59 protein-coding genes (1 of these 59 only partly in view) are annotated in these 52,218 nt (G+C 43.6%); 9 read left to right on the plus strand and 50 right to left on the minus strand.

Going from position 1 to position 52,218, the window contains the following annotated elements; all coding sequences use genetic code 11:
• A protein-coding gene (gene mtnD, locus FHS16_RS08320) for an acireductone dioxygenase (protein ID WP_183560832.1) crosses the window boundary here: on the plus strand, window positions 1-56 show its 3' portion. It extends 493 nt beyond the left edge of the window; the window shows 56 of its 549 coding nt (coding positions 494-549); its start codon lies off the left edge, out of view; it ends in the stop codon at window positions 54-56.
• A gap of 74 nt (window positions 57-130) precedes the next feature.
• Here the strand turns inward: mtnD and FHS16_RS08325 are convergent, their stop codons facing one another.
• The 8 genes from FHS16_RS08325 to yneA form a co-directional block, all read right to left on the minus strand.
• On the minus strand, window positions 131-919 hold the full coding sequence (locus FHS16_RS08325) for an HAD family hydrolase (protein WP_183560834.1): 789 nt from the start codon (window positions 917-919) through the stop codon (window positions 131-133).
• A gap of 24 nt (window positions 920-943) precedes the next feature.
• Window positions 944-1,450 carry a hypothetical protein gene (locus tag FHS16_RS08330; protein ID WP_183560836.1) on the minus strand — a complete coding sequence of 169 codons (507 nt, stop codon included), beginning with the start codon at window positions 1,448-1,450 and terminating at the stop codon, window positions 944-946.
• A 26-nt stretch (window positions 1,451-1,476) separates the two neighbouring features.
• On the minus strand, window positions 1,477-2,466 hold the full coding sequence (locus FHS16_RS08335; protein WP_183560838.1) for an aldo/keto reductase: 990 nt from the start codon (window positions 2,464-2,466) through the stop codon (window positions 1,477-1,479).
• Between the two features lie 45 nt (window positions 2,467-2,511).
• Window positions 2,512-2,703 (minus strand): DUF896 domain-containing protein, encoded by a 192-nt coding sequence (locus FHS16_RS08340; protein ID WP_183560840.1) that lies wholly within the window; start codon window positions 2,701-2,703, stop codon window positions 2,512-2,514.
• 82 nt (window positions 2,704-2,785) lie between these two features.
• Window positions 2,786-3,868, minus strand: coding sequence for an efflux RND transporter periplasmic adaptor subunit (locus FHS16_RS08345; protein ID WP_183560842.1), 1,083 nt, complete (start codon window positions 3,866-3,868; stop codon window positions 2,786-2,788).
• Between the two features lie 24 nt (window positions 3,869-3,892).
• On the minus strand, window positions 3,893-5,251 hold the full coding sequence (locus FHS16_RS08350) for an ABC transporter permease (RefSeq protein ID WP_183560844.1): 1,359 nt from the start codon (window positions 5,249-5,251) through the stop codon (window positions 3,893-3,895).
• Window positions 5,241-5,960, minus strand: a complete 720-nt coding sequence (locus FHS16_RS08355; RefSeq protein ID WP_183560846.1) for an ABC transporter ATP-binding protein — start codon at window positions 5,958-5,960, stop codon at window positions 5,241-5,243. The genes FHS16_RS08350 and FHS16_RS08355 overlap by 11 nt, the downstream gene beginning before the upstream one ends.
• Window positions 5,961-6,120: 160 nt before the next feature.
• Complete coding sequence (gene yneA, locus FHS16_RS08360) at window positions 6,121-6,489, minus strand: cell division suppressor protein YneA (RefSeq protein WP_183560848.1); 369 nt, start codon at window positions 6,487-6,489, stop codon at window positions 6,121-6,123.
• A gap of 157 nt (window positions 6,490-6,646) precedes the next feature.
• On the opposite strand from yneA, the gene lexA reads away from it, so the two are divergent.
• The 3 genes from lexA to FHS16_RS08375 all read left to right on the plus strand — a co-directional run bounded on the left by lexA (window position 6,647) and on the right by FHS16_RS08375 (window position 8,070).
• Complete coding sequence (gene lexA, locus FHS16_RS08365) at window positions 6,647-7,267, plus strand: transcriptional repressor LexA (RefSeq protein WP_183560850.1); 621 nt, start codon at window positions 6,647-6,649, stop codon at window positions 7,265-7,267.
• Between the two features lie 208 nt (window positions 7,268-7,475).
• Window positions 7,476-7,583: a sporulation protein YjcZ gene (gene yjcZ, locus FHS16_RS08370; RefSeq protein WP_183560852.1), complete on the plus strand. Its 108-nt coding sequence runs from the start codon at window positions 7,476-7,478 to the stop codon at window positions 7,581-7,583.
• Window positions 7,584-7,797: 214 nt separating this feature from the next.
• A complete protein-coding gene (locus tag FHS16_RS08375) occupies window positions 7,798-8,070 on the plus strand; it encodes a hypothetical protein (protein WP_183560854.1) in 273 nt (90 codons plus the stop codon).
• Window positions 8,071-8,181: 111 nt separating this feature from the next.
• Here the strand turns inward: FHS16_RS08375 and FHS16_RS08380 are convergent, their stop codons facing one another.
• On the minus strand, window positions 8,182-8,799 hold the full coding sequence (locus FHS16_RS08380) for a hypothetical protein (protein WP_183560856.1): 618 nt from the start codon (window positions 8,797-8,799) through the stop codon (window positions 8,182-8,184).
• Between the two features lie 721 nt (window positions 8,800-9,520).
• Here FHS16_RS08380 and FHS16_RS08390 point away from each other — a divergent pair.
• Window positions 9,521-9,721 (plus strand): hypothetical protein, encoded by a 201-nt coding sequence (locus FHS16_RS08390; RefSeq protein WP_246431665.1) that lies wholly within the window; start codon window positions 9,521-9,523, stop codon window positions 9,719-9,721.
• A gap of 152 nt (window positions 9,722-9,873) precedes the next feature.
• On the opposite strand, the gene glnA is transcribed toward FHS16_RS08390, so the two are convergent.
• The 27 genes from glnA to FHS16_RS08525 form a co-directional block, all read right to left on the minus strand.
• The gene (gene glnA, locus FHS16_RS08395) at window positions 9,874-11,202 is read right to left on the minus strand and encodes a type I glutamate--ammonia ligase (RefSeq protein ID WP_183560858.1); all 1,329 of its coding nucleotides are present in this window, start codon (window positions 11,200-11,202) and stop codon (window positions 9,874-9,876) included.
• Between the two features lie 45 nt (window positions 11,203-11,247).
• A complete protein-coding gene (locus FHS16_RS08400; RefSeq protein ID WP_053376247.1) occupies window positions 11,248-11,658 on the minus strand; it encodes a MerR family transcriptional regulator in 411 nt (136 codons plus the stop codon).
• Window positions 11,659-11,720: 62 nt separating this feature from the next.
• Entirely contained in the window at window positions 11,721-13,013 is a 1,293-nt protein-coding gene (locus tag FHS16_RS08405) for a methionine gamma-lyase family protein (protein ID WP_183560860.1), read from the minus strand.
• A gap of 57 nt (window positions 13,014-13,070) precedes the next feature.
• Window positions 13,071-14,360: a GTPase HflX gene (hflX, locus tag FHS16_RS08410; RefSeq protein ID WP_183560862.1), complete on the minus strand. Its 1,290-nt coding sequence runs from the start codon at window positions 14,358-14,360 to the stop codon at window positions 13,071-13,073.
• A 20-nt stretch (window positions 14,361-14,380) separates the two neighbouring features.
• Window positions 14,381-15,376 carry an AAA family ATPase gene (locus tag FHS16_RS08415; RefSeq protein ID WP_183560864.1) on the minus strand — a complete coding sequence of 332 codons (996 nt, stop codon included), beginning with the start codon at window positions 15,374-15,376 and terminating at the stop codon, window positions 14,381-14,383.
• A gap of 90 nt (window positions 15,377-15,466) precedes the next feature.
• Window positions 15,467-16,144 carry a YdcF family protein gene (locus FHS16_RS08420; RefSeq protein ID WP_183560866.1) on the minus strand — a complete coding sequence of 226 codons (678 nt, stop codon included), beginning with the start codon at window positions 16,142-16,144 and terminating at the stop codon, window positions 15,467-15,469.
• Window positions 16,141-16,698, minus strand: coding sequence for a ribonuclease FAU-1 family protein (locus tag FHS16_RS08425; protein ID WP_183560868.1), 558 nt, complete (start codon window positions 16,696-16,698; stop codon window positions 16,141-16,143). Before FHS16_RS08425 ends, FHS16_RS08420 begins: the two co-directional genes overlap by 4 nt.
• Before the next feature lie 224 nt (window positions 16,699-16,922).
• Entirely contained in the window at window positions 16,923-17,570 is a 648-nt protein-coding gene (locus FHS16_RS08430; protein WP_183560870.1) for a peptidylprolyl isomerase, read from the minus strand.
• A gap of 2 nt (window positions 17,571-17,572) precedes the next feature.
• Window positions 17,573-20,068: a PBP1A family penicillin-binding protein gene (locus FHS16_RS08435; RefSeq protein ID WP_183560872.1), complete on the minus strand. Its 2,496-nt coding sequence runs from the start codon at window positions 20,066-20,068 to the stop codon at window positions 17,573-17,575.
• Between the two features lie 149 nt (window positions 20,069-20,217).
• The gene (hfq, locus tag FHS16_RS08440) at window positions 20,218-20,463 is read right to left on the minus strand and encodes an RNA chaperone Hfq (protein WP_183560874.1); all 246 of its coding nucleotides are present in this window, start codon (window positions 20,461-20,463) and stop codon (window positions 20,218-20,220) included.
• Between the two features lie 17 nt (window positions 20,464-20,480).
• Window positions 20,481-21,491, minus strand: a complete 1,011-nt coding sequence (gene miaA / locus FHS16_RS08445) for a tRNA (adenosine(37)-N6)-dimethylallyltransferase MiaA (protein WP_312890817.1) — start codon at window positions 21,489-21,491, stop codon at window positions 20,481-20,483.
• Window positions 21,491-22,267 carry a class I SAM-dependent methyltransferase gene (locus FHS16_RS08450; RefSeq protein WP_183560877.1) on the minus strand — a complete coding sequence of 259 codons (777 nt, stop codon included), beginning with the start codon at window positions 22,265-22,267 and terminating at the stop codon, window positions 21,491-21,493. Before FHS16_RS08450 ends, miaA begins: the two co-directional genes overlap by 1 nt.
• On the minus strand, window positions 22,264-24,336 hold the full coding sequence (mutL, locus tag FHS16_RS08455) for a DNA mismatch repair endonuclease MutL (RefSeq protein WP_183560879.1): 2,073 nt from the start codon (window positions 24,334-24,336) through the stop codon (window positions 22,264-22,266). Before mutL ends, FHS16_RS08450 begins: the two co-directional genes overlap by 4 nt.
• A 27-nt stretch (window positions 24,337-24,363) precedes the next feature.
• Window positions 24,364-27,027 carry a DNA mismatch repair protein MutS gene (gene mutS / locus FHS16_RS08460; RefSeq protein ID WP_183560881.1) on the minus strand — a complete coding sequence of 888 codons (2,664 nt, stop codon included), beginning with the start codon at window positions 27,025-27,027 and terminating at the stop codon, window positions 24,364-24,366.
• A gap of 604 nt (window positions 27,028-27,631) precedes the next feature.
• A complete protein-coding gene (locus FHS16_RS08465; protein ID WP_183560883.1) occupies window positions 27,632-29,047 on the minus strand; it encodes a putative amidoligase domain-containing protein in 1,416 nt (471 codons plus the stop codon).
• Window positions 29,048-29,184: 137 nt separating this feature from the next.
• Window positions 29,185-29,748, minus strand: a complete 564-nt coding sequence (locus FHS16_RS08470) for an outer spore coat protein CotE (protein ID WP_183560885.1) — start codon at window positions 29,746-29,748, stop codon at window positions 29,185-29,187.
• A 288-nt stretch (window positions 29,749-30,036) separates the two neighbouring features.
• Complete coding sequence (locus FHS16_RS08475; protein WP_183560887.1) at window positions 30,037-30,240, minus strand: hypothetical protein; 204 nt, start codon at window positions 30,238-30,240, stop codon at window positions 30,037-30,039.
• 12 nt (window positions 30,241-30,252) lie between these two features.
• Window positions 30,253-30,831 (minus strand): hypothetical protein, encoded by a 579-nt coding sequence (locus tag FHS16_RS08480; protein ID WP_183560889.1) that lies wholly within the window; start codon window positions 30,829-30,831, stop codon window positions 30,253-30,255.
• Window positions 30,832-31,214: 383 nt separating this feature from the next.
• A complete protein-coding gene (locus FHS16_RS08485; protein WP_183560891.1) occupies window positions 31,215-31,850 on the minus strand; it encodes a hypothetical protein in 636 nt (211 codons plus the stop codon).
• 277 nt (window positions 31,851-32,127) lie between these two features.
• Window positions 32,128-32,742, minus strand: a complete 615-nt coding sequence (locus FHS16_RS08490) for a DUF2971 domain-containing protein (RefSeq protein WP_183560893.1) — start codon at window positions 32,740-32,742, stop codon at window positions 32,128-32,130.
• A 678-nt stretch (window positions 32,743-33,420) separates the two neighbouring features.
• Entirely contained in the window at window positions 33,421-34,371 is a 951-nt protein-coding gene (locus FHS16_RS08495; RefSeq protein ID WP_183560895.1) for a DUF3800 domain-containing protein, read from the minus strand.
• Between the two features lie 101 nt (window positions 34,372-34,472).
• The gene (locus tag FHS16_RS08500; RefSeq protein ID WP_183560898.1) at window positions 34,473-34,886 is read right to left on the minus strand and encodes a hypothetical protein; all 414 of its coding nucleotides are present in this window, start codon (window positions 34,884-34,886) and stop codon (window positions 34,473-34,475) included.
• Window positions 34,887-35,361: 475 nt separating this feature from the next.
• A complete protein-coding gene (locus FHS16_RS08505; RefSeq protein WP_183560900.1) occupies window positions 35,362-35,589 on the minus strand; it encodes a hypothetical protein in 228 nt (75 codons plus the stop codon).
• 49 nt (window positions 35,590-35,638) lie between these two features.
• The gene (locus FHS16_RS08510; protein ID WP_183560902.1) at window positions 35,639-36,022 is read right to left on the minus strand and encodes a hypothetical protein; all 384 of its coding nucleotides are present in this window, start codon (window positions 36,020-36,022) and stop codon (window positions 35,639-35,641) included.
• Between the two features lie 53 nt (window positions 36,023-36,075).
• The gene (locus FHS16_RS08515) at window positions 36,076-36,432 is read right to left on the minus strand and encodes a hypothetical protein (RefSeq protein ID WP_221226296.1); all 357 of its coding nucleotides are present in this window, start codon (window positions 36,430-36,432) and stop codon (window positions 36,076-36,078) included.
• Window positions 36,433-36,529: 97 nt separating this feature from the next.
• A complete protein-coding gene (locus FHS16_RS08520; protein WP_183560904.1) occupies window positions 36,530-37,000 on the minus strand; it encodes a hypothetical protein in 471 nt (156 codons plus the stop codon).
• A gap of 861 nt (window positions 37,001-37,861) precedes the next feature.
• Window positions 37,862-38,287, minus strand: coding sequence for a DUF3888 domain-containing protein (locus tag FHS16_RS08525; RefSeq protein ID WP_183560906.1), 426 nt, complete (start codon window positions 38,285-38,287; stop codon window positions 37,862-37,864).
• Between the two features lie 226 nt (window positions 38,288-38,513).
• Here FHS16_RS08525 and FHS16_RS08530 point away from each other — a divergent pair, with 226 nt between their 5' ends.
• Complete coding sequence (locus FHS16_RS08530; RefSeq protein WP_183560909.1) at window positions 38,514-39,221, plus strand: hypothetical protein; 708 nt, start codon at window positions 38,514-38,516, stop codon at window positions 39,219-39,221.
• Window positions 39,222-39,587: 366 nt separating this feature from the next.
• Window positions 39,588-39,887 (plus strand): GNAT family N-acetyltransferase, encoded by a 300-nt coding sequence (locus FHS16_RS31660; protein WP_312890818.1) that lies wholly within the window; start codon window positions 39,588-39,590, stop codon window positions 39,885-39,887.
• A 967-nt stretch (window positions 39,888-40,854) separates the two neighbouring features.
• Here the strand turns inward: FHS16_RS31660 and FHS16_RS08540 are convergent.
• The 14 genes from FHS16_RS08540 to FHS16_RS08605 all read right to left on the minus strand — a co-directional run bounded on the left by FHS16_RS08540 (window position 40,855) and on the right by FHS16_RS08605 (window position 48,655).
• Complete coding sequence (locus FHS16_RS08540) at window positions 40,855-41,613, minus strand: hypothetical protein (RefSeq protein ID WP_183560911.1); 759 nt, start codon at window positions 41,611-41,613, stop codon at window positions 40,855-40,857.
• Window positions 41,614-41,850: 237 nt separating this feature from the next.
• Entirely contained in the window at window positions 41,851-42,207 is a 357-nt protein-coding gene (locus FHS16_RS08545; protein ID WP_183560913.1) for a hypothetical protein, read from the minus strand.
• A gap of 322 nt (window positions 42,208-42,529) precedes the next feature.
• Window positions 42,530-43,180, minus strand: coding sequence for a hypothetical protein (locus FHS16_RS08550; protein WP_183560915.1), 651 nt, complete (start codon window positions 43,178-43,180; stop codon window positions 42,530-42,532).
• A gap of 47 nt (window positions 43,181-43,227) precedes the next feature.
• Entirely contained in the window at window positions 43,228-43,521 is a 294-nt protein-coding gene (locus tag FHS16_RS08555) for an ArpU family phage packaging/lysis transcriptional regulator (RefSeq protein WP_183560917.1), read from the minus strand.
• A gap of 26 nt (window positions 43,522-43,547) precedes the next feature.
• On the minus strand, window positions 43,548-43,832 hold the full coding sequence (locus FHS16_RS08560; protein ID WP_183560919.1) for a hypothetical protein: 285 nt from the start codon (window positions 43,830-43,832) through the stop codon (window positions 43,548-43,550).
• 333 nt (window positions 43,833-44,165) lie between these two features.
• Window positions 44,166-44,567 (minus strand): hypothetical protein, encoded by a 402-nt coding sequence (locus FHS16_RS08565; RefSeq protein ID WP_183560922.1) that lies wholly within the window; start codon window positions 44,565-44,567, stop codon window positions 44,166-44,168.
• Window positions 44,568-44,659: 92 nt separating this feature from the next.
• Window positions 44,660-44,989, minus strand: coding sequence for a hypothetical protein (locus FHS16_RS08570; RefSeq protein ID WP_183560924.1), 330 nt, complete (start codon window positions 44,987-44,989; stop codon window positions 44,660-44,662).
• Between the two features lie 203 nt (window positions 44,990-45,192).
• The gene (locus tag FHS16_RS08575) at window positions 45,193-45,501 is read right to left on the minus strand and encodes a hypothetical protein (protein ID WP_183560926.1); all 309 of its coding nucleotides are present in this window, start codon (window positions 45,499-45,501) and stop codon (window positions 45,193-45,195) included.
• Window positions 45,482-45,805 (minus strand): hypothetical protein, encoded by a 324-nt coding sequence (locus FHS16_RS08580; protein WP_183560928.1) that lies wholly within the window; start codon window positions 45,803-45,805, stop codon window positions 45,482-45,484. Before FHS16_RS08580 ends, FHS16_RS08575 begins: the two co-directional genes overlap by 20 nt.
• A gap of 35 nt (window positions 45,806-45,840) precedes the next feature.
• The gene (locus FHS16_RS08585) at window positions 45,841-46,134 is read right to left on the minus strand and encodes a hypothetical protein (protein ID WP_183560930.1); all 294 of its coding nucleotides are present in this window, start codon (window positions 46,132-46,134) and stop codon (window positions 45,841-45,843) included.
• Between the two features lie 164 nt (window positions 46,135-46,298).
• Window positions 46,299-46,520 carry a hypothetical protein gene (locus tag FHS16_RS08590; protein WP_183561421.1) on the minus strand — a complete coding sequence of 74 codons (222 nt, stop codon included), beginning with the start codon at window positions 46,518-46,520 and terminating at the stop codon, window positions 46,299-46,301.
• Between the two features lie 595 nt (window positions 46,521-47,115).
• On the minus strand, window positions 47,116-47,412 hold the full coding sequence (locus tag FHS16_RS08595; RefSeq protein ID WP_183560932.1) for a helix-turn-helix domain-containing protein: 297 nt from the start codon (window positions 47,410-47,412) through the stop codon (window positions 47,116-47,118).
• An 80-nt stretch (window positions 47,413-47,492) separates the two neighbouring features.
• Entirely contained in the window at window positions 47,493-48,335 is an 843-nt protein-coding gene (locus FHS16_RS08600; RefSeq protein WP_183560934.1) for a hypothetical protein, read from the minus strand.
• Between the two features lie 89 nt (window positions 48,336-48,424).
• On the minus strand, window positions 48,425-48,655 hold the full coding sequence (locus FHS16_RS08605) for a helix-turn-helix domain-containing protein (protein WP_246431666.1): 231 nt from the start codon (window positions 48,653-48,655) through the stop codon (window positions 48,425-48,427).
• Window positions 48,656-48,790: 135 nt separating this feature from the next.
• On the opposite strand from FHS16_RS08605, the gene FHS16_RS08610 reads away from it, so the two are divergent.
• Window positions 48,791-49,606, plus strand: a complete 816-nt coding sequence (locus tag FHS16_RS08610) for a helix-turn-helix domain-containing protein (protein ID WP_183560936.1) — start codon at window positions 48,791-48,793, stop codon at window positions 49,604-49,606.
• Between the two features lie 963 nt (window positions 49,607-50,569).
• The gene (locus FHS16_RS32420; RefSeq protein WP_183560938.1) at window positions 50,570-51,787 is read left to right on the plus strand and encodes a site-specific integrase; all 1,218 of its coding nucleotides are present in this window, start codon (window positions 50,570-50,572) and stop codon (window positions 51,785-51,787) included.
• Window positions 51,788-52,218 lie beyond the last annotated feature (431 nt).

Genomic DNA, 52,218 nt, shown 5'->3' on the forward strand with positions numbered 1-52,218 from the left:
AAGGCTGGATTGCACACCCTTTCGCTGATGAGAAATTTGCATCTAGCGAAGCGTAAATTCAATTCATAAATAATGCAAGCCCCTCTGCAGCAGCGAATGCTGGCCATGAGGGGCTTTTTAGTTCCATTTTTTAAGCTTCGAGAAGGTGAAGGAGCTCTTCAAGATGCTTGATTTCATGCGATGGAATAATGTCATCATTGCGTACGGCAGCATGACGATTAATCCAGACAGACGTCATTCCCACCGTATTTGCTCCTAGAATGTCAGTCGTCAGCTTATCGCCAACCATAATTCCATGCTCGACCTCAATGTCTAGTCGCTCAAGTGCATGCTTAAATATGGCGGCAGCCGGCTTGCCCTGACCAAATTCACCTGAAATTATAATATGATCGAAGTAAGGAAGTAGTTCAGGTACGCCTGCAAGCTTCTCCCGCTGTAGATCTGGAGAACCATTGGTAAGCAATAGCAGCTTGTAATTCCCTTTAAGCTGCTCGAGCACACGGAATGTTTCTTCATAAACGATCGGACGTGCGCGACGTTCAGCAGGGAATTGCTCAGCAAGCTTCGCTCCAAGCTCCTCATTATCAATGCCGAGCGATTTAAGGCCTTGTGTCCAAGCAGCCTTTCGATATCCGGGAGCAAGGCGCTCTAATTTGCGGAACTCTTCTTGTTCGCCTTCAAGGAAAGGTGCCCAGAGTCCTTCAAACGGATTGATTCCAATCATTTTCGTAAATGGAAAGGTTTCATAAGACTCATATAGACCTCTTGCTTCACGACGCACTGCATCCTCCAATGCAGCGGGATCTATTCCTGTTTCATCTGCTGCTGACTGGCAAGTTGCCTCGAATGCTTCCTTTACACTTCGGTCATCCCAAAGCAACGTGTCATCCAAATCAAATAATACCGCTTGTTTAGCCATTATTGTCCAAACTCTCCTGCCTGATTATTTTTCCTGAAAAGGAATATGGTTTGCTTCTGCAAAAACCTTTAACTTTGCAGCAATTTCCTCCGTCGGGAAACGGTTCGTTAGTTTTGCAAAAACCCAGTTGCCGCCCTTTTGCTGTTCAACGATGACATAGCCTTTCTGCGCGCTAATTCCTTTGATTGCAGCTGCAGTAATTCGTTTGTCGCCCGTCATTCGGCGCGTTTGTACATAATCTTTGCCAATCGTTATGTAAGGACGTCTGAAATAGAACAATGCTGCCAAAAGAATATAACAGCCAACCGTTACCCAAAACATCGTATCCGTTTTGAATTGAGTCGAGCTTTGCATGAGAATTACGTACATGCCAATAAACAATATGAGCAATATCGGTGCAATGAAGTTGCGACCAACGATTTTCTCCGATTTCTCGGCATTAAATACAATTTGACCATTACCTTGTTTTTTCCGTTGTTTGTTAACAACAGTCATGTTTTTGCGCACTTTGCGCTCCCAGGAACGTGACAAGCTCATTCTCCTCCTATTATACTGCCCTATTCGAACGGTCGACGGAATTTCTCGATAAATCGGTTCGGATAATCATCCTGCAGCGCGCTAGCGCTATTCAATCGATTCCAAATCTCCGTCGGCATTTCCCAGCCTAATGCACCCATATTGTCTTCGAACTGTTCTAGTTTGCTTGCTCCGAATATTGGTGATGTGATTCCTTCACGTTGGATCAGCCATCTTAAAGCAATCTGCGCCGGTGTTTTATCTAGTTCTTTTGCAGCCTCTACTACCGCATCAAGAATTGAGAAGTTCTGGTCGGATGCGCGGTTGATCCACGCGCTTTCCCCTACCTTAGTAGTCATGCGACCTTCCTTAGGCTCATCACGTGTATAACGGCCAGTCAGAAAACCTCCGCCTAATGGTGCCCAAGGAATAATGCCTACTTTTTCCTCTAAGCATAGCGACAGCATTTCACGGTCCATTTGCCGGCTAACCAAGCTGTACTGCGGTTGAATGGATACGAAACGCACATAACGGCTAGCATCGCTATAGGCCAATGATTTCATGAGCTGCCATGCAAAAAAATTGGAGCACCCTATGTAGCGGACTTTACCCGAAGTAACAAGGTCATCAAGTGTGCGCAGCGTCTCTTCTATCGGCGTAGCATGATCCCATACATGCACTTGATAAAGGTCAATGTAATCTGTTTGAAGCCGTTTCAAACTAGCCTCAACACCATCCAAAATATGTTTTCGGGAAAGCCCTACTCCATTAATATTGCTTGAGGTCGTCATCCGTACCTTTGTTGCTAGAACAATATCAGAACGTCTTTTTTTAATAGCTTTGCCTACGATCTCCTCCGAACGGCCGCTAACATATACATCAGCCGTGTCAAGAAAGTTCCCGCCACGGTCAACGAATCGGTCAATCATTTCGATTGCATCCGCTTCGTTTGTTGTGTTACCGAACGTCATCGTACCCAAGCATAGCTCAGAGACAGCAAGTCCGCTTTTTCCCAATAGCTTATAATTCATCTAATTGACCTCCAATGGGGTTTAAATGATAACTCGCTAATACGTTTAATGCTTGATATCGTCTTTATCATCGACAATCTCAATCGTTTCAAGCTGTTGACGGAAATTGTTCTTAAAGTTCGTTAAATACTGCTTGCGAAGCTCGTCTCTTTCAGTGATTTCGGCATCGGATAAGCCCTCCGATTTATTTTTACGAGCGAGCTCGTTAATCCGTTCAATTATTTTTGAAAACTCCATTGCTTGCTCTACTCCTCTCATGATGGAAAAACCTCTACTCTATACTTTGACATTTTGAGAGCTAAGTTGTCAAGGCGATGCTTTATGGTAGGGCCACTTGATCGCCTGGCTTTAAGCCTTCTAGGACTTCAGTCTGCTCCGGGGTTTCCAATCCAATCTTAACTTCTTTTCGCTCATATTTGCCATTCCCAGAATCATGCATAACGAAGTACTTATCCTTCTCGCGAGCAATTGCGATGGATGGCACGATTGTTGCGTTCTCTTGCTTTTCTGTCTCAATTGAACCACTCAAGCTCAGCCCCGCGATCAAAAATTCATTAGATTCAAGTCCGATCACAACTTCGAATTGCGCTGCTTGGTTCAAATTATTCTGATCCGTGCCGAATTTAGCGAATTTGGAAACACTCTGAACCTTCCCTTTAATTATTAACTCCTTTTTTGCACTCATCATGACGTTTACCGACATGCCTTCCTTTATGCGGAAAATATCCTGTTCCCCTACAAGTGCAATAAATTGCAGCTTGCTCAAATCAACGATCTTGCCGACATATTCATTTTGGCCAACCATTTGCGGTCTTTTGCTTGGATTATCAAATAAGAAAATCCCTTTTGCCGGCGAACGGTATATCGAGCTGTTAAGCATTTCTTTTTTGCTTTGAAGTTCTTTTTCTTGAATACCAATCGTAACTTCACGAAGCTCTTTGTTCAGCTTGGATACTTCTCTTTCTACTAAAGATTTTTTCCGTTCCCCTTCAGATGCCTCCAGTAAGTTGAAATCCTCATCTGATTGAATGAGATAATCATTAAGCTTAGCTTCCAGCCTAGCTTTGTGCATTTTAGCTTCCATTTGCACAATTTCGTTTTGTACTGTCGATTGATTTAATTTAAACAAAACGTCACCAGCTTTGACCTGCTGTCCATCTTGCACATTCCATACGGACACTTCTGAGCTGTAAGGTGCGTAAACGAGGGTCTCTTGCTCATATAATGACTTTCCTTTCACTTCAACGGTTTTCGATATGGTTCCCTTGGTTACTTGAAACACAATTGCTTCTGATTCTGTTTCAAGCATGTCTGGCTGGGAAGGGTTTCCAAGACGAAACAACCCAAAACTTATGGCTATAATGACTATTCCGAAAATGATCCATTTTATTTTACTCTTCATCACAATACTCCTTCGAACTCGTAGTTAATCTCTTTTAATCGCAGTCAGCGCATCTGTTCTTGACGCGCTAATAGCTGGATAAATGCCAGATAAAATGCCTGTAGCCAGCGCGAACGCCATTCCAATTGGGATCGTCATTAGCGGAATAAAGATAATGACAGCATCCTGTTCATCAGATAACTGATGAATTAGCCCATTAATCCCCCATACGATCCAATAAGAAAATAATACGCCGAGCAGCCCTCCCAGCAATCCTAACAATGCCGCTTCGACTATAAACATATTTCTAATTTGACCCAAGTTAGCCCCCAACACCTTCATGATGCCAATTTGCCTTCTTCTCTGGTAGGTAGACATCGTCATGGCTACTACTATCGAAATCGAAGCAATGATCAGAATGAAAACCCCGATACCTAATGCAGCTGCCTTTATGATTATGATCTTGAATTCATTCGCCAATCTTTCCTTCTGGTACAAATTCGTTTGTGTCGTTACTGACAATTTCTGAATCTGCTTTTCAACCTTCTCAAGCTTCGATTGATTATCAACTTTGACGATGATGGATTGATAGGTTTCTTGGTCATCTTCAGCTAGCTTTAGATCTTTCTTAAGCCGCGCTGCCGTTTGAAGCGAGACATATCCCTTTTTGTTATACATCAGTTGAACGTCGCTGGAACCGCTAGGCTTTTTTAATACACCAATTACCCTAAGCGGCCTGCTGAACACTGGTCCGCCTTCCGTTTCGTAGCGAAACTGAATTTGCTTCTGGTACATAACACTCGGCATCTTGCCTGTGTTCTCATATTGTTGTATGACAGCTTCATTATAAGGATCTGCATTTAATTGCTCTTGGAGCTTCGCTTTCGTTTCTTCCTCGATTAAGCCTAACGTTGCACCATAGTTCAGAACGATTGCATCCTCCATATTGGAAGGTCCACCTTGGATGAATATATTTCCGAAAGCTGTTAGCATCTCCAAATCCGTTCCGATCACTTCGGTTTGATATTGTGAGCTCATTCCGTCCAAAGTGAACATTTCCATATAATTAAGCTGCTGATAAGGTGAAGCAGCAGCTACATGCTGCATCTGTTTCATGATGTTCAGCTTCTGTTCCGTCAATTTTCCTTGCATGGTGGAATCAGTAGCGGCTTCGGAAGCAGTACCTCCTGTTTGTGGTCCGCTATTTGCAGTAACCGTAATTTCATCCATATTCAAATAACTATTCATTTGTTTCTCTATGTATAGTTGAGCTGATTCGCCGATACTCATCGCGACGATAATGGCTGCGCATCCGATTGAAATGCCGGCTGCGCACAACCCAGTGACTACCTTTCTGCGTTTCACCTGGTCCCATGATAGCCTCGTAACATCGCTAATTCTCATGGAATAGTCCTCCTGCATGCGTTTGTTTCCGTTTTTGATCCTGCTCAGTTACCAAATAACCATCTCTAAGCGTTACGATTTTCTCCGTCCGTGCCGCTACCTCTTGCTCATGTGTAACCACAATAAAGGTTGTATCCATCGTTTTGTTTAACTGTTGCAGAATCATAATAATTTCTTCCTCTGTCTTTGTATCCAAATTGCCTGTTGGTTCATCTGCAAATATGACGGAGGGCTCCGTAATTAACGATCTGGCTATACTGACACGCTGTTGCTGCCCGCCTGAAAGCTGCGACGTGAACATCTCTGCTTTTTCTGGTATGCCTACCTGTTCCAATAAGGCTAGTGCCTTTTTCTTCCTCGCTGCCGGATGTACGGATTGAAATACGAGCGGAAGCTCGACATTCTCCCGTACCGTAAGATTCGCAATGAGCTCATAGGCTTGAAATATAAATCCGATATGACTACGTCTGAATTCCGCTAGTTGATTCTCATTCATCTTAACGATGTTTTGACCAGCAATAAAAATGTCACCTTCAGTCGGCTTCATAAGCCCAGCCATTAAATTGAGCAGTGTAGATTTGCCTGATCCAGAGCTGCCTAGTAAAGCGATCATTTCTCCCTTTTGTACTTGAAAGCTAATTTGATGCAAAACTGCTGTTGTTTCTATCCCGTTCGTAAATGAATGTGATAATTGCTCTACACGTAACAATGTCGTCTCTCCCTTCAGTCCCCTTTAATAGACGACGAAATGTAAAAGAAACCCTGCACCACACACAAAAAAACTTCCTAAACCAAACAGGTCATTAAGATCTGCTTGATCTAGAAAGCTGTGGTATTAGAAAGTATGTATACAAAATAAGAGAAAATAATTAAATAGAAGGAATGATAAGCATTTGCCCAGGATTAATTTCTGAAGTATTTAACTCATTGCGATCTTTTATTTTATAAATAATATATCTGATATCATGTTTCGAATCAGAGAAGCGTTTTGCGATCGCCCATAGCGTATCGCCTGAATGAACAATTACGACCTGCTCCTCGTTCGAGGCTGTTGCCGGATCTTTACCAGATGCATCCGTACCCATCATTAGAAAACTAGTAAATAAAAGAATGAAAAAAACAAAGCATACGATAGCCTTTACTGAATTACGTTTTACAAAGCGGCCAATTCTATTCGGCACGGCCTTATTCTCATGTTGCTCATGGATTGATTTATAAAAACTCGGATTCATTATCATTTATCAGCACCCCAAACGTTTGTTCTATTTTCAGATTACACGAACAAACGTTTGGTGTCAACAAAAAATGCGAACCTTTGTACTTGAGAACTTATGTTTGTACGAACTCCGGTTCTATGTTATAATTTTTTGCAAACCTACTAATGGAGTGATAACTGTGTCGAAGATTTCTAACCGACAACATTCAATTTTAGAATTTATTAAAAATGAAGTTCGGGAGAAAGGCTATCCACCCTCCGTTCGAGAAATCGGCGAAGCTGTTGGATTGCTGTCGAGTTCAACTGTGCATGGCCATCTAGACCGCCTTGAGAAAAAAGGGTTAATTCGTCGTGACCCTACCAAACCTCGCGCAATCGAGATTCTAGATCAAGATGGCGTCGATGGCATTATTCCGCTATCCGTAGCTAAAGTGCCAATTGTCGGTAAAGTAACCGCTGGCGTCCCCATTACCGCAACTGAAAATATTGAAGAGTATTTCCCTCTTCCTGCCCATTTCGTTGGGGACAGCAGTGTCTTTATTCTCAATGTAATGGGCGAGAGCATGATTGAAGCAGGCATTCACGACGGCGACTATGTTATCGTTCGTCAACAGCAAACCGCTAACAATGGTGAGATTGTAGTTGCCATGACTGAAGACGATGAAGCAACAGTCAAAACGTTTTACAAAGAGAAAAATCATATCCGCTTACAGCCAGAGAACTCTACGATGCAGCCGATTTTACTCCAGAATGTAACGATACTGGGCAAAGTGATTGGACTTTTCCGCGACATCCATTAATACATGATCGTTTACATAAAGAAAAGGCTGGATCGAATGCTATCGCATTTTTGATCCAGCCTTTTTTTTGAAAAAAGTGATATTTAATGAAATACGAATGATTCAAGAGAAGCCGTTGCGTATCTGCTTTAGGGCAAATATCCAATCATTGCACTTCTGTCCTGCATAAGATATGTTGTACTCAAGACGTAAGGAGGTGCATTGAGAAATGTCCGGTTACGTTGGTGGAGCATTTACGAACACAGGTACTATATTGGTTCTTTTTATTTTATTGGTGATTATTGCTTGCAGCTGCATGAGCTTCGGCGGTTATTAATCAAATGTTCAATTGCATTTACAAATTATAAATAGATTAAAGACCCTACCCTAGGGTCTTTTTTTGTATGTTTAAACCGCTTTAGTGATCGAAGCATTCCATTTTTCTCAATCAACCGTTTCCTTGCAAGAGGGCTAAATTAAGATGGGCAAGTTTCGTGGATTGACTTTGAAGCATAGGCTGAACGTAAAGCAACATAATGGAGGAATCAGTCATGGCATTAGGACCTCTTCAAACTCCTTTTTACCCATATCCGCCTGCTTATCCGTACCCTTATCCCTATCCTTATCCGTATCCTTACCCTGAAGTGCTCCCTCTCCCATTGCCATTCCCGCAAGGCGGCTTCGGAGGGCCTTGGTGGCACGGCGGATTCCCTGGAGGCGGCTTTCATGGCATAGGGCCAGGCGGCTTTCACGGAGGCCCACATGGAGGCTTCCATGGCGGAGGATTTCATGGCGGGCACCGTCAACCGATTTGCATAAAGTAATTATCTTTGTGTGAAAGAAAGACAAAACAAAAGGAGAACATACCGGTTTCATGGATGTTCTCCTTTTGTTTTGTCAATGTGGTTAGGCATCGTCGGCTTTTTAACAGCGCTTTAACCAAAAAGCACTTCAGGATTAAAACGTTTAGCAATTTCACCTAATCTATGCCGTTCAATAAGCGGATAGTCATACAAATACCCCTCGAAAACAGTCTCTGCTTGTTCATGTACAAGAAAGTCATTCGGAGTTACCAAGGTCGAAGGTCGGTTCCATAGTTGAATACCGCTGCTGCGCAAGGAATCCGCTACAAATTGTGAACAAAAATAAGAATGTGCAGGCTGTAAATCCGTATCAATTAAAACGCCAATCAAGCCGATCAGATTATAGCGGTATATATCCTTGTTTTTCTCGAATTCGCAAATAATCTGCTCCAAACTTGTTTTTTGTTGATTCGTCACTGCTATACGAAGAAGCTTACACTTTGTCTCGGGAAAGTGCCTAAATGTTCCATTATAAACATCCTCTTTTACGAAACCTCCGTTTAATGGATTGGTTGCTTGCTTCCTGCCGAAGCTATATACCCCTTCTAGCTTTTCATCCATAACGAGCGAAGCATGATTATATGGGGCTCTTGTAAAGCTTTTTATTACCCTCGTAAACAAAGTACCTGTGTTGGTCAACAAAACATATATGCTATTTGTTCGATCATCTTGTACATTTGCTGCACCCATGCTGCTCATCTCCTGCTTTAAATGCTGTTATATTCTCCATTACTCTTCAGTAGTTAATTTGAATATAACAAGCTTGGAGACAAACGAATAGTACTAACTCTATATGGTACTAACACCGCTCTTCAGCGCACACGTAGAACTCATCTCTAGGTTCGTTTCATTGACTTCATGATTTATTCGCTAAGGAAATGCGCTAGGGCAAACGGAATATCGCCGAACGCAAGCCACGTATACGAGGCGGCCAAGCCAAATATCAAGACATCAGCAATGACCAAGTATGTTTTCAACCAAATATTTGCAACATTATTAGGCTTGGTATCGTTACATAGACAGCAAGAAATATGAGAATACCGCATCGAGCAAGAAAAACATATTGGTCAAATCATGCCTATTTTCGGTGACCGGCATGAACTTGAATTTTCGGCTTGCTGCTTATTCTTGTTAAGCGGTCTGGCAGAATAGTTGAAGATTTCCAACATTCATATGTCGGTCTTTACCTCTGAAAATGAAGGGAGTTGAATGCGATTAAGAGAATTATTGTTTTATTTTCTTTTTTTTGTATTGCGTTTCTGATTGGTTGCAGTAAAGAGCCAACCGAGCAGATTGACGATAACCATATTGAGTACCTTGAGTCATTTGGCTGGCATATTGAAGACAAAATCAGCGAAAGAACTCAGGATACAAAAAAACTCATTTAGATGCACAAATAGCAGGTATTGATTTGAAACCGTATAATGAAGCTGAAATTACAACCTATATGCTAAAGGAAACACAAAAAACAGGTAAGAAAATTTCCGCCTCCATTTATGAATATAATGGACATATCATCGGAGGGAACGGTCAATTAGAAGAATGGCTGCCTGGTGTTTTTTCATTGAAGGATAAAGAAAGGCTGATCAGCGAAGGAACAATAAGTAAATAGTATGTTCACCTCTACTGCGTTATCGGGACACGATAGAATAAATCGCCTTTTCAGCGAAGGCGGTTTTCTTATGGTCAAATATCAACATTTGAATTTAACATAGCCTATCTAATAAAAAAACCTTAACGCGAATGCGTTAAGGTTTCTCTTTTTTAGTATAGCGTCAAATACTGATCGCGTTCCCATTGGTGAACTTGCGTGCGGTACATATCCCATTCAATTTCTTTAAGTTCATAGAAATGCGCAAGCGCGTGATCGCCGAGCGCTTCACAGATAATATCGCTGCGCAGCATTTCATCCAAAGCTTCTTTTAGATCAAGAGGCAAGCTCGGAATACCTGCATCCTGACGCTCTTCCTCAGTCATGATATAGATATTGCGGTCAGTAGGAGCTGGCAATGGCAATTTGTTCTGAATGCCGTCTAATCCTGCTTTTAACATAACAGCAAGTGCAAGGTATGGGTTAGCTGCCGGATCCGGGTTGCGAACCTCTACGCGCGTACTAAGACCGCGAGAAGCTGGTATACGGATCATAGGCGAACGGTTGCTTGCGGACCATGCTACGTAACAAGGTGCTTCGTAGCCTGGGACTAGACGTTTATAGGAATTGATTGTTGGGTTCGTAATCGCAGCCATTGCACGTGCGTGAAGCAGAATGCCTGCCATGTATTGACGCGCAGTCGTGCTTAGACCGAGCTTGTCCTTCTCGTCATAGAAATCGTTTGTATCGCCTTTGAACAACGATTGATGGCAGTGCATGCCTGAGCCATTCACGCCAAACAGCGGTTTAGGCATAAAGGATGCATGCAAACCATGCTCGCGAGCAACGGTTTTAACAACGAGCTTGAATGTTTGAATTTGGTCTGCAGCTTTAATCGCATCTGCATATTTGAAATCGATCTCATGCTGGCCTGGAGCAACCTCATGATGGGATGCTTCAATCTCAAAGCCCATTTCTTCAAGCGTCAATACGATTTCTCGACGGCAGTTTTCACCCATATCCATAGGCGCCAGATCGAAATATCCGCCTTGATCGTTTAGTTCTGTTGTAGGCTCTCCGCGCTCATCCGTCTTGAACAAGAAAAATTCCGGTTCTGGACCGACGTTCATTGCAGTATAGCCAAGTCCTTCTGCTTCTTTCAAAGCGCGCTTCAGAATGCCGCGCGGGTCACCTGCGAAAGGCGTTCCGTCAGGCATATAAATGTCACAGATCAGTCTGGCAACGCGGTCTTGGGTTACCCATGGGAATACTACCCAAGTATCAAGATCGGGATAAAGATACATATCGGATTCTTCAATACGCACGTATCCTTCAATGGAAGATCCATCAAACATCATTTTATTATCCAATGCTTTCTCAAGCTGGCTAACCGGAATTTCTACGTTTTTGATTGTTCCGAGCAAATCCGTAAACTGCAAACGAATAAATCGAACATTTTGTTCCTGTGCTATACGTCTAATATCCTCTTTAGTGTAACTCACAGAATCATCTCCTTAGTTTGCGAATCAATGGTTATAAAAGTCCTACTAGCGCTTATTTAAGAAACGGGTCAATTGACCTTGAATGAGCGAAGCCTGACCCGGTCTTTTCTCGAGCAATTGCTGTTTAAGCAAACGATGCAGCTGCTGATCGGAGAGCTCGCGACGCTTAACTTCCGATTGCTCACTAACGATCGTCGCATCGTCCGATTCTTTGGAAACCGGATTCATAACCTGTTTAATGCCGGCGATATTAACGCCCTTTTCTATCAATGATTTAATTTCCAAAAGCCGTTCTACGTCATTAAACGAAAATAACCGTTGGTTTCCTGCTGTTCTCGCAGGGACGATCAATTCATGCTGCTCGTAATACCGGATTTGGCGGGCCGTTAAATCCGTCAGCTTCATTACGATGCCGATCGGAAATAGAGCCATATTTCTGCGAATATCGTCAGCCATGTCGCATCAACCTTCCAGTCGCTCATTTATAGATTCATTCTAACCTTTCCGACGCAAATGTGTCAAGTTATGTAAGGTTTAATCACAATTAAACCACTGTCCACTAGTCGGTACAATGCGGTTAGAACACCATATTTGGCGTGGGCATAGGTTAAACCGCCCTGCATATATGCAATGTAAGGTTCGCGGATAGGCGCGTCTGCTGAGAGCTCTAGACTTCCCCCCTGAATGAACGTTCCTGCCGCCATGATGACAGCATTCTCATAGCCTGGCATATCCCAAGGTTCTGGAACGACATGCGAGTCGACTGCTGCAGCTTGCTGGATGCCTTGTACGAATGCGATCAGATGCTCGGCTTGTCCGAAACGTACAGCTTGAATAAGGTCTGTACGCGGTTCGTTCCATCTCGGCTTCGTCTCGAAGCCAAGTTCTTCGAACAAAGCAGCTGCAAGCACGCTGCCTTTGATGGCTTGTCCAACCAAGTGAGGCGCTAAAAACAAGCCTTGGAACATCGGTCTTAGAGTTCCCAGCATGGCGCCAACCTCGCCACCTATGCCGGGAGCAGTCAATCGGTAGGACGCAGCTTCTACGGCGAATGCTTTCCCGGCAATATAGCCGCCAGTTTCAGCCAAACCGCCGCCTGGGTTTTTAATTAACGAACCTGCCATAAGATCAACGCCAACCTGAGTAGGCTCGAGCAGCTCGGTAAACTCCCCATAGCAATTATCGACAAAAACGATGAGCTCCGGCTTTATCGCCTTCACTCTTTTAACAATCTCTTCAATCTCGGCAATTGTAAAGGAGGCTCTCCAATCGTAACCGCGGGAGCGTTGAATGCCGATAACCTTAGTTTGCTCGGAAATCGACTTTTCAATGAGCTGCCAGTCAAGTCCTCCTCCCTCAAGAAGCGGTACCTCCGAATATTTCACGCCAAAATCCTGGAGAGAGCCCATTCCGTCATTTGGTTTCCCGATGACCTTATGGAGAGTATCATAAGGCCGTCCTGTTACATACAGGAGCTCGTCTCCAGGTCTTAGCACACCGAACAGCGCACAACTGATCGTATGCGTACCCGACACAAAATGCGGCCTTACAATAGCGGCTTCCGCTCCCATTACATCAGCGTACACGAGATCAAGTATTTCACGTCCGCGGTCATTATACCCATATCCGGTCGAGCCTGTGAAATGAAAGTCACTTACCTTGTGGCGCTGGAACGCTTCGATGACCTTCCACTGGTTGCGTTCTGCAATCTTATCGATTCTGCGAAAAGCCTCTGCTGCAAGCATCTCTGACTGCTCAGCAACCTGCTCGAGATGCTCCCACAGCTTCTGATTCTCATGCTGCCTATTCATATGTATCTACTCCTTAAAATTGCGAAGCAACTCGACTCCGTTAATGTATGTATTCCATTATTCAATATAATGCTTCAACCGATATCCATGCTGTTCATAATCCTGCTTGCTGACCTGAACGGTAAGTTTAAGTGAATCCTCGGTTACCTCTTGGTGAATAACTTCCCCGCTTCGATAAGCAAGAGCGATTAGGTCACCGCGCTCAGCCGGAACATTAAACACGACAACATCACCGCTCAGCTTGTCTTGAACAGACTGCTTTAATAGCTCGAGATCACCGATATCATAGGCACTAATCACAAGATTGTCACCGCCTGTAATAGGCAGATCCGACAAAGAACCGTTATTCACACACATATCCCTTTTGTTATAGACCATAATATACGGCTTATCAGAAGCACCAAGATCGCCTAATATTTTGTTTACGACAGCAATTTGTTCTTCGCGTACAGACGAGCTGCTATCGATTACGTGAAGTACCAGATCAGCCTCGCAGACCTCTTCTAGCGTAGCTCGGAAAGCAGCAATGAGATCCGTTGGCAAATTCTGAATGAACCCTACCGTATCTGTCAAAATGATTTCTCTTCCGTTCGGCAATTCGAGCGTTCTGGAGGTGGGGTCTAGTGTTGCGAACAGCTGATTTTCTACATAAACGTCAGCATTTGTCAGCTCGCGAAGCAAAGTCGATTTACCCGCATTCGTATAGCCGACCAGTGCAACCTGAGTGACGCCGGCTTTCTTGCGCCGCTCACGATGCAGCTTCCTATGCCTTACAACTTCCTCGAGAACAGTCTTCAAATCGAATATTCGATCGCGGATATGTCGACGATCAGTTTCAAGCTTTGATTCCCCTGGCCCTCTGGTGCCGATCCCCCCGCCTAAACGCGAAAGATTTTTGCTTTGCCCCGACAACCTTGGAAGCAAATAGCTAAGCTGGGCAAGCTCTACTTGTATAATGCCTTCCCGAGTTTTAGCGCGTCCTGCAAAAATATCCAGAATGAGCTGGGTCCGGTCAACGATCTTCAAATCGAGCGACTCTTCAAGATTACGTACTTGGGCGCCCGACAGCTCTTGATCAAAAATAGCTGTCGTTGCACCCAATTCGTCAGCCAATGCTTTAACCTCTTGAACTTTGCCTTTGCCTATAAACCATTTCGAGTCCACACTTTCCTTGTTTTGCGTAATCGTTGCAAGCACCTCAACTCCTGCCGTCTCCGTAAGCTGTGCAAGCTCTTGAAGCGACATCTCTGGGTCTCCGCCGTTGCGTTTGTCTTTCGCGGTTACCAAGCTGATCAAAATAGCCTTCTCCATCATATCGGGATTCGTATCGAATGTTTTGTCGCTCATCTTATGCTCCTTCTAATCGATCAGCCTGAAATCGGCTTCGTATCCCATTTTAAATCCTCTGGCCTAATCGTCATTAACTCCTGCTTCGCGGGTACGGAGTTTGCGTATTGCGACAGCAAACGGACTGCTTGAAACCGAATCGCTTTCTCGATAGAGTTTCTCACATATCTGGCATTGCTGAAAGAAAACATCGTGCTGAGTTTCTCTTGCATGAGATGCTGCCTTAATTTAAATATCGTTGGTGGCAGCAATACATAGTCGCGTTCCTTCGCCATTAACTCGCTAATTTGAATTAATTGATCCACCGAATAATCCGGAAACTCGATCTGGATTGGAAAACGTGAAGGAAGCCCCGGATTCGTTAGCAGAAAATCATCGATCTCAGCCGGATAGCCTGCAAGAATGAGCACGAATTGATTTTTATGGTCTTCCATCGACTTCACTAACGTGTCAATTGCTTCCTTGCCGAAATCTTTTTCGCCACCGCGGGCTAGGCTGTACGCTTCATCAATAAACAGCACGCCGCCCATCGCTTTTCGCACGAGATCACGGGTTTTCTGCGCCGTATGCCCGATGTATTCGCCAACGAGATCAGCACGCTCAACCTCGATCATGTGACCCTTCGTGAGAACACCCATCTTCTGAAACAGCTTCGCTACGATTCTTGCAATCGTTGTTTTCCCCGTGCCCGGATTTCCTTTGAAAATCATATGATACACGTGAGAGCCGCCAAATAATCCTGCTTCGGAACGCATTCGGCTAATGTAGAGCAGCGCATATATTTCATAAACCAGTGATTTCACATTTTCCATACCGATCATCGGTTCTAGTTCTTTTTGAATGTCCGCGTAATGGTCCTCGCTCGGCAGAGGCTTCACAGCAGGGAGCGGTTCCGACTCCAAAGCATGGGCTGACGCTCCAGTCTGGAAAGTTTCTTGGCTTCTCAGGACTACATTAATTTGACGGGAAGGTCTTGCGGAGCCATTGCCTGGCCCCGAAATGACGTGTCCACTCATCTGTCGCATCACCTATCCTTTGCTTCAAAAGCTGTCGCGGCCTGACCGCACTACAAGTTTATTCTACCTTGCAGCAGCATATTAGCAGATTTACGGCGATGAATCAGGAGGAACAATTCCTAACGTAAGCAGCAGCGAATCAAGCTTCCATTTGGTGAAAGCAAGTACTTCGCGCGACTCATTATATACGGGATTAAGCACTTTGGATTTTGTTGCAGCGACCTGTAAAGGCGAGAAATCAAGCTTTTTTGCAATTTCCTTTGCTCTGGCTGCATGATAATCATGTGTGATGACAAGCAGCATATCCAGCCCGTGCTGATCTGCGATATGTTGACTAAAAGCCAGATTCTCGTACGTGCTCGTTGCTTTATTTTCTAGCAACAGCTTGTCAGCTGAAATACCATTTGCGACCAGATAGTCGCGCATCCCTTCCGCTTCCGTTTTGGTCGAGCCATTCCCATCAAGTCCGCCAGATAAAATGAGCTTGTCCACGATGCCGGTTTCAATTAATTCCTGCGCAAAATCCAATCTTTCCTTCAAAGCAGGACTAGGCTCGTTATTCCATAAAGCTGCGCCGAGCACTATCCCAGCGTCTGCTTTAATCAATGGCTTCTCGGTATCGTAACCATTAATTAACCATAGTAAATAACCGCACCAAAATACGCCAGCGCATATGACCCATGCAGCAACACGCAACAAGAGCAGCCACGGACGCCTTTTTCTTGATCGTTTCCGTGAGCTGCTCTTCACATTTGCTGCCGTTTTCATGATTCGCTTAATTCCCCGGTACGCTCAAGCAAGCTCTTCCGATGCTTCAAGCTAAGCGTGAAATACCGGAATCGGCCGTTGCGAATGCTCGAGAGAAGCTTCCCTGCTGTTTTGCGAGCCAACGCTACATCTTTGTTGTTGACATCGCCATGTCTCAACGCATCCTCAAGCTCATCCTCATCCATCAAGAAAACTTCTCCGCTCGGAAGCACAACCACATCCAAATACAAATCATCAAACCAAGGCACCTGTTGGTCCGTTAAGCCTTGCGTCTTGCAAACATCGATGTACCACTGCACGACTCGGCCTTTATCATCGAACATCGTTGTGACAACGAAATGCTCGCCTCTAGGGAAATGCTGCATCCAAAGATATCCCCGGTCGGCCAAACAAAGCTTGCGGCCGTTATATTCCTTCCACAACGGCTCACGCAGCTCATGAATACGGTAAAACGTCACGAGACCTTTGAACTCGTCGCCGTCAAGCGCTAAGCAGGAATAGCTCTTGCGCAAGATACGCCGCCAGTTGGCGCGGTCTGAAAATTTTCTCTTCATACGGAACGTACCTTTCCGTTCAATTGAGATTAGCGCGACTGAAAAGTCCACGACTGTTCTCGGTTTTGTTCTAACTGTGAATTCCTTGTAAAACGCGACAGCTGAATTTACCTATAAAAAAAGATTACCATATCTTAACGTCCATCTCCAGCCGACAAGCAAAATAAACCAAGCAGTCCGCAATAAAATAAAAAGAATACCGCCTAAATAGGCGGTATTCTTCACTATTGCTCAACAATTTCAATGGAATCGATCAAGATATTCTCCGCTGGTATGTTATTCTTGAGCGGAGTTTCCGCGATAGCCTTTACAACATCCATACCGCTCACTACTTTTCCAAATATCGAATAATTTGGTTCGCGGTTCAAGTTGGCTGCTTCCGCCCCCGTACAGATGAAAAATTGACTGCCGCCCGAGTTTGGCTTGCTAGCATTCGCCATAGCGACCGTGCCTTCTTCATATTTCAATTCTGTGCTGAGCTCATCCGGTATTGCATAACCAGGAGTTCCTGTTCCGTTTCCTTTGGGGTCACCTGTTTGGATCATAAAGTCTTTAATAATGCGATGAAAAGCAAGCCCCTCATAGAAACCCTCACGAGCTAGAAATACGAAGTTGTTAACCGTAACCGGCGCTTCATCCGCGTATAGCTTCACCGAGAATTCTCCGTTTGTCGTTTTGAATTTCGCCACATACGATTTATCAAGATCAATTTGCATGTCTGGCATTTTGTCCCAGCTCATCGTCTTGGCTGAAGCCTGTGCGCTGTTTCCGCCGTTTGCTCCGGTTCCGCTCTTCCCGCAGCCTGAAGCCATCATGACTACGGCAATCAGTGCGATTAGAGCTAGGAAACGCGACACTCTCTTATCCGTCATTGCTAACCACCCGTTCCTTGCGAATTGCCGCCAGTTTCAGAGTTACCAAATGCGTTTGTTGAATTATTAGTACCTGCGCCCTGATCAGGCGTCGGCGTTGGCTCACCGGTTTCGCCGCCTTCACCTGGATCCAACGTTTCTACAGGCAAGTTGCCGTCCGTTGGCGTAGGCGTGGGTGTAGGTGTAGGCAAATCTTCCTCACCATCTGGCGGCAGCGTTATTTCGCCACCGTCAGGATCGACGGGGTCCGGCTCCATAGGTATTTCTGGTATCATTTCCGTTTCTGGAATTGCTACTTTAATTTTGGATGATGGAGCACTTTCCAAATCATTCTCCGCATCATACGCGACCACATAATATTCATACGTCATGCCCGGGAAGGCGCTCATATCATCTACTCCTGTAGATGTAAGAGAATCTACGAAGCGAATGAACTCGCTCTCCGACGCTTCCTTGCGGTATACCTCGTAGGTGACCTTGCCGTCTTGGTAAGGATCCCAAGAAAGCTGAACGCGCATTTCTTCCGGTATAAATACCGCATTGAAGTTTGTAATGGCTGCCGGCGGCTTGTCTTCTTTAATCCCTTGAGGCTTTTTGAAGCTGGATTTGGCAATGTTTTTCATTGCTGGCTTCATGACCTTGGAGAACATGGTTGCAGCCTGGATGCTTCCAGTCTTCAAATAATGGTCGATATCGACTTTATCGTATCCCATCCATACGGATGCTGTCCACTCCGGCGTATAACCTACGAACCAGGCATCCTTCACGCCGTCGCCTCTAAAACCTTTGATACCGTGCTGTGTCGTGCCTGTCTTGCCTGCAAGTGAACGGCCAATAGCCGCTTTCACTCCCGTACCGCCTTTTTCAACGACAGTCTGCATCATTTCAGTCAGATAGTAAGCTGTTTCAGCAGAAATTAGCTGCTTGGAAGCAGGAGCTTTATACGTGTAAATCGTGTTTGTCTTGCCTTCAATCTTACGAATCGAATGCGTATCGACAGATTTACCCTCGTTGGCGAAAACGCTGTACGCAGTTGCCATCTGCATAGGTGTTGCGCCATTGGTTAATCCGCCAAGCGCCGCTGAAAGGTTACGATCGTTTTCCGCATCAAGCTCGATGCCTAGCTTGCTGGAGAATGCGAAACCACTTTTAAGACCAACTTGATTCAACATCCATACGGCTGCCAAGTTTCGGGAATCCTTGATCGCCTGCGTCATGGATACCGGATTGGCGCCCCATCTGTCTGTTGGACAATAGTTTCCATAACATTTCTTGTCATTGGCAAGCACTGTCCATGGATAATATTTGCCCGATTCAAGAGCAGGACCATATGCGATAATCGGCTTGAATGCGGAGCCTGGCTGCCGTTTGACATCTACGCGGTTCAAACCTTTCTTCACATAGTCGCGGCCTCCGGTAAGCGCCTGGATCTCACCGTTCCGATGATTAATGATGACCATCGCGCCTTCAACCTGGCGTTCATCCACGCTTTTCTCAAAATTGCCGTCGTCATTGAACTGCGTATCCATCGCATTCTGAGCCTCGACATTAAGCGTCGTATAAATTTTGAATCCGCCGATTCGGAGTTCTTCCTCTGAAAGATTCATGGCTACGGTTGCTTCTTCCACAACGTAATCAACGAATGCCGGATATTTGTCTGTTGTTCGTTCGATGTGGTTTTCGGGAATTTCGTAAACGACCGCTTTTGCCTGCTCCATCTCTTCTGCAGTGATATAGCCCTGATCAAACATTAACTTTAGCACCACCGCTCTCCGGCTCATGGAGTCCTCCGGATGCGCTATCGGGTTGTAGCGGTTTGGCGCTTTAGGCATCGCAGCAATCGTTGCGACCTGCCAAAGCTCCAGCTTATCTACGTCAGTGTCGAAATAAAATTTAGCCGCTTCCTTGATGCCGTGAACCCTTTTGCCAAAAAATATTCGGTTCAAATACATCGTAAGAATTTCGTCCTTCGTATACTGCTGTTCGAGTGCGACAGCAATCGAAGCTTCTGTCGCTTTCCGGAAAAACGTTTTATCAGCAGTCAGAAATACGTTCTTGGCCAGCTGCTGGGTGATGGTGCTTCCCCCCTCAACAGCACTGCGGGCGATTACGTCCTTCACGACAGCTCTTCCGATCGCAAAGAAATCAATTCCGGAATGCTCTCTGAAGCGCTGATCCTCCGTTGCGATTATGGCATCAAACATTTGTTTCGGAATTTCAGAGAAGTCTGCGATTTCACGGTTCTCGTTCGGATCAGACAATCTTGCGATCTCAATGTTGTTCGCATCGTAAATGATGGATGACTCGCCGAATACGAGCTTGTTGGCATTCTCCGTGAGTAACCGTTCACCATTAAGAATAATAAGCAGATAGCCGATTATTCCACACACAATTGCAATTACCGCCGTGAAAAACAAACCATAAAACCATTTGCGTCCCGAAATCCTTTTTTTCTTCTTTTGTTTCGGTACGGTCTTTCTGTTCGGTCGTTCAGCCATTGCTGACTCCCCTCCTGTTGTTCCAAGATCTTCTATCTAGCATTTCCACGAAACGAAAAGAGCAACCCAGCTTGGAGCGGGTTGCTCTTGCATGCCGCTATCTAGTTAAACGATACTCGTTATTAGAAAGTTTCATATCCGTGTAAAGCTCATGCTTCGGAAGAGCTGTGATCCTGCTGCATCAATGAAACATTTCGTTGCGGTGTAAACGTCGAAATAGCGTGTTTATATACCATTTGTTGACGACCTTCGCTGTCAATGATAATCGTAAAATTATCGAACGCTTTAATAACGCCCCGAATTTGAAAGCCATTCATTAAAAAAACCGTAACCGGTATGTTGTCTTTGCGAAGCTGATTTAGGAACGTATCTTGAATATTGATCGATTTGTTCATTGGACGTTACCCCCGTCTTAAAAAGATTGATTAGAAGTATATTCAAGATTAACTTGAAACTTTCCTGCTATTATAGCATGAACGGTTTGCAAATTGTTGTGAAAATTTTCCCCCATGTCGATCCAATGAATGTCATTCATGTGTCGAAACCAGGAGAGCTGACGCTTGGCAAACCTTCGCGTATCCCTCTTTAGTCGTTCTACCGCTGCTTCCAACGTGCAATTCCCTTGCAAATATTCCGCGATTTCCTTGTAGCCCAATCCCTGCATCGCAACAGCGGCAGGCGGCATTTCTCTCTCCAGTAGCAGCCTCACCTCTTCTACTAACCCTTGTTCCATCATCAAATCTACCCGTTGCTCTATTCTACGATACAACTCCGCACGGTCCATAGTCAAACCGATGATGCAAAGTTCGTACGGAGACACCTTCGATTGGCCTGCTTGCTGTTCGGAAAACGTTTGTCCCGTCATATGAAAAACCTCCAAGGCGCGTATCACGCGTCTAAGGTCATTCGGGTGCAACCGTTCTGCCGCGGGCGGATCGATGGCAGCGAGACGGGCATGAAGCATCTCAGCGCCATTCTCGGCAGCATAGCGCTCCTGTTCTTGTCTGAAGGCTTCATCAGAACCGATGTCAGCGAACTGGAATTGATAGCAGACGGACTCTACGTAAAGCCCCGTTCCTCCTACGATAAAAGGCAAATGGCCCCGAGCTGCAATCTGTTCGATCGCGGATGTTGCGCCTGCCTGAAAATCGGCTGCCGAATAAGGAATGTCCGGCTCCATAATATCAATGAGATGGTGAGGAATGCCTTCACGCTCGTCTATAGGTATTTTGGCCGTACCGATATCCATACCCCGATAGACTTGCATGGAATCACCGGATATGATTTCCGCGTCCCACATTTTGGCAATATCCAGGCTCATTCGCGTCTTGCCCACAGCAGTAGGCCCAATAAGCACTAATAAAGGCTGCTTCCGCTTCGGATTTTGGTTTTGTAAGTCCAACTCTTCGTTAGAATCTATGATCAAAGCTTTATCACTCCATATGCAATTTTCGATGTATTCACATGTTTTCGCTCAAAGCCTAACCTTGCAAATTCCTCGCTGGCTTGATGCTCCTTAAGAACTACCGTTTTCCGAGCTACGCGTTTGGCCTGTTCAATGGCTTCGCTTGACAATGCGTTCATATTGGCGATGGAACGAAGAGGCTCCATTGAGCTAGACTCATTGATCGGCTTGCGGAACATCGGGTCGAAATAGACGATATCCACGCTGTTATCGGCCAATCCTTTCAAGTATTCCAGATGGTTCATGCATGTCATTGCAATGCGTCTCATGGCAGCATCCACATCAGGCAGGCTTGTCTCATAACCTGCTAAGCCCTCTCTGACAAGCGCGCATAGGACAGGCTCGCTCTCGATTGCGGTAACCTTCCCACTAGGTCCCGAGGCATATGAAAATACGAGCGAGTCCGAAGCGAGTCCCGCTGTGCAATCAATAATCTGGTCACCGGATTCACAGCCTGATAATTGAATGAGCGGATCTGTTTCTCCCCTGCGCATCCGCTTCACACGCACAAAAGCCATGCTGGGATGGAAATAAAGAGGCGTGTCCGATTGACCTTCGTAATATCGTACCTCTTCCTCCGTTACAACTAGCAGTTTTTTGTCCCCGCTCAAGGACAGCAGCTTAGCAACGGTTAAATTGCCGCGCGCCTTGAACGGGGAAGCTAGCTCGCTGGATAGCCTGCCCGCTTGCTCGAGTGCGCGCTGGGAAGGCTTAGCCGTTGTGGTGACAATCACGACATCACCCGCTTGAACATTTTTTCCAATTGATAAGTGGATAAATGAACGATAATGGGACGACCATGGGGACAAGTGTAGGGCTGTTTGCAATTGGCAAGACGCGCAAGCAGCGTTTCGCCTTCCTCACGGTTCATCCGGTCATTTGCTTTAATAGAAGCTTTGCAGGAGCACATGATAGCCGCCTTTTCCCGAAGCTTCGCTATGTTTATCGATTTACGTTCCGCAATAAGAAGCTCCGCCATTTCCTCCAGAAGAGACTGCTCCTCGCCCTGCGGCATCCATTCCGGATATGAGCGAACAAGAAATGTTTGCAGGCCGAATGGCTCAAGCTCCACTCCCGCTTGAGCGAATAATGGAATGAGGTCCCTTAGCTGGGAAGCTTCGCCCGCAGTGAATTCCAAGGTGAGCGGTACGAGCAGCTGCTGGCTCGCAGCCTCTGGATTGCCAAACTTTTGGTAATAATATTCATAATTAATTCGTTCATGAGCAGCATGCTGATCGATCAAATACAAACCTTCCTCAGACTGCGCCACAATGTAGGTGCCATGATGTTGACCGATCCAGTAGAGCTCTGGAAACGCTGGCTCTGATTCGTTCGGCGCGTCATCATCCGATGGAAGCTTCGCAATCGGAGCATCCGCGTATGGGACCGCAGGAGTAGGTAACGGTGCTTCGTAACGATCAGTTGCAGCAGCTTCCGCAGGCATGGATTCCGACGAAATCCCCTCGTTCGAAAGTCTTAAATCCGATGAGGAAACCGCAGATTGCTCCCAAGCTCGGCTCGCTTCACGAACAGCCATCTGACCCAAATCGGCTGAGCTTGGCGGCGCGTAGAGCTTCTCTGCGGCATTCCGCGGTACGTATTCCCTCTCCACATTTTGCGCCTTATAAGATGAACCGGAGCCTTTATTGGACTGGCTAGCAGGATTAGCCGGGTAAGTCGGGTTAATTGGGTTAGGCTGAAAAGGCTTGAAGGCATCCGCAGCGGGCTCTGGCCTGTGAAAGGAGATGGCATCCTGCACGAACAGCGGCTTGGAGCGCTCCGTTTTAGTTATAGATTCGGGTCCTGGGATATGCCGTTGCCCACGCAGAACGGCTTTAATCGCATCCTCAATCATGATGCGGAGCTCAGGCTCCTTGCTGAAACGAACCTCCATTTTGGAAGGATGAACGTTGACGTCCAGCAAGCTCGGATGCATGCCCAGCTCAAGAATGACAAGCGGATAACGGTTAATCGGCAGAAGCGTGTGATATGCCTGCAGAAGCGCTTGATTTATCGTATGGCTGCGAATATATCGACCGTTGACAATCGCCGTAATACCGTTGCGGTTAGCTCTCGTGAGCTCAGGCTTAGAGATAAAACCGCGAAGCTCGTAATCAGAAGTTTCCGCTTCGACAGGCAGCATTACTTTTGCCGTATTAGAGCCATATACAGCAGCAATCACTTGCAGCCTGTCACCGGAACCCAGCGTTCGAAGCAGGACATTGCCATTATGCTTGAACGTAATCGCGATCCCAGGGTGCGCAAGCGCAATCCGGTTCACATAATCAGAAATATGACCGAGCTCCGTCTGAATGGCCTTCATGTATTTGAGCCGCGCAGGCGTATTGTAAAATAAATCGCGAACCGTCATTTCGGTTCCTTGCGGCGCGTTGGCCGGTTCATCAATCGTAACTTTTCCACCTTCAATCACGATGCGTCGCGCCAAACCCGTAGCGGTGTCCGAAGACATGCATTGCAACCGCGAGACCGCTGCGATACTCGGAAGCGCTTCTCCGCGGAATCCCAGGCTTGCAATTCGAAAGAGGTCGCTGCTCGTAGAGATTTTGCTTGTCGCATGCCGCTGAAACGCCGTCACGATATCAGAAGCCTCGATACCATAACCATTGTCAATTACCTTAATGAGTGTCAAGCCGCCCTCTTCAATCGAGATATCGATAGTCGTGCTGCCTGCATCGACCGCATTCTCGATGAGCTCCTTCACGACCGAAGCAGGTCGTTCGACAACCTCGCCGGCTGCGATTTGGTTGGCAAGCTGCTCGTCCAGCACTTTGATTTTTCCCATAGCGATCACAAACCTCCTTCCGCTTTGTTAATTGTTCAGTTTGCTTTTCATATCGTTCAGCCATTGCATGGCTTGCATCGGCGTGAGATTAAACAAATCCAGCTTACGCAGCTGCTCGGCGAGCTGCTCAGCTTTCGGACTTGCTTTCTTCCGAGCAGGCTCAGCCTCGTTCGCTGCTGCTGGCTCATCAAAGATTGAAAGCTGTACGATTCCCTTCGGCTGTACAGCCTCCTTAACGAATTCTGCCGCGGGAGCGGTCTGTGCATAAGCGAAGGTATCTATCTTTGGAGCAGGCTTTGTCGTTTCGCCGTCAAGCGTTTCATCCAGCAGCTCATACGCTCTTCCAATTATTGATTCAGGCAAGCCAGCGAGCTGAGCGCAATAAATGCCATAGCTGGTGCTCGCTGCTCCAGCAATCAGTTTTCTTAAGAAGGTTACATTATCGCCGCTTTCCTCGACGGCCATACGCGCGTTGGCAAGAGACGGCAAGGATTCCTCAAGATGCGCAAGCTCATGGAAATGAGTAGAAACAAGCGCCTTGCAACCGATATGATGATGGACATATTCGATAACGGCTTGAGCGATTGCCATCCCTTCACCTGTAGAGGTTCCGCGGCCAAGCTCATCGATAATGACGAGACTGTTAGCTGTCGCTTTGTCGGTCATGATTTGTATGTCTTTCATTTCAACCATAAAGGTGCTTTGCCCGCCAATCAGATCGTCCGCTGCACCGATACGCGTGAAAATACGGTCAATCAATGGAATCTCCGCAGATTTAGCCGGGACGAAGCAGCCAATTTGAGCCATGATGCAGATGAGGGCGACTTGGCGCATATATGTGCTTTTGCCGGCCATGTTCGGACCGGTAATAAGAAGCATCCACTGCTCGTCCTTATGAAGCGCAGTTCCGTTCGATATAAATGGAATGCCATCCATCATCGCTTCCACAACTGGATGCTTGCCGTCCTCGATATGAAGATTGTAGCCTTCGGTTACTTTGGGTCGGGAGAAGCGGCGTTCTGCGCTCACCGTAGCGAGCGACTGATAAACATCAAGCTCGGCAATAATGGCGGCTGCTTTTTGAAGCCTGTGCAAATGAAGAGACAGATGGTCGCGCAGCTCGATGAACCGCTCATATTCCAAATCAACCATTTTATCTTCGGCTTCCAGAATCAGCTTTTCCTTTTCCTTGAGCTCTGGCGTTACGAACCGTTCCGCATTCGCGAGCGTTTGCTTACGCTCGTATCTTCCTTCTGGAAGTGAAGACAAATTGCCTTTGGAGACTTCTAAATAATATCCGAATATGCGGTTGTAGCCGATTTTCAAGTTTTTGATGCCAGTGGCTTCTCGCTCTTGACGCTCAAGCTCGGCAAGCCATTTCTTCCCATTGGTGCTCGCTTCGCGCAGTTGGTCCAAATAAGCATCGTAGCCTGCGCGGATTAATCCGCCTTCTTTAATCGTTACTGGAGGCTCGTCTACGAGCACTGTTTCGATAAGATCCGCAAGATCAGAGCAGTTGTCAGTCCCATCAACAAGTGCCTTCAGGACGTCAGAGCCGGAATGCTCGCAAAGCTCGGTTAGCTGGGGAATGCGCCTTAGCGAGCTGCGAAGCGCGTTCAAATCCCGCCCGTTCGCGCTGCCGAAAGCCACTCTGCCGACCAATCTCTCCAAATCATATATCGGCTGCAGCTCCGAACGAATGTCGTCTCTTAGAATTAAGTTGAGATACAAGGTTTCTACCGCGTCCAGGCGCGCTTCCACTGCCGTACTGCTTAGCAGCGGCTTATCGATCCAGCGGCGCAGAAGCCTAGCTCCCATCGAGGTTTGCGTACGATCAAGCAACCAAAGAAGCGAGCCTTTCTTGCTGCGGTCGCGCACCGTTTCGGTCAGCTCTAAGTTTCTTCTTGTATAGTGATCTAGAATCATAAACTGGTTTGGCTCGTAGCTCGTTATGGCGCGCACATGCCCGAGTGAACGTTTTTGGGTTTCCTCCAAATAACCGGTCAGAACGCTTACCGCCTGCAGTCGCGCTCCCTTCACTTTGGCTATTTCAGCTTCGCCGAATTGCTCCAGAAGCTTGTCTGTCGCCATTGGCTGGCGTGCGGTAAGCAAAAGCTGTCTATTCCATACTGCCGCTGCTTGAATACGGGCGAGCAGCTCATCGTCACCGACGAGCTCGGATGGCTGATAAACGTTTATCTCATCGATCAGCGCCTCCAGATGCTCAGGGAACGATGTCACATAAAACTCGCCTGTTGACAAATCGCAAGCAGATAAACCCAAAATGCCGCCAACGCGCACGATAGCAGCGATAAAGTTGTTGGAATTGCCATCCAGCGCTTTCGTTTCCATAACCGTACCCGGCGTAATGATCCGAACGATTTCACGGCGCACGACGCCTTTGGCTGCCGCAGGATCCTCGACCTGTTCACAAATGGCAACTTTATAGCCTTTATCGACGAGGCGGCTTATATAGTTTTCAGCGGAATGGTAAGGCACGCCGCACATCGGTATCTTTTTCTCGCCTCCGCCCTCGCGGCCTGTCAGTGTAATTTCCAGCTCCCGTGAAGCGGCAATTGCATCATCAAAAAACATCTCATAAAAATCACCCAAGCGAAAAAACAAAAAAGCATCCTTCGCTTCTTCTTTTATTGCTAAGTATTGTAAAATCATCGGCGTATATCCAGCCATTCGGATCCCCCTCAAAAACGTCAACAGATCTATAAACATGTAAGTCAAGCGAATGAAACATTGCTGCCAATCCAGAAAACATCAGATATCCATTATAACAAGCGGAACAGATGTGCGCCATAAGCGAAGCAAATAAGGACTGAATCCCATGACTCACGCGTAATCGGGTGATGCCGCCCTCTGGCGGCTAAGCTTACGTTTCGCGAAGAAATATTGAGAACGTTGGCGAAATGATATCCTTTCCTATCTTTTAAGAAGAACGCCTGACGGCGTCCTTTCAATAGTCGCCTTCGTTTCGCCGAAACGTATAGAGAGAGGATGAGCAAACACATATCCCTTCCTATACGCCAAGGTGAACCGGTTGTCGCCATCCATTGGCTGCACGTTTCATTCTAAGAAATATAGAGAAAGTATAGCCTTACGATATCCTTTCCTATCGTTTAACAAAAAAGATTATCCATACAGCGCCGCGGTGAGCGTTAGCAGGGATAATCTTATTGTTAATCGAAAATGTTTACATGGATGCTGCAAGAGGTAATGGTAAGAATTATTGCGAATGTGATGAAGAGGTGTTTAAGAATCAGGCAACGGTTTTCTACGGGCCTCAATGCGGCATCCGCCATTTGACGCGCAGGTCTGCGCTCTCATCCCATGTCATTCCGCGCCTAGCTGCATCGAGCAGCGGCTCAATGTAAGAAGCATAAGCAGCATAGCTTGTAGTTGCCCCTAGCTGGCCTGCTGCCTGATCCAAGCAACCGGCCAGCTCCGTGCGGTCACCGCTATAGTAGGCTTCCATATACCGCTCGTCAAGAGCAGGGATGTACGTGAGATTGTGCTCTTCCCGCGCGCAAAGGAGCGCAAGCGCGAAAGCAGCCTTGGCAGCTGCCGGCGATACGAGCCAGCTAGGCAGCGTCCGGTATTCGAACCCGCCATGCGGCTGAAGGCGGAAGTCCCCGAGCATGCCATATCGGGGACGGCGGGCCCGCCCGGCGGGGTCTTCTACCAGCGCGAGCGGGAACGCCGCGTAGCTGTCGAGCAGGCGGAGCAAGCGGCTTGTCAGCGGCGCTCCGCTAAGGTGTATGTGCCCGCCGAGCGCCAGCCCCGGCACGGGCATTGCTCCTGCGGCCCAGCGCAATGCAGGGTCGCTGATGCGCTCTGCGGCGCGAAGCAGCAGGCGCCGCACGTTGGCGGCTAGCGCGGCCGGGTCTTCGGCCGGCTCGGGCCGCAGCTCGGCGACGGGATAAAGCAGCCGTCGCCCTACGAGCAAGGCGTCGGTCCCGGCTGCCCCACCGACACCAGCTCCAAAAAACCGTGACGCCGAAGCGATCTTCCCTTCCGGCGTCACCAGTACAAACTCCGGATCGGCGCCAATAAGCAGCTGCCGATCCACAGCTCCCGCTCCCGCCGCAGCATGCCATGCGGCGAATCGTCGCAGCACCGCAGCCTCCTGCCTCGTATCCCTCAGCATCGGCCAAGCATCGCGGACAGCAGTTCGCCCGTCCCCGCCAAGCCCGACCTCGGCCTCACCGATATCGAGCCCGAGCGCATACAGCGCTGCCACCGCGGTACGCACCACTCTCCGCAGCGCAGGATCATCCGGCCAGGCTCCTGCGTTGCCTTGGAGCAGCGGCTTACCTTGCATCGCTTTCCCTGACGCATCGATTCGCTGCAATTCCACAGGCTCAAGATGAATGATGCATACACGGAATAAACGCTCGCTATCTAAGGGCGAACCTCCAGACAAGCCTGCACGTCGCCAGATCCTCTCCTTTTCAGCGTAAGGAAGAGATGACGCATGGTGTCCTTTTAGGTTTAGTACCCAGGCGCCTTTGAATCTGTTTGCATCAATCGAACGGTTCTGCGTCCATGCGAGTACGGCATCGCCGGGCTTTACCTCCGTCCAAGACTCGGCATGGAGCGGTTGTCCGTTGCGCTCGCCCGATAGATGTTTTTTTTCTCGGTTCGCTTCTACTTTTTCAAGTCGGTCGTAGCTGCCTCGCCAAACCCAAGTCGAAGCCATTCCTCTTCCCGCCTTTAACGATCATTTATTGAGCTTTTTTGGAGCTTTAAATATTTCCAAAAAAAAGAGGGCTTTCGCCCTCGAATTTGCTGCTCCCGCAGCATATGATACCTTGACAGCAAAGCTTCCCGGCTTGCTTACAGCTCGTCGTCCAGCAAATCCGGATCCAAATCCTCATAATCATTATCGCCGAGGCTGAATTCCAAATCCTTGCCGTCCAGGTCGCCGCAACCGCCTGGAAGAACCGCTACACAAACTTTAGTCTCGGCGACTAACTCCACCGAAAACTCACGCTCTACGCGAATCACGACGCTCGAGCCGTTCGAAGAAATATTCGCTTCGATACAGTTCGGCTCCTGAATGACGTCAGCAGACACTTCCACAGTAGATGGACGGTGCTTAGGATCTACATAGGATAGATTGACATGCTCAACGTAATGCACGGATTCCTTAGCTACGTCTGTTTGCGAGTTTTTGCTGTACGAATACCAAATGTTGATATCGTAAGTACCAATTACCTCAATGCCGTCGCCCGAACGAACCGCTTCATATTGATGGTTGATTATCCATGCTCCGAGAATACTAGTCGGATTATGAGGCGGCGTTACGGTATGGGTTACAGTGGAAAACTTACGACCTTTGCCGCAGACAGCCTTCGTAATTATTTCTCTGTACTGGAGCTGCTTATCTGCAATAGTCATTGATTTAACCTCCTCCATACAATCATTCATTTAAAGTGTATGCAGGACATAGGCAAATGTTGATTAAGTGGTCCCATATTATTGTATATGTTCATTAGCAGTGGGATATTAACATTCATTCGCTGCGTCTCACTACATCTATATGAGGTATAAAAGTAAATGATTCGCGGTCAAAATGCGGTCACAATAACTTATTAAAAAAAGCCTCGGCGTTTACGTCGAGGCTACTTTTGGAGCAAACAATGTTATACATCATTGATTCAATATTTAATATCGATAAACACTTGATTACTCAGGTTCAAATCTACTTGCCAAGAGTTTTGGTTTATCATCAAGAAAAAACACTATTGGCATACGTTTACCTTCAGCTTCAAATTGTGATATTAAAGTCTTCAAATTAGCTATTCTTGTTCCTGGACCTCCGGTATCTAAAACAAGATAGATACCGTGAAAATTCGTAAGCGGCTTTTTTTGTCGATGTTTTATTTTCACAATTTGGGTAGTTCACCAGAAACCGGTTTCCTTACCGAATTGAACAACTACATCGTCCATCTTATCGATTTTTGAAGCAGCCATTACAGATGTTAATAAGTTTTCGCCGGCCACAAACTTCTTGCAGTCAACTGTAATTTGCGTTACTCGAAATTTTCCGTTCATTACACCAATAGTGATTGTATCAGCACCTTCAATGTCCTTTTGTTGTAAGAAATCATATGTTTGTAAGAATACATGTTGAGTCGCTAACGCAGGAGTTAGTTCTTCACTCATATTTACGACAAGATCAATATGTTTATTAGTGTCCCTGGCATCAGTTATATCAACGCTTTGGGCAAAAGCAAAAACAGAAGTATCTATTTCAGCATCAACTATAACTTCATCGGTATGTTCAGCATTATCTTGAACAGGAATCTCAGAGGGAGCTATTGTAACCTCAGGAGACGGAATAGGTGTCGCCTGGGGCTCATTGGTTGCTTCATTAATTGAAGCTGGCAATGCTGTCACCTTGGCTTCTACAGCACTGTTTCCACAGGCTGTAAGTAATGATGCGGATAATAAAAAAGTAAATATGTATGCCTTTTTCACAGTGTAACCTCCCTATATTTCTCTGAAATTCTACTTTATTTTTCCAATTACGTCTATTGATTTATTACAAAAGTATAAACAATGCCCTGACGTTCATGCTTTAAGTGAGGATACTAATATTTGAGGGCAACACTTCAAAATCGTCCATCTCCTACATGTGCCTTATAGAAGTATTAAGATATAGAAACAGCGTGAGCCATAGACTTATAGTAAAGTCGTAGACTGACGCTGTTTTGAGCTATCGTTACCCGTTGGTTGAATAAAGAAAGGGAGCAGCCGCGCCGCTTGAATGATTTTACTATTGATACTATTACCCCTGCGATGCTTAATATATAAAGGGGGGTTTCCGTGCATGGTTAACTGTGTAATGAGCCATCCTCAAGTTATTTGATATTTTTGTTTAAAATCATTAGAATTTCATCTTTAGTTTTGGACATCTTATTCATAAGATTGTCTATTAATTCGTCCGTAAATACAAAATCTTTAGCACTTACCCAGCGTGATTGTTCTTCAAGGTAAGATGCAGAGGCTTCTTCAAAAGTTATGGCTTCATAATATTCTATATTTGCAGCTTCAATATTTAAAAATCTTGAACATATTACTTTCACACATTCTGTTATGGTTTTTTGATTTATCACCTCATCAGGATGCCATATTTCGAATGATCTGGGTTTAATATTATATTCATTTTTGGGTAGATTTTCGTATGAAAGTTCAAAAAAATCTTCATCGTTAGGACTGTCATAATAATAATGGTAGTGAATTTCATTACCGATTAAATGTTCTTTAATTTTAATAACAAAATCCAATTCGTCTGCATCATTTTCTAGATCTTCCAGTCCATCTCTTAAATAATTCTTAGTACATACGCATGTACTTCCAAGTCTAATATAATCTTGATCAGTCTTTTCATAGAATACAATATCTTCCCATCCCTCTAAGTCAGAGAAGCCGTAAATCCCCCACCAATAGTTAAATGAACTTATCTCCACATAGATATTTTTTTGTATATATTTCATTTCTAACTCCTTTTGTGGTTTTAATACTTGGTATTTAGTTCGTTAAACAATGAATGGTTTCCTTATGATACCTAAACTAATCTGCCCGTTAGCTCAACGAGGCTGCCGATTTATGCCAGCAGCCTCCTCATAGTAATTGTTAAGTTATAGTTCTATATTATCGCAATTAACAAACATATATTCAGTAGCAAGGCAATTACAATATCTCCAAATGCATTTATTAAAATATTCCCTTTTTCAAAATAATCTTCAATTAAGTTTTACGTTCTATGTAGTGCTAACTCAAGACAGGATCAAGCACAGTAATACCACCGATTCCCTTAATGATGGAATCATCTGCTTTATCCATAAATGTTCTATATGTTTCCTTCGTCGGTATTATAACGATTGCTTCAGATAGTTTGAATGTCATATCACCTTTAACTCTCCACTCTCTTTCATGTGTCCAGTCAACTATATTGTCAGCGTTGCCCAAATCAAAATCAACAATTCTCCACCATTCCTCTTGAGGGATGAATCTTCTCGCTGTCTCTTTTCGCTCATATATTACTGGTCTTGCTCCCTTCAAGGTATATAAGTATCTTTTAGGTAGACCAATTCCCACTGGATTGTACCGCAATTTAGTACTAGAATTCTGTTCTCTTAATTGCTGTTCATGGTAAGTGTTTTGACTCAAACCATATGCAGGAACATCTTGAAAACAAACGGCAGTATGTCTTCCACCAATAAACCCACTTGAGTCAGAACCTATCAACTTTCTTTCTTTTAAAATTTTTAATAATACATCGGTGCTAGTTAAGCTACCGTTCGGCTTCGTCAGATGAAAAAGGAAGCTAGACATATCAGCTCTATTTCTAATTCTTTTTCTCCATTGTTGAATTGTGTATGCCATTACTAGCTCTCCTTTTTTCCATTTAGAATCTAGGTCCGTTCCCAAAATATTGTACCATAAAATGGAACATAAAGAAGGTATACTGCCCCTAAGCTTAATGTCATTTACTTAAGTAGAAAAATCATGTTTTTTGGGTCCCTCTGGGCTTTCAAACGACTGCGGGTACGCGTGAGCCCGATTTCCTGCTAGATTTTATTTTAAGAATTCACTTTCGCTTTCGCTTAGTAGACTTGATGGTTGAAAAACAAGAAAAATACGCTACATCTAAAAGTATTGAATTTCATATCTTGAGTAATCAGGTTAAAGCGAAAGTGATGAAACTCAGATTGTGAAAGCACAAGTTGTTTTTTAAATTCTATAGACCAATAAAAGAAACAGCGTCTGCTAGGGACGTGAAACTAAGTCCTTACAGCCGCTGCTTTATTCCACTATCGTTTCCCGTTAGCGCAATGGAGTTGTCTGTTTACCCTCAGAATGACCGTCCATTCCGTTAGATCTTCAATTATACCAAACAGCTTCTGGTCCTAATCCGTCAGTATGGCTATTCGTTGCTTGGTAAGTTTCGCCTTTATCAAATCTTTATGTAATCCCAAAGTAAGCCCCCCCTTTCACGCGATATTTCTTACATGTTGCCGAATCATACATGATTTGACCAACAACTGTAGCCGATAAACATACTTACTCACGCTTCAAAAGACTAAAACTTTTTTTAAGGATGATATGAAATTGTGACATTCTGTTTTGATAGCCGAGTGCATATTGAAGCGTATCATAACATTGGGCGATCTCGAGGTTATTTGGATTTAATACATGTTGGTATATCGTGTTGGAGATAATATCTACCATCCGTAGACCAGGATCATTTTTCGAGTCTTCAAACTCAAAATTCTTTAACAATTCATTTAAAAAAAAAGCCTCCCTACCATCCTCCATTGTAATCATGTAACGGTCAATAAACGGATGACCCGTCTTCCATACATTCGGGATCGGGATAGTCATTCCCATCTTGGACTTTCCGTCCAAAAATGCTTTGACATAGTTTAATACATATTTCTCCATTGCGGATAATTTATTCGGAAGTTTCCGATCAAATAAAAATATAAAGTCCTTAAAATACCGTCTATGCTTTCGCTCCATAAAATACACAATGCAAAACTTAATAACCCTCTCCATCTGCTGAGTAAGCAAGAGGGCCTGTAAAAACTCTTCATCACTAAGTCTACTTTGGTACATCGCTAATTTTGCAATACGATCATATTCTTCTAATACCTTCTGAACTTTCCCGCCGGCATTAATGTACCAATCTTTATTTTTTTGAAACGTATCAGCTTGATTGGTTCTGAACAGGTTCAAATCCTCATGCGTTACCACTGAGGGCAGTACAATTGTCATCGTTACTTTTAAATGATCGCTGTTCTTTTTCAAAAATTCACATACATGAAGACGCTGCTCATATGTTAAGTCTGAGCCTTTAATTTCAGCACCGCCATTATAACGTTTCTCCATCGTATTCATGAAACGCTTTATGCCTTCATACATGTCTTCAGTGCATATCAAGCTTGCCACCATGCTTGGTCTCGTTGAGTTCTTGAGCGAAAAGTCACCTGATTCATCAGTGAAAATCTTCATATGTCATCTCTCTATTCTGTTTTAGATGCCTGAAAATCCAATTCAATCATTCTTGAATTTCTTCAATTAACGTTACTCGTTAGCTCAACGAGCTTCACTCTTTAGACCCAATAAATATCATTCAATATTTGTTGGCTCGCTTCGTCAAAACCAGCGTATGCACCTTCATTACTCGATAGTCGACCAAAATCAGCTATTCGTACTGGTGAAATGGTTGGGCTATTTCCATCACTTGAACAAGGAAAGGTAAGAATTCTAAAGCTGTTATAATCAAAACAATACACAGCGATAAGCCAATGGGATGCAAAGGAATAATCACTTATTTGGTTTTCTTCATCCCAATATTCACTGATTAAGGACTTGTAGTCATGATCTCCAATTGGCAAAAGACTATATTTTAATACGTTCCAACTTGAATTTTTATGTTTCTTTCGACTTAACCGAATGGAGTTTAGTAAAACATTATGTTGCTGTTTCCAGGGTAACCCCAATTTTTTTCTCAACCTTTTCTTCATCGTTTCCCTCATTTTCGTAACTATTGCTTACCATTTTATTGAGCAAAAATGCCCGTTAGCTCAACGAGGCTGTCGATTTATGCCGGCAGTCTCGTCCTGGTGATTATGAAGCTATAGTTCCAGTAAGCTTAATATCTTGGCGCATAAATGTGATCAGTATCGGTATCAATTACGATTTCAGATCTGACACTCTCCAAATATAATGAAGGCACCCGCTCAAATTGAAAAAGCCTGCAAAAAACATCTGTAAACTCACTCATGCTCGTACATTGGTTTTTGGCTATTCTGTACATATCACTTAATTCTGTTATTGAACATGTCTTGCCGATAAGAAATGAATTCTCGAAAAAACCATCAATTTCGACTATCATATAATCACCGCCGGTTGCTAACCAGCCTCTGAGCTTAAAGTTATGGACTACTTCACTTTTGTTTAACTAACGTTCCCAGTTAGCTTAACGAACCATTAATTCAGTTAACTTTTTTTTATGCGATAAACTGTGATAAAAGCCTTCTCGTTAAAACCAAATTCCCTGCTTTCAATTAGATAACTTTCATCAAAAATGTCAATCATATCACCTGTTATCAAGGTAGGCAATGAAACTTTTGTTTCCTGTTCAAATAAACAATCATCTCCAACAAAGAAACGAGTAATAAAATAATCTATTGGCGAAAACTCAGGTTCATACTTTTCAAAGATCAATACTTATCACCTCGTTAAATTATTCTTTAGTAAAAGCAATAGTTATCCGTTAGCGTAACATGTCATCAGTAGTAAAAAAACTAATAGGATAGTGCTGATCTTCTTCTGCATCTACATCAGGGTACCGATTAAAAATCGATTGAAAGTCGTCATGTTTAATTAAATGGTCAATAAGTTGTTCAATTCTTTCCCTGCTAATAGCGTCTATTAACACCATGTCGCTGGACCAAAAATACGACCCGTTCATGCATTCACCAGTCTGTATATTCTTTTGTCTTAGTGTGTCGATATTTGAGTAAGTAAAAAAGCTTGCAATCCACTTGGAGCGATCCGGAAAGACAACAATAACATCAGAATTACAATCGTTACAATTCCATGAGCCTTCGGCCCATACTTCAGCTTCTATCCATACATTCCGCTCCATATAGCTCATGCCCGACTCCTCTAATTAGCTTGTATTTCAGCTATCGTTATCCGTTAGCTATCTTATAGATCAAACTCATAAATCGGGTCTATACACTTTAAGATAGAAACAATGGCATTATTATAGCCTGACATTTTTTCAATTTCTCTTTCATCTGTAAACTCTTTGTTTTCAAACTGTACTCCAAGTTTTTTTATTATTCTTAGGTACTTGCTTACAAATTCATCTTCCTTCATTTCTTTAATATCCGTCAACATTTCATTGTAAGCCAGCAATTCACCTTTATAATCTTCTTCAAAATCTGTTCTACTAAATATAGTATTTGTATTTGTGAAATGTATTTTCCGTTGAATAACATCTTCCAATGTAAATTGGTTTAGATTCTTATTACTAATTGTTATTTCCCCCTGTTTATTCAAGTATTCTGCCAGTTAGCTTAATAAAGAAATGGAGCAGCTACCGCCGCAAACTACTCCTTATTTGTTGAAGTTTCGTGTTCCTAGGGAGTTTAATATCTCACTTAATGAGATTTAAGGTTTTTTGATTGTATGTAATGTAATAAACACGTTCGATCTCAGATTCATAATATCCAAAATTAAATTGTGATGTATCTACGAGATCATAAAAGGTATTTGGAAGCTCACAATCCCATTTGAGAAAATCAAAGTTTGCTGGAAAATTGTCCGAATTAGAGTTTGGTGTGTGTACGTAGACTGCATCAGATCCCGTATCCTCATCATGAATACATACCCATGCTTGATATGGTTTATTTAGCTGTTCAAGCTGCTTGGAAATTCTTGTATAAAGTGAGATATGCGCTTTAATGTGTGTCCTTCTTACTTTCAAACTGTCATTTCCTAAACCAAAGAAGTCGAGATGTCTATGCCAATAATCATACCAAGAATCATCATCAACATGTGCCTGAAAAGTTTCAACCGATGACCATAGTTTTCTGAAATATCTTTTTTTACCGCGAAACTTCTTCAAAAGATGCACCTCCATTTTGTTAACATATATCACAAGCATCGCTTACTCATTTACTAAATTAATCTCTGCTTTTAAAGTAATTCACCTAATATTGCAATAAACCTGCCGCAGTTAGATTTATGGTCAATATAACGTAGCTAAGATAGACGACCTGATTATTGAGCGATCGAGAGGCCTGACTTGTATTTGACTTCCGTTAATCTTTCGAGCGCTATGATTCCCTTACTTCCGTATGAATTAGAATTTTCCGTCAAATGATATTTCGTCTCTGATGAAGAAAAATTCAACTTCTACAAATCGCTGCGACCAAATGTGGAAGCGGAAGGAGATTTTTTGAAATAAAACTAGCTGGAAATCGGGCTCACGCGTACCCGCAGTCGTTTGAAAGCCCAGAGGGACCCATATAACGTGAGGATTCGAAGTTTTTCTTCTCAAACAAATTATAGTCATTAAGCTAACTGGCAGGTTAACGCGGAAGGACGAAGCTCACCTTTGAGTGAGTTTATATGGTAATATAAGCAAATGATAACAATTCATTCAATCTTGAGGAGGTTGATTGTCTTTGAGTGGTATAGCATTCGTATTGTTCATTGTTTATGGACTTCTAATTTTACTTGGTTTGTATAGTCTATATTTATTTATTAAATTAGCGACACGGGGAATTGAAGCATTGGATATACATCTTTATGAAAAGCGTAACAAGCGTTAATAGTTGAAGCCCTGAACAATAGGTTAAGAAGCGCTTGTTAAGAAAGGGCTGAACGTCATAGCTCATTACGCTAACTGGGAACGATAGTTCTATATTGAAAAGGCTGCCGCTTGGCAGCCATTTGTTCAACTAACTGTTAATCGAATAGTTAATCACGGATTTAGCAACTCAGGAGGTAAAACATATGTAGCTAAATGGGTGTGGTTAATTAACTCTACTGAAGGTCCATACGAAATTCGATACGTTAATCGGTCTTTTCCTACTGGAACATGGTGTCCTGCAGTCGGCTCAATTTCAAATGAAATTTCTAATTTAAAGCCACGGAATCCTGTTACTCTTTTGGTTTCGATTACTACAATTTTCCACGGTGTAATTTCAGGCGAAAAAGTTTTTAAAATATTTGGACGGTAATAGTTATCAAGAACTTCACTAATATAAGGAGTTAGCAAGTTCATGAGCATATCCTGTAGCCTAAGTTCTTCTGAGTCCTCAACGGGTTGATTTGCCGAAGCTATATTGATTTGAATAGAAGCAACAAGAACAAGTGATAAAAAAAAAGAAAAGACTATTTTTTTCATTTTACTTACAGACTCCTTTTATGATTATTATTTACCAACCCCTTTAATTTATGTGGCTTATTAAGCTAATACGGAAGCAGCCGATCATAATGATCGGCTGCTTCATTACGCTAACTGGCAGGATAGCGGAATCAATTCACGAATACCTTCGGTATGGCGAATTACGAAGTTCACAAAAAAGACGTTATCTGACATACTCGAAGGTCGAATTTGGAGGTGAACTTTTATGGTGGTAGAAGAATTTGAATTAGTTCATCATAAGGAAGGAACATATTTCCTTAGAGTAAATAAAAATATAATTGCAGATTACTTCTATAACTTAGAAGCTGAGTTTGGAAGTTTAATACAAATTGACGTTTGTAGTCATTGTTATTATCCTGGGTGTTCAGACTTTGGGTTTATAGAAGTTATTGATTTTAATAAATATATTATATGGAAAGAGCCTTTGAGTTCAAAGTATGTTTCAAGTAATCGGGAATTCCAATCCAATTTGAGGTTTAATCAAGGAACAATATTTTGGACTAGAGCTAAATATATTGAATTTATTACTCTAATGAAACAAATGAATAGAAATACTAATGATTGTTTTGGGGCTAAACCTACAGTTATTGATTTATATGAGTTATGGAGACTAGAAGGCTCCAAGATTTATAGCTCAGAAGGAGCTCCTACATATACACTCGATTATATCTATGAGAATAGAATTGGAATGTACAATGAAGTTTTGTCTGAGAATCAGTGCGAGCTAATTCTTAAGCAAGCAATGAAGGCAATAAATTCAGAAAACTTTGAAATATTTGAGATTAATTTTTTGATGAAACCAATAGTAATGATATTTGATATTCCTATATATAAAGAATGGAAATGCCTATACATGATGAATGATGAGGTTTTTTATTCTATTGGGGAAGGTCTAGTTGTAAGGATTTCATAGAAGTCGAATACGTCAGATAACACCGTATTCACGCTTCGGGCCATTCGGCCCTCGGTCTGCCTGAGAGATTTAGGATTAAGCTAACTGGGAACGATAGCTTAACAATTACCAGGACGAAGCTGCCGGAATGAAACGGCAGCCTCGTTGAGCTAACTAGCAGTATAATGGAACAACCGTATCTTTCTACAACTAAAAAACAGAGGGGTAGATTATGATTTCGTATGAAATAAAGAAGTTAAAACTCGATGACTGTGATAAGTGCAGTAATATTTGGGATATGGAAAATAATCCGAAAATGGCAAAGATGTTTTATGACGAATTAGCAAGCGGAAACAGGATTACCTTTATTTAGAGAATAACGAATTTATAGGAGAAGGTTCTTTAGTTTTTAAAAGCAATGACCCAGATTATACAATTCTAGATAAACGGATTTATCTGTCTCGAATGATTGTCAAAGAAGAGCATCGCAATCTTGGAATAGGTGGCATTATTATTGATTATTTGATTGATTATGCTAAACAACTTGGATATCAGGAAATAGCACTTGGCGTAGATACAGATAACTTAAACGCAAAACATCTATATGAAAAGAAGGGTTTTATAAACGTATTATTTATTGGTGAAGATGAGTATGGTGAATATGTAAAACTCCTTATGAAAATTTAGATATTTCTCCATTAAGCAAACTGGGAACGATAGTTCAAGCAGAACAGGGAGCAGACCGCCGCGGCGCTGCTCCCTGTTCCATTGAAGTAACTGGCAGGATAGTTTAATTCACTTCGCGAATACCTTAAATAATGGATGTTAACAAAGTTTACAAATAAGACGCTAACTAAAGGAATGCAATTATTTTTATGGATTATGGAGGTAGAGTCATGGTGTTTATAAATAGGAAAGTTGTTTCTATCGGGTTAAGTTTATTAGGACTAATATTAGTTATCTTTTCGTTTATTAATGTTGCGAATATTATTTTTTCATACTTTTTCGAGGAAGAGTCAAAATTCATGATTTTAGATCAATATATTGGTCCATTCGCTTATATGCTAACAGGAGTTTATTTATTATTTTCTCGAAAGAAACTATTAACTTTTTTTATTAAACAGAATGAAAAAGTATTCTGGAATATCACATATTTGATTATTGTGTTCATTGGTTTTATTTTTTTAATAATCGGAATTTGTGATTTGATTAGTACAGGATTCATCTTCCTATTTGGAGATCTTGGAGACGATATAATAGATAATTACATCCATAACTATGTTTATACTAACATTGAAATAAGAACCCCGCTAATCTACATAACCACTGGAGTAGTATTAATAATGGCAACTCCATTATTAACACAATATATAACGCGTAAAGCGAATATATAGGTACACACGCATCGTTTGAATCGTCCTTTGGTATGCCTGAGAGTTTCGAGGGAGCGGATTCGGACGGACACACCTGCGAAACTTAGTTCGTCGGAGGGTAGCAATCATTAAGCTCCCTTGGTACGATAGCTCAAAAACAGCGTCAGTCTACGACTTTACTTTACGTCTAAAATCTTTCAAAATGAGTATACAAAAAAGCTGCATCCCTATAATGGGATACAGCTCGTAATTAGTTCTAATTTAACAAATGAAATGCTTGCTTACCTGTTAAGCAGACGGTCTACGAAGCCCTTACCTTCTGAGGAATTGCTCCGTTTCGCAGCATGCTCCCTTGCTTCTTCATCCGTAACCAGCTTGCCCGTATTAGCGTAATGCTTAATCCACGCTGGAACTTCTCCGCGTGCATAAGCTTTAATTAATTCTTCCTCAGCGGGCATAATGCAAGATTCGTCGTATGTCTTCGTTCCCTGACCCATACCAATTGGCATCATGGTATAGAGTTTTGGTTTTGTTGGGACACCAACATCAGTTGTTTGACGATCCCATGGAACACCGGCCATGTACTCTGCTCCTTTCAGATCCTGAAGCAACTCCTGCGCTTTCTTTAACGGAACATTTGCTTCCATGACCTTAAGAGTGAGCTTGGCGCGTAATTCGCGGGCTTCCTCCTCAATTTTATCAAGTTCGACCTTAATACCTTCCAACGCTCTTATGCGCGCTGCTTGAATATCCGGCAGGAACTTTTTGACCGCTCCCTCCTTACCGGCTTCCAATACTTGCAGTCGATCTGAATCGACCTGAATTTCTAGTTCCAAGGCTTCTGCGCGCTGCTTGACCTTGTTCAATTCAGTTGTCGAATGAGTCTTCTCTCCGCTGGAATCTTCCAGAAGCATTTCGCGGTAAAGCGCCTCTGCGGTAGCCTTTTCGTTAGCTTTTTTCTTAATTCCTGTATTAAGGTCGCTAATGCGCACCTCGAGCTTTTCTTTTGCCTGATTCATTGCTTCAATTTGCTTTTTCATTTACTTTCACCATTCCTTTTGTATGAATGACTTACTTTTGGGTTTTAAGTGGCTCGCTGTATCGAATTACATATAGACCGTCTTGTTCTACTGCGGAAGCTACCTTGCGCCTTGGATAGTCCAGTTTGAAACAATCCACGATTTCATGCATCGGACGTTCTGACATAACGCTGTAGGTGTTAACTGGTTCAGCTTCGAACAAATGAAACACCCTTTCTCATTCGCCTGACTCCAATGTTACTTGCGGCTATTCATTATCGACTGGATTTCCGCAACGATAATATCAACGTCTTCATCACCAGTGCTTGAATTGTCCGGAATAAGGCCTTCGCGTTTCATTCTCGCAGCGACATATGGATCTCGCTGGGCCGCGTATTCATTGGCATAAGCGACAATAGCTTCAACAGATTTTTGTTCGATTTCTTCAGTTGAAAGGTGAAGCCCCGCCTTAACGATTTCAATTGCAGCTTCGCCAACCGTTTTTCCGTTTCGGATGGCGCTATCAATGACATGGCTGTTATGTGGCGTTCTGATTGTTTCAAAATCAGACTGATTTTTCGAGTTTGTAACTACCTGGTTATATTTCTTTGTCATGTGTATTACCTGCCTTTTCATAATTTGAGGTTTGAGACTAACCGTTCCTTGGGCGGCTCTCTTATTGAAAAAACTTGCACTACATCACCACCTTAATAGAAAATGCCTATAACTAGCTGACGGTTAATAGCTTGCCAAGCAGCAGCTTACGCCGCTCGCGCTTTAAGCAATCTAGTTGGTCAATCAAATTGCTTAGGTATTTGATACCCTTGGAGCCCGTACGCCGCTCATGCTCTATCCTCCGAAGCGTGGAGGCTTGCTGCTGGTGTTACGCTCCAACTCCGCTGTGTCGCTGTGCGGGCGTTCTAGAGCGGCGGTGCTATTACTTGCCTGCATCGTTTGTCTCGCTCTCTGTAGCTTCGATATGGGCGCGGTAGTCGGTGTTGGCAAGCCCCAGCAGCTCCGCAAGTTCTCTGAGGTTTCCAGCACGTTCACGGAAACCATCTGCCTCTCTGCGATCCGTAGTCGTTTGTTTCTGGATAGCTTCCCGTTGAGCACGATCGGATTCGTCAAGAAGAGCCATGTTTGCATCCAGAAGGTCATCAAACGATAGTTCCCGCAAGTATGCAATTAGAGCCTGTTCGTGCTTGTCTAGCACAATAAGGGAATGAGCCAGATCAACATATGCTTTTGCTTCAGCAATCGCTTCCAGGGACATTGCTTTGCTACTGAACCATGCCGTATGACTCTCTGATGCGATAGCAATATCAATCTGGATATCGCTAATAAATTTCGAATAAGAATACTCACCTAGAGGGAATGCAAGGTTAACATCATTCAAGCTAACAACAACCGTATCGTTATCACTACCTTTGACATACTCGGTTTGTACAGCAGCAGAAGCAATTGAAACCATAGGATCGGCGTTTCCATGTTTCATTTCCAAACTGCACTTAACTCCATGCTTCTGCATTACCTCGAACAGGTGCATTGCTTCCCCTGCATCGCTCTTAATCATGTTGATAACTGTCATATTTGATCATCCTTTTCTCTATGGGTTATTGATTCATATTTCGCAAATCACAAAGCTGCCGCTATCTTCTCGAAAGCTTCGTTACGGGAATTTACATAGGCAGCTCGAGTAATGCCCAGCTGTTCAAACACAACATAATCTTTTAAGTACGGACTTTCTGGCGTGATATAGCGCCGCTGGATGATTTCTTTCTCCATTTCCGGCATGTCTTTCACTGCTTTGTCTATCGCGTCTATCAAGGCTGCCCGCTGGTCAAAATTAGTTTCGTCGCCGCCTTCTATAAGGTGGTTAAACAACCTATAGCGGTCAAATAGAATCGTCATAGCAACTTTTTGTGCCATTTACATGCATCCTCCTTCCTGCAAAGTTAAGGCTCTCGAATCCGCTGCATCATAGATTCCCAAAAATTAAAATCCAAAATCTCCATTTCCGGTTCGGGCTCGCGAGGCTGCAGCTTCTCCTTGATGCGCTTATGTTGATCATTAGCACGTTGCATGAAGGCGTCCAGCCGCTCAGGATTAACTTTATTCCACTCCCGATAGATCAGCGTAAGAAGGGCTTCAAGCGCCTGTGGGCGTGTGCGGTCCGTTTCAATCAATAACTGATTTCCTTTAAAGCTAACGAGATAGGTTTTTCCTTCTTTCTTCGCCAAAAGTCTCACCTTCTTTGTACTATTTTCGGACCGTTTTTGTAGATCCCCATTGATTCGTTCAGAACCTTTGCAATGACGTAATAAATGAAGTGCACGCCACACCAAAACGCTACGCTGGTATGGCTATATATAAAGGACGTGTATTTATACACTACAAAACGGCTTTTTAGAAATTGAGGCTAAAACTGACCTCAATCCCTTGATACGACTGACTTTTCTACAATTTTCCCCGTAGTGTAAAAATACACGTCTAAAATCTAAAACGGTGTCCAAAAACGTCCTTACGTAATGTATAAATACATGTTGTTGTGGTGTATAAATACACTAGCCAAATTAATTTGGAGGAGCCCGTTTCTTCCTCAATTTAACGTCCTGCTTGCCCGATGCGAAGAGTTTCCATTGATCATTGAAACCATAGATATTGGGCCTGCGTGTAGTCCAGTTCTGTTCAATCAGTTTAATAAAGCCATATTCAATTAACTGGTCTACGGATTTCGTGAATGTTCGTGCGTTCATAATCTCGGCAGCTTCCTTGTATGTAAAACTTATATCATTCTCGTTACTGCCGGTGTACTTGTTCTTCATCTCAATGTAGAGCACTTTTGAATGAACGGTTAGCGTCTTCCAAGCTCCAGTACTCATCATGCTGCGAGTTATGCGAATATGATGTTTGTCCGCTGATCTAACATCAGTTTCAAATTGCTTGAAACCGAAATCCTTTCTTTTCTTTGCCATATCACCTCACCAACCCTGGATGCCGCGTTTTCTTCACAGCCCCACTCCCTTTCCATTGAGCTATTTTTCCTAACAGTTCAGAAAAATGAAACTCATTCACTAATATAAAAATCTAGTCTCAAAGCACTTTCAAATCTAAAATACAATTCAATCTTGTCATCAGGGGAATCTACAGGGAAAGAAGCAGAAACTCTAACTGATTCGCCTATTGAACAGAAATATTTGGTAATAGTTGAAGCAAAATTTTTAATAGCATCTCGAAATGATTCTTTAATAATTCCAGTCTCATTCGAGTAATCTGCCTTCGCTTTCAACCTACAAAGCATCTTTTGGAAAAACTGATTCAATCGCCAAATCAACCTAGAATCTTCACGGCAAAAATCTTCTTGAAGTATTTCCGTTAATTCATTGCTATTTTCCACTGATGCGCACAACCCTTCTAGTTAGGATCCAGAAGGCTGTTGCATTTTTGAGGAGGATGAATTAAAATAAATGCCAACAGGCCTTCTGGTTTACTCCTGAAATCACTTCTGCGTCCCGTCCAAGGAAAATGCAGTAGAGTGATTTTTTTTGTATTCTACCTGCTTACCCAACACCCAGCCCTCCAAAAATGCTTTAGGTCTGCTCATGTCGTAGCCAAGGTTTTCGAGCACATTAAGAGATATTCCGAGATCAATAGTGAACCGCATTCTTCGCTTAACGCCTCTTGTAATTCAATCACATCATGAAACGTTTGAATGATTGCATCCCGTTCTTCCCGCAGCTCTACCATCCGATGAAGCTTGTCCGCGCAATCCAGAACACCCATCTTCCGATCGTCACTGACTTCCCTAGCCAACCGAACACTCTCAACCGCGATCTCGACAAGCCGTGCTCCTTGCTCCGACTCCGATGCCAGCATAACCGCCCTACGACTAAATAGCCTTTCTGTCATTCGCGTCACCGTCCTCTGCCGCCATATTCGCCCTATACTCGGCGTTCGCAGCGCCTGTAAGTTCGGCCAGCTTGCGGACCATGTTCGCCCGGTCCTCAAACCCCTGAGAGCTTGTATGATTGCCCCTTTTATATTCCCTAAATGCGATTAGCTCTGATTCACGAGCTTGGTCAAGCATCCCGTCTCCAGCTTCCAAAACAATCTCCCAGCTTAACGAACGAATGTACGTGATTAACGCCTTTTCATGCTCGTCCAACTGAATTGGCTCAGGCAGTAGCGCGGGGCTGATGGTTTTTTTAGTCATAGTCTGTTGCTCCTTATCATTATGAATTTTACGTTCTATTCTCTGACGATGGATGCACGTTTTGAGTGCATGTCAAACATCCGCTGCCTAGAAGCTTCTTTTCGCTCGTCGCTCATTTTCGTGACGTTCTCAGTAGCAAATCTAACTTGACTACCCTTCAACCTCCACTTACCCGCGATAATCCGACCATCTTCGATTTCAGTCCAGTACGGAGTTGAAATCTTATTCAGCTTTGTGATGTGTTTAGGAACGCATGTGTAAACGTTCCAAGTATCATCGATATAATCGTAATTCGCAGTTGTTTCCTTCTCTTCATTGGGATGCGCCATTGCAATAACCTCTCTTCCGTATGTTGTGATTACCTTATAAGGAATTCGACCATTCCCCTAGTAAGGTGACTTACGATAGCGTTCTGCTGCTTCTTCCAAGGAAACCTCGTCGAACGTGCGGTGTAATGATCGCACTAGCCGTTGTATATCTTCTTTATCCATACCTACGCGCTGAGCCTTGTTATGGCATAACCGAATGCGCATTGATTTGACCACAGCTGCGGCGCAGCGCGCACTGCTGCCTGATAGCCTGCATGATAGGCCTTAGCGATCTGCTTCTCCACAGTATCTAACAGCTTTATTTCATCGGGTGTAACTCCGTTTGCAAAGAAAACTTCTTCGATCTGCAAGCGCCCTTTTACTGCATTGAACATCACATTATGCAAATTGCTCTCCTCCTTCATTGCTTTGCCCAAAGGCTTAACGCGATATAGTTTCCTTTAGCTGTCCGGACATTGAGTTGATTACCCACCTTTACGCCGTAGCACATGTGCATTTCTCCTCTTCAGTAATCTCTACTATTGCGGCCGCCGTTCAAATCCAACGGCTCAGGGTCCGCGTCGTATCTGACCTCATATTCCCTTGCCTTATTTACAAAGAACGAATCGTAGAGTCGTTATAATGGCGGGTCAATAAATCGTATGCGGACAATGTTTTCAACTACTCTATGATCTCTTACAAGCCCGCCACAGTGCGAAGCTCGTCGATTCCGACCATAATGTAGTTGCCGTTCTCTCGCTTCTAGTACTCGCCTGGGTGATCCGGAGCCGGCACGACTTCCACAAGGCAGAAATAAACCCCATCTGAAGTAATTGCGAAGTTCTCACTGCCTTTGATTAAGAATGATGCTTGCGGGAACGCCCCGCGGCTTTTATTGAATAATGGATTAATGGTGATCGGTTGCGCTGCCTTGCCTCCTAACGTTCGTAATCGTTCTCAAGCCTGGACTGCCAGTCCGACCTTGATCGGATGATTGATGGGCTATTTTGCTTGAAGCATGCCAGACTTCTCCAGATAGACTGCGTTGTTCTTCATCCAACAAATAATGTCCGACTTCAAAAATCGAATAACATATCCCTCTTGAAAATGTGGCATCCCTTGTCTAGCAAATAAACGTACGGTCGAAAGGCTCACTTGCATGAACGCGGCAACGTCCTCCGTGGTCATTAACTGCGTATCCAGGCTATTAGTCGAGGCCATCATGGATGTTACTTCCTCGCGGACAGCTTCCCGGATCGCGGTCAGGAAGTCTGGGGAGGGCTCTAGATTAATTTGCATTATTAACTACCTCGCTTTCAGATTGTATAAGTGCTTTAGCGGCTGAATAAAACTTGATTACGAGATTCCGTGAACAAAACTCAATTTGATGTAAGTCCAATCACCGAGAGCAGCTCTGGAAAGGTACGTGCATAGTAATGCGGCTGCGTCTCCCTTGCGTTTTTTGGGTTAATCAGGTTCTTGCCGTACCGCTGACCAGTGTCCGTTAGCGATTTGAACTTCTTAGATCCACTGGTACCAAGGCGTTCCATCTTCTCAAGCAAGTTGTGATGCATGAGGAGCTGATTGAATGCCATCGCGCTAATTCCGACCTCGTGCTTCTCAAGCAAAGCGCTTGCGGATTCAGTGATCTCTTCGTCAACGTATGCCGGCAAGGGAATTACAAGTCCGTGCTGTTCGTTAAAGTCACCTAGTAATTTCAATCGGCCGCTGTCAGGAAGGCGGAGCATATCGGCTACCACGCCAAGCATGTGCGTTTCCTTTTGGAAGTGAAGCAATTCCGAATTGCTGTTTGCCTTCGGCTGCTCTGCCTTAGGACGCTCGGATTCCACATCCAGCAGACGATCCCTTAAAGCTCTGGCAACTTCGCTATCCCTAAGCAACATCCCAATTCGCAAAATAGCGCGGCGTGGAACGACTGTGAAAGACGCTGTGTTTTTGCTTATTACACCTAAGTCCTTTAAAGACTTGAGTTCATCGCCAATCAAAACCCTGACACCATCACTTTCCAATTCAATACGATTTTCCTTAATACATGAATTAATTGCTTCTTTACCAACCTCGAAGTACTCAGCAGTTAGTTCCATGCTTGCATTCACGTCATCCGGCAACAGCTCCAACTTCTTAACCTTATCCAAAATCTCGGTACGATCCACATGCGCCTCGCGTAGTGTCTTGCTTTCAACTAAACTATCGCTTTTCATATAGTTGCTCCCTTTTCATTGTTGTAGTCGGCTGAGGCAGCCTGCGTCTTGTTTATTGTGCGTGGTGCGGGGAATGCTTGTAAGGCAATTTACTTTGAGGCGGGTTTTGGCTTGACGATTTCAAAAACCTCATCAAATGGAACCCCTAATGCATCAACTATTTTTTTAGCAACTCGTGGTCCCGCAAATCGATCGCCATTACTGATTTGAATCATAGTCGCTTCCCCGATTTGTGCGGCTTGAGCAAAAGAGCGTTTGGAGTGGCCTTTCTTAAATACCATCGAGTTAAACGAATCGAAATCTTTTAACTTTACTTTCAACCTCATCACCTCAAGTCTCATTTGAGATTTTAGTTTCTGAAGAGATCGTAACATCGCTTGAATCATTTGTAAAGAAAAAAGTTTCTTTTGAGACCGAAATGAGCTAAAATATATGCAAAAGGGAGTGTGGAGAAAGTGGAATTAGTTAATTTTGGTGAGTATCTCAGGGGCTTGCGAAAAAACAAAGGACTAACATTAAAAGCTTTAGCAGATGAGTCAAAGGTGTCTCAGTCGTATATAACAAATGTAGAGAATGGAAAACGTGGGGTTCCTTCTCCTGATATCTTAAAGCGATTATATATTCACCTTGACGTTGACTATTTAGACCTAATGAAAGCTGCAGGGCATATAAGTAATGATGGTGATTTAGCAATACTAATGTTAACTCCTGAGCGCATTTATAGATTGATCGATGAAATTGAAGCAGCTATAACGATTGAGAACGGAAAGTTTATTGAAAAATGCGTGGAAGAAATAAAAATTATTATGTTTAATTCTAGGTGGTACTTTTATAATGCCGCTCGAAAATTGTGTCTATCTGCGGGAGATGAAGAAGAATCAAAAAAAAGATTGAAGCGTTTATTCGCACTTCCCCAACATCCGAATAAGGATTTCGATAAGGATATTTTCTTTAAAGAAGTGGTTAAGGTGACACCAGAATTTTTATTTGATGCCTTGCAAGAGCAGGATCTATACGATCTAGACGAACCTGATGATTCTTATTCAGAGTTTTTAGACATCCTTGTTAAACTTGCAGGAGTTGCACTAGGCTGTGAAGCTGGTCATAATAACGAGCTCTTTATTAATTTTTTGCGTGACCAGCGAGTTACTATTGATTTAGAGGAATTTCTGGATAATAAGTTTGTACGTTATCACGGAAAAAATATTACAGATAATGACCGTCAGAGAATCCTAGACATGCTCAAAGTGCTTTTTCCAGATCGTCAGTAATCAACACCTAAACCAAACATTCCGATTCAGAAGGTTAGAATGCCTGTCTTTCCAAAATTGGCAAGCAAAAACTCTAACATAGCGAACCACCATGATAGAATAGCGCACCAGATCGGTGCTGCCTGTGTTCCTTTCATCTTTTTCGTTAACGCCAGATTGGCGAAAAGTCAGCAACTCAAACAAAAAATATCCGGAATGGGATTCTAAATCTGACAACGGATTAGCGGTCAGTTCGGAATACTAGGAAAATATGTATCGAAACAACTAATTAGCGGTCAGATTCCCCTAATCTGACCGCTACGTCGCGTACCAAGAAAGATATTAAATCTTTAAAGATAAAAGATTCTAAAGATATAGCTAAAAGCTATGTTTACTCAAATTCTTAGATTTCCAATAAGCGAAAATACAATCTATTAATTTACTTTTATTTAATTTACTTTCCTTTACTTTGTGTACTTATTGCAGACATTTCGGGGGTTTCTGCATGCAATAACTCGGTATATGTATGCATTAACTCATTTAGCATCTTTTTAGCGTCCTAAAAGCTTGCATGAGCATTGCAGATGGACTGCACGAAATAGAGTTAACTTGGAACAGTATTAAGCAGCCGAATCACTAACAACAGCAAGGGATTAGATACGCTTGCATTCGGAACTTGGAACAGTCACGGAACAAACGCGGAACAATAATAAGAATGTAAAGAAAGATAAGAACTTAAAGTTCTTATATATTGTCCATTTAGATACTAACCATGGCATAAATGAACCTTTGAGGCTTCATCCATCGTCTAGGCTCAGTATCATGCAGTACAAGCCACGTTTAACGCTTTGTATAGGTTTACTAACACAAATACTACCTATCAGTTAGAACGTCTAAAAAGCACCTTTACGGCTCTGTACGCACGCATCACAGGATAAGATTATACCTTAGCTTGATTTTCTAATTAAAGGAGCGTGTAGGAGTGTGGCATCTTTCAAGAAATACAAAACAAAAACCAAAGGCGAGCTCTGGTTATTTAAAATTGATGTCGGCAAAGATCCATTAACCGGCGAACGGAAGACTACCACAAAGCGCGGCTTTGCAACCAAACCCGAGGCAAGGCTTGCTGCTGCAGATATTGAGCGTGAAGTTGCCAATGGGCTATATACCCCTGACAATAACATTACCTTTTCTGAATTCGCTCAAGAATGGCTTGAAGATTACGGAAAGTCTGTGAAAGTGTCAACACTGGATTTAAGGTCCCGTATGGTCGATGTGCTGGACAAGAAATTAGGAGCACTCAAAGTAAAGGATATCAATCGGAAGCTGTATCAAAGCATCCTCGACGATCTAGGAGCAACTTATGCAGATAACTCCCTCTCGATCATTCATTCCACTGGAAAGCTAATCTTTAAGAAGGCTATCCAAGATGAGATAATCAAACGTGATCCGACTGAGCACACCAAAGTAACAAGGAAAAAGAAGACGGTCGAGGAGCTCGAAGACGAGGAATTACCAAAATTCATGGAGAAGGAAGAACTGGCGAGCTTTCTGTTCGCCGTCAAAGAATCAATGAAGCACCAAGATTATACTTTATTCTTGATGCTGGCATATACCGGCATGCGAATCGGCGAGCTGCTCGCCTTGAAGTGGAAAGATGTTTCGTTTGAAGAACATACCGTTAATATTACGAAAACATGCTACCTACCTAAACACAATACATTGAACTTTATTCTGCTGCCACCTAAAACAAAATCATCTAAACGAGAAATTGTTGTTGATCTCTTAATCATCAGTGAATTAAAAAAGCATAAGTTTCATCAGAACACTATTAAGAATCATCCTGCTAGTCCCTTCAAGGATCACGACTTTATATTTACATCAGAAAGAGTCTTAGGTTATCCTTACAACAAATCGACGATCGAATACAAAATGAAGAAGGCGCTGCTCATCAGCGGGAACAATCAGGATCTATCCCCCCACAGCCTCCGGCACTCTCACTGTTCATTGCTAGCTGAAGCTGGCGTAGGACTGACTGAGATCATGGAGCGGTTAGGTCACGAGGACGACCAGGTAACTAAACGGGTTTACCTGCACGTTACAAAAACTAAACGCCTCGATGCATCAAACAAATTCTCTGCACTCATGGAAGATGCGGTCAAAATGCGGTCAAAATCGAATATAACAAACAAAATGTCCTGATAAACCTAGAGGTTTTAACTCTTTAGGCTTATGCAGGACATTCGTCTAGGGTGACTGTTTATTTTCTCGAAATATAAGATTATATAAGTTTTATACTTATTGGCATCCATATTGTTCGCAGCGAAATGTTGCTAGGCCGCCCCAGGTCGGAAATATCCGATTCGCAATGAAATATATGGATACATAAGTCTCCTACTTATAATGATTCTTATATTTCTCAGCAAAACGCTGCCTGCACCGAAATGAAAGCACATCCGTTTACGCTTGAAATGCAAGAGCTTATAGGTTTCTCCCTATAGCGCTGCGCTTGTATTTCTTCGCGAAACGAAAGCTGCGCCTCCATTTGTCGTCACAGCCGTTTACGCTTGAAATGCAAGACCTTATAGGTTTCTCCCTATAGCGCTGCGCTTGTATTTCTTCGCGAAACGAAA

Source organism: Paenibacillus endophyticus (genome assembly GCF_014192395.1).
GTDB lineage: Bacteria > Bacillota > Bacilli > Paenibacillales > Paenibacillaceae > Pristimantibacillus > Pristimantibacillus endophyticus.

Coding starts and splice junctions, on each gene's coding strand:
- FHS16_RS08405 (WP_183560860.1), bottom strand. CDS start 13,013: ATGAATAGGCAGCATGAGAATCAGAAGCTGTGGGAGCATCTCGAGCAG.
- FHS16_RS08495 (WP_183560895.1), bottom strand. CDS start 34,371: ATGAAGATTTTCACTGATGAATCAGGTGACTTTTCGCTCAAGAACTCA.
- hflX (WP_183560862.1), bottom strand. CDS start 14,360: ATGAGCGACAAAACATTCGATACGAATCCCGATATGATGGAGAAGGCT.
- mutS (WP_183560881.1), bottom strand. CDS start 27,027: ATGGCTGGATATACGCCGATGATTTTACAATACTTAGCAATAAAAGAA.
- mutL (WP_183560879.1), bottom strand. CDS start 24,336: ATGGGAAAAATCAAAGTGCTGGACGAGCAGCTTGCCAACCAAATCGCA.
- FHS16_RS08340 (WP_183560840.1), bottom strand. CDS start 2,703: ATGGAGTTTTCAAAAATAATTGAACGGATTAACGAGCTCGCTCGTAAA.
- FHS16_RS08585 (WP_183560930.1), bottom strand. CDS start 46,134: ATGGCGCATCCCAATGAAGAGAAGGAAACAACTGCGAATTACGATTAT.
- yneA (WP_183560848.1), bottom strand. CDS start 6,489: ATGATAATGAATCCGAGTTTTTATAAATCAATCCATGAGCAACATGAG.
- FHS16_RS08345 (WP_183560842.1), bottom strand. CDS start 3,868: ATGAAGAGTAAAATAAAATGGATCATTTTCGGAATAGTCATTATAGCC.
- FHS16_RS08510 (WP_183560902.1), bottom strand. CDS start 36,022: ATGAGCTATATGGAGCGGAATGTATGGATAGAAGCTGAAGTATGGGCC.
- FHS16_RS08490 (WP_183560893.1), bottom strand. CDS start 32,742: ATGGCATACACAATTCAACAATGGAGAAAAAGAATTAGAAATAGAGCT.
- FHS16_RS08485 (WP_183560891.1), bottom strand. CDS start 31,850: ATGAAATATATACAAAAAAATATCTATGTGGAGATAAGTTCATTTAAC.
- FHS16_RS08555 (WP_183560917.1), bottom strand. CDS start 43,521: ATGGCACAAAAAGTTGCTATGACGATTCTATTTGACCGCTATAGGTTG.
- FHS16_RS08375 (WP_183560854.1), top strand. CDS start 7,798: ATGGCATTAGGACCTCTTCAAACTCCTTTTTACCCATATCCGCCTGCT.
- FHS16_RS08335 (WP_183560838.1), bottom strand. CDS start 2,466: ATGAATTATAAGCTATTGGGAAAAAGCGGACTTGCTGTCTCTGAGCTA.
- FHS16_RS08565 (WP_183560922.1), bottom strand. CDS start 44,567: ATGGCAAAGAAAAGAAAGGATTTCGGTTTCAAGCAATTTGAAACTGAT.
- FHS16_RS08600 (WP_183560934.1), bottom strand. CDS start 48,335: ATGAAAAGCGATAGTTTAGTTGAAAGCAAGACACTACGCGAGGCGCAT.
- FHS16_RS08465 (WP_183560883.1), bottom strand. CDS start 29,047: ATGGCTTCGACTTGGGTTTGGCGAGGCAGCTACGACCGACTTGAAAAA.
- FHS16_RS08425 (WP_183560868.1), bottom strand. CDS start 16,698: ATGAAGAGAAAATTTTCAGACCGCGCCAACTGGCGGCGTATCTTGCGC.
- FHS16_RS08420 (WP_183560866.1), bottom strand. CDS start 16,144: ATGAAAACGGCAGCAAATGTGAAGAGCAGCTCACGGAAACGATCAAGA.
- FHS16_RS08595 (WP_183560932.1), bottom strand. CDS start 47,412: ATGCAAATTAATCTAGAGCCCTCCCCAGACTTCCTGACCGCGATCCGG.
- FHS16_RS08545 (WP_183560913.1), bottom strand. CDS start 42,207: ATGACAAAGAAATATAACCAGGTAGTTACAAACTCGAAAAATCAGTCT.
- FHS16_RS08415 (WP_183560864.1), bottom strand. CDS start 15,376: ATGAGTGGACACGTCATTTCGGGGCCAGGCAATGGCTCCGCAAGACCT.
- FHS16_RS08575 (WP_183560926.1), bottom strand. CDS start 45,501: ATGACAGAAAGGCTATTTAGTCGTAGGGCGGTTATGCTGGCATCGGAG.
- FHS16_RS08435 (WP_183560872.1), bottom strand. CDS start 20,068: ATGGCTGAACGACCGAACAGAAAGACCGTACCGAAACAAAAGAAGAAA.
- FHS16_RS08580 (WP_183560928.1), bottom strand. CDS start 45,805: ATGACTAAAAAAACCATCAGCCCCGCGCTACTGCCTGAGCCAATTCAG.
- FHS16_RS08400 (WP_053376247.1), bottom strand. CDS start 11,658: ATGGCTGACGATATTCGCAGAAATATGGCTCTATTTCCGATCGGCATC.
- FHS16_RS08350 (WP_183560844.1), bottom strand. CDS start 5,251: ATGAGAATTAGCGATGTTACGAGGCTATCATGGGACCAGGTGAAACGC.
- FHS16_RS08470 (WP_183560885.1), bottom strand. CDS start 29,748: ATGACTATTGCAGATAAGCAGCTCCAGTACAGAGAAATAATTACGAAG.
- FHS16_RS08325 (WP_183560834.1), bottom strand. CDS start 919: ATGGCTAAACAAGCGGTATTATTTGATTTGGATGACACGTTGCTTTGG.
- FHS16_RS08540 (WP_183560911.1), bottom strand. CDS start 41,613: ATGAAAAAGCAAATTGAAGCAATGAATCAGGCAAAAGAAAAGCTCGAG.
- FHS16_RS08500 (WP_183560898.1), bottom strand. CDS start 34,886: ATGAAGAAAAGGTTGAGAAAAAAATTGGGGTTACCCTGGAAACAGCAA.
- FHS16_RS08430 (WP_183560870.1), bottom strand. CDS start 17,570: ATGACGGATAAGAGAGTGTCGCGTTTCCTAGCTCTAATCGCACTGATT.
- FHS16_RS08530 (WP_183560909.1), top strand. CDS start 38,514: ATGGTGGTAGAAGAATTTGAATTAGTTCATCATAAGGAAGGAACATAT.
- FHS16_RS08380 (WP_183560856.1), bottom strand. CDS start 8,799: ATGGGTGCAGCAAATGTACAAGATGATCGAACAAATAGCATATATGTT.
- yjcZ (WP_183560852.1), top strand. CDS start 7,476: ATGTCCGGTTACGTTGGTGGAGCATTTACGAACACAGGTACTATATTG.
- FHS16_RS08550 (WP_183560915.1), bottom strand. CDS start 43,180: ATGACAGTTATCAACATGATTAAGAGCGATGCAGGGGAAGCAATGCAC.
- FHS16_RS08525 (WP_183560906.1), bottom strand. CDS start 38,287: ATGAAAAAAATAGTCTTTTCTTTTTTTTTATCACTTGTTCTTGTTGCT.
- hfq (WP_183560874.1), bottom strand. CDS start 20,463: ATGAACAAATCGATCAATATTCAAGATACGTTCCTAAATCAGCTTCGC.